This window comes from Vibrio sp. 10N.247.311.51, assembly GCF_041467855.1.
Classification (GTDB): domain Bacteria; phylum Pseudomonadota; class Gammaproteobacteria; order Enterobacterales; family Vibrionaceae; genus Vibrio; species Vibrio coralliirubri.
The window spans coordinates 1-57,671 of the sequence record NZ_JBFSVK010000005.1 but is presented as its reverse complement, the minus strand read 5'-3'; the positions used below and the strand labels follow the sequence as shown (position 1 = coordinate 57,671).

Below are 57,671 nucleotides of genomic sequence, written 5' to 3'. Positions count from 1 at the left end.
TCAAGCACATAGAAGCGGCAAGCTTATTGCATCTACTAGTCCAGTCACCGTGTATTTACATCGAGCGACGCTCAAGTAGGCCAATGTGTTAAAAGAGGCCAAATAACCTCTACTTTTCACCTAATCGAAGCAGCTTTCAGCGACTCTAATGAATTATCTTTAGCTTCTGGTTGATATGCGCCATACTTGAACTTAGCTACGCACCAATTTGGTGCAGTGAGAAAAACACCAGTTCAAGGACGAAATAGTGAATCGATCAGCCAAAAGCGACAGCATAGATACACATCATCTTTCCAGCGCCATTCTCGACAATATGGTGACTTCGACATTGATGCTCGATGAGCAACTCTATGTGCGATACGCCAATCCGGCGGCTGAACAACTCTTTTCACAAAGCGCGCGACGCATTGTTGATCATCCACTGAGCCAACTTATCCAACACGCTTCACTTGATTTGGCGCTTCTGACCCAACCGCTACAAAGTGGCCAGAGCATTACCGACAGTGACGTTACCTTCGTTGTTGATAACCGCCCACTGATGCTTGAAGTCACGGTTAGCCCAATATCTTGGCAGCGAGAGACGCTGTTATTGGTTGAGATGCGCAAGATAGACCAGCAAAGACGCCTTAGCCAAGAGCTCAACCAACATGCACAACAACAAGCGGCTAAGCTGCTGGTACGCGGGTTAGCACATGAGATCAAAAATCCACTCGGTGGCTTAAGAGGTGCGGCGCAGTTACTTGGGAAAATGCTTCCTGATCAGTCTCTTAATGAATATACACAGATCATTATTGAGCAAGCCGACCGCCTAAGAGCATTGGTCGACCGCCTGCTTGGCCCACAGAAGCCGGGGACTAAATCAGAAGAGAACCTTCACCAGATACTTGAGAAAGTCAGGCAGCTCGTAGAGCTCGAATCGGGTTCAACGCTCGCCATCGAAAGGGATTACGACCCGAGCCTACCGGACATCTTGATGGATTCGGCACAGGTTGAACAAGCGATGCTCAATATCGTGAGCAATGCAGCGCAGATTCTAAAGACTCAAGATTCTGGCAAAATCACCATTCGCACCAGAACGGTGCATCAAGCAAATATTCACGGGCAGCGACACAAACTCGCAGCTCGTATTGAGATCAGCGATAACGGTCCGGGCATCCCCGATGATTTAAAAGATACCTTGTTTTACCCAATGGTCAGCGGACGAGAAGGTGGAACAGGGCTGGGGCTATCGATTTCTCAAAACCTGATCGATCAACACAATGGGAAAATTGATGTTGAAAGCTGGCCGGGCAACACCACATTCACGATTTACCTACCGATTTAGGTCACAAGAACCTCGCGATTGGACAGCGAGATGAAAGGCTTAACTCGGTAACACAAAGATTAAGACATCATAAAAACAACAATGATTATCACAATAGATTTGGCTGCAAAGGAATTGAATTATGAGTAAGGGATACGTTTGGGTCGTCGATGACGACAGCTCTATCCGCTGGGTAGTAGAGAAAACACTTTCATCTGCGGATATAAAGTGCGAAACATTTGCTGATGCTGAGAGCGTGTTACTTGCGCTTGAGCGCGAGACACCAGACGTTTTGGTGTCTGATATTCGCATGCCTGGTATTGACGGGATTGAGCTGTTACACCAAGTTCACCAGCGCTCTCCCGACCTGCCCGTGATCATTATGACCGCGCACTCAGACCTTGATGCAGCGGTGAATGCTTATCAAAAAGGCGCCTTTGAATATCTTCCAAAGCCGTTCGATATTGATGAAACACTGACTCTAGTAGAGCGAGCAATCGCGCACAGCCAAGAACAGAAACGCGAACAAGCCAGTGAAGTCGCTGAAGACACCAACGCGCCAGAAATCATCGGTGAAGCACCGGCAATGCAGGAGGTTTTCCGAGCGATTGGCCGCTTGTCTCGCTCATCCATATCCGTGCTGATCAATGGTGAATCGGGTACCGGTAAAGAATTGGTCGCTCACGCTCTGCATCGTCACAGCCCAAGAGCCAAGAAGCCTTTCATTGCCTTGAACATGGCTGCTATCCCCAAAGATCTGATCGAATCTGAACTGTTTGGCCACGAAAAAGGTGCCTTTACCGGTGCTAACAGCGTTCGCCAAGGACGCTTCGAACAAGCCAACGGCGGCACCCTGTTTCTTGATGAGATCGGCGACATGCCACTCGATATTCAGACTCGCTTGCTACGTGTGCTTTCTGATGGCCAATTTTATCGTGTGGGTGGACACTCTGCGGTTAAGGTTGACGTTCGTATCGTTGCCGCAACCCACCAAGATCTTGAGCGTTTGGTGCATGAAGGCGACTTCCGTGAAGACCTTTTCCACCGACTCAACGTTATCCGAATCCATATACCGGCACTTCGTGAACGTAAACAAGACATTGAAAAGCTGACTCATCACTTCCTAGCATCCGCCGCCGAAGAGCTCGGTGTTGAAGTGAAGACGCTACATCCTGAGACCATTTTGAAGCTCAACCAGCTCAATTGGCCGGGTAACGTGCGTCAGCTTGAGAACATTTGTCGCTGGCTTACCGTGATGGCGAGCGGCAGCGAAATTCTTCCTTCGGACCTGCCACCAGAGCTGTTGGAAGAAAAGGTGGTGACAACCTCAGGAACTGGAGATAACTGGCAACAGCTGCTCGCTAATTGGGCAAAGTGTGCGCTTGATTCAGGAGAAAAAGAGCTGCTGACTTATGCTCTGCCAGAGTTTGAACGTATACTGCTAGAGGCTGCACTCCACCATACTAATGGTCATAAACAGGATGCAGCTAAGGTTTTGGGATGGGGAAGAAACACCCTAACTCGTAAACTCAAAGAACTGTACTAGACCTTATATGACTCTCGATGCAGCTACTTTTTAACCAAAAAAGTGTCGCTTGGTTTGAATAGTGTCGGTACAATTACAGTACACTATTCACCAAAGTTGTAGCTAAAGATGTCTTTGAAAACACAAATTACTTTGAGAACCGCAGTGGTTCTGCCATTCGTGATGATTTTTCTGTTCACTATGGGCGTAATGGTTTTCACTCAAAAGCTAAGCTACAAAGAGATGGTGAGTGATGTTAGTGCACGCCAACTAACATCACTGACTGACAATGTTCATCAAAGCCTGTCTAATTTTTTAGAAAAGCCATTTCACGCGAACCTCTCGCTCAGCCATAACATCGGCTACCACCACCTTTATCAAGCAGGTAATCTCAGCAAGGTCCAAGACTATATTTTTTATACGTTTTCAGACCATTACACTGCTGTACCTCAACTCGATGTGATCGGCTTTGGTTCTGAAGATGGTAACTACGTCGGTTTCCGCAAAGAAGCCAACAAAGGCTACACCTTGATGGTGCAAGACGAACGCACCAATGATCAGTTGGTCATTTACCGTGGCAGCAAGATTAGTGAAGACATTCGATCGGTAATTTCAGGTTACGATCCAAGAATTCGTCCTTGGTATACACCCGTTGCGACACAGAAAAAACCGTTATGGTCACCAATTTATGCCAATGCTGACGAACGCCAAGAAATCACCTTATCTGCTCTCGCGCCTATCTATGATGATAATGAATTCAAAGCTGTCGTCGTCAGCGACATCAAGATCAATACCTTCAATGCGTTTCTCAGAAAGCTCAAAGATAGAACAGATGCCTCTGTTTACATCATCGATAAACAGCAACGCTTGGTCGCGCACTCAGGCGGAGGCAGTGTCGTTTCGTGGGGTACAGGAAAAACCAACAAAGGCCAACGCTTACTGGCAACAGAGAGTGCTAACCCCGTCATACGTGAAAGTGCTAGCTACGTAGACCAATTCCACCTAATCGATAATTTGGGCGAGCAGCGCTTTAGCTTTAGCCTAGACAACGAACGCTACTTTAACCAAATCACCCCTTACGAAGATGAACACGGCCTCACGTGGTTTATTGGGGTGTCGATCCCTGAAAGTAATCTGCTCGGTGAATTACCTGAAAATCAAAGAAACAGTTGGTTGCTCGGGCTAGCACTGAGTTGCCTTGGGGTCATTGCTGGATTAGTTGCCTTTAATCGCGTAACCCAACCCATCACCTCGACTGCAGATGCAGCCAAACGCCTTGCTAAAGGCGATTGGGACACGAGCATGCCAAAGACGGGGCATATCTATGAAACCAGCATGTTGGTGGAGTCGTTCAATGAAATGGCCAACAACTTAAAGGCCTCGTTTCACGCATTACAGTCTCAGCTTACCTATGACTCATTAACCAAACTATACAGCCGTGAAGGCTTTATTGATGCTGCCAAGAAACACCCTGACAACGAAAAAGGCACGCTGTATTTGATTGGTATTGATCGCTTCCGAGACATCAATGACAGCCTAGGTCATTACAATGGTGACCAACTGCTTATCATTGCGGCCGCTCGTTTAAGAGGCACACTGCCATCCGAATACCTATTGGCTCGAACTGGTGGTGATGAGTTTGCCATTTACGCACCAAACGTAACGCAAAGCGATGATGTTCAGCTGCTGACTAACCGCTTACTTCAAACCTTCGCTTCCCCATTCTCAATGGAATCAGAAAGCGTGGTGATCAAGGTATCGATGGGGATAGTGAATGTCTCGAATCTCTACGACATTACACTCCAGCTACGCAATAGCAGCATTGCATTGAGCAACGCGAAACAAGACAAAACCAGTGTCAGCATTTACAGCCCGGAGATGGGCAAAGCATCGAGACATCGCACCAAGATGCTAGCGCGAATGAGCCGAGCAATTGAGCTTCAACAGTTCGAACCATTTTATCAGCCTATTATTGATCTGGAATCTGGCTCAACCATTGGAGCGGAAGCTTTAGCGCGCTGGATAACCGATGAAGGGGTGATCTCGCCGCTCGAGTTCATCCCTCTCGCGGAAGAGAGTGGGCTCATTTACGATATCGGAAAACAAATTCTGCATAAGTCCTGTCGAGATACAGCAATCGCGATTGAGTCAGGAAAATGGAGCAAAGACTTCTCGATTCACGTCAATCTATCGGTCGATCAACTAAGCGAAAGTGGCTTTGTCGAACAGGTTAAGGGCACACTAAGAGACACAAAACTGCCAGCAAGCAACCTGACACTAGAGATCACCGAATCACGCATCGTCGACAACGATCCGACCATCATCGATAACATGCTGACGCTCAAAGCGTTAGGGGTTTCAATCGCAATTGACGATTTTGGTACAGGCTACTCTTCCCTAGCCTATCTGCAAAAACTGCCATTTGATTGCCTGAAGATCGATCGTAGCTTCGTTAGCAAGCTCAACAAAGAGAATCTCGACAGCTCCATCGTCGCGGCCATCGTTAACATCACTAAAGGTTTCAAAGTAAGCTTGGTGGCAGAGGGCGTTGAAACACAGCAACAGGCTGAACTTCTTAAGCAGCTGCAGTGCCCGCTGGCTCAAGGGTTCTTATACAGTCGCCCAGTTCCGTTTGACCAATGGCCTACCGACCTTAGCAACTCCAAACAAAGTGCCAAGATCAAACAAAATACCACTGAGAGCCTCACCTAAATCAGGCAGAAATCAAATGAGTCAGATACAAAAATGCCAGCATAATGCTGGCATTTTTTATTGTTCTATTCTCTATCGAGCGATTAGATAACGCGAGAGAATTGCTGCTGGCGAGCCTTTGCACGTAAGTATTTATCAAAACACATACAGATGTTACGGATCAGCAAGCGACCACGCAGGGTAACACGGATTTCTTTATCATCGACTTCAACCAAATCATCGTTGATGAAGGTTTGTAGAAGCTCTAAATCTTCTTTGAAGTAGCGATTAAAGTTAACCAAGAACTCAGATTCGATCATCGTTTTATCAAGCTTAAAGTTACAGATAAGCTGCTTGATCACTTCACGACGTAGAAGGTCATCACTGTCTAGTGCCACACCTTTCCAAAGTGCATGACGCAAATCATTCACCTGAGCGTAGTACTTCTTCAGCTCTTTTTGGTTTTGCGCGTAAGCATCACCGACCATAGAGATAGCAGAAACACCGAAACCAATTAGGTCCGCTTCACCTTGGGTGGTGTAGCCTTGGAAGTTACGATGCAGAATGCCTTCACGCTGTGCTACCGCTAGCTCGTCTTCAGGCAGAGCAAAGTGGTCCATACCGATGAACTGGTAACCCGCCCCCGTTAGCGTCTCGATGGTATCTTGTAAGATAGCCATTTTCTCTTTCGCTTCTGGTAGGTCTTCGTCTTTAATCTTACGCTGCGCCGCAAACAGCTGAGGCATGTGTGCGTAGTTAAATACCGATAAACGACCCGGTTTCATCTCTAACACTTGCTTCAATGTTTCCGCGAACAAAGCTTGAGTCTGCTTTGGTAGGCCGTAAATCAAATCAAGGTTGGTTGAACGGAAACCTAGCTCTTTCGCACGTTTAACCATCGCAATGATGAACTCTTCATCTTGCTCACGGTTAACCAGCTTCTGTACTTCTTTATTGAAGTCTTGAACACCAATGCTCAGGCGGTTGAAGCCTTCGCTACGCAGGTGGTCGAGTACGTCTAGCTCAATCTCACGCGGGTCAACTTCGATACTTATTTCAGCGTCAGCGGTGAAGTTAAATTCATCACGTAGAATCATCATCAAGCGAGTGATTTGTGTCTTAGTCAAGAACGTTGGCGTACCACCACCGAAGTGCAATTGCGTCACTTCACGGCCATTCAATAAAGAGGCGCGTTGGCGGATTTCATGTTCAATCACATCAAGGTACTCATCCGCTTTATGCGAGTGACGAGTAATGACTTTATTACAACCACAGTAGTAACAAAGCTTGTGGCAGAACGGGATATGCACGTAAAGAGAGAGTGGACGCTCAGGATATTGAGTACACGCCATGTCGTAATCAGCGACGGTAAACGCTTCATGAAACTCCAACGCAGTTGGGTATGAGGTGTAACGAGGTCCCGAATAGTTGTACTTGTTTAAGATCTCTTGATCCCAAACGATTTGCTGATTCGTTGTTACTGGCTTGCTCGACATAGCGGTATTTCCAATTTAGATCCGCGAGAACCTTAGGTCTCTCAAATCATTTTACATACATTAAAATATAGACGGGTTATTTTGCCACACGACCTGTAAGGTCGTTCCAAGACAAAATCAATTTTTTAGACAAAAACTCAGAACTGCTAGCTTGATCACTAACAAAGCGTCGGGATTAACGAGACGCAAAAGGTAAGAAGGCTCATTTAACACTATCTATAAAGATAAGATGTCTCAAGAACACCCTGTATTAAACAAGCCTCTATTTTAAAAGTCTTAGCGACTAGATCATCTGAATGTTGATTTGGTTGTTGAGAGGTTTAACCTTCTCTTGCAACCTTTTCAGATCTTCAATGACCGCATCATTCAAGCGAGTCTCTGCCTTGTGGCGCGTGAGATTCTGCTGCATGCGTTCTTTCTTCGTCAGTTCCTGTCTTGCCTCTCCGCGAGCCATATCTTTTACGATATGGTACAGCTCAGAAAGAGCAGGATACTCAGAATCAAAATCGACACGCTCATCACCCTGAACATTATCCATAATGATACACACTCGGATACTGATCTCAGGTAAGTCACATTGCCCTTGAATGCCCGCTAAGCACAAAGTATTTACGTTTTCGTAAATCGTCGCGTTACGTTTTTCAATGGCTAGTGCTTGATGCTGCTTTTGCAACTCCGTCTGCTTCTTCACTTGAAGTAGAAGGTAACCTGCGTAAGAGCCCAAGCCGAGAATGATAATTCCACCAGCAATTGCTAATAAGGTTACGTTCATTGGCTATTAACCTTTAAAGCTGTCTAAATCGAAATCTTCGAATTGAGATAGCAAGTCTTCGTCAGAGCTCGCTTTCTTCTTAGAGGCAACCGGTGCTTCTTCGAAGATCTCTTCTTCATCGTCTTCTGGCTCTAGTAGACCTAAGCGGCCCATTAGGTGTTCGATACGATCAAGTTTCTCATCAACAAACTTCTGTAGACCAGCACCTAGGTTTTCACCATTTTCGATACGATCTAGCAGTGTGTTCAGTTGAGCATCATTCTCAAGCATCTCTAACTCTTGTTCGTTAGATAGCTTGCGCTCTTGTTTAGTCGGCTTCTTCGCTGGTTCAACGATCAGCGGGATTTTTTTCTTGCTGCCTAAACGAGGGTCACGAGCTTGTGCAGCTTTACGCTGTTTTGCTTCGCTACCATCTGAGTGACGGCTGCCAGACTTAAGGCCTTTACGCTTTTTAACACGCTTACGTTCACGACCTTCAACATCAGATTCACTACGGTTACGAGTAACCATAGGCTCCGGAGCGCCAAGTGCTCCCGGCTTTCTTGATTTCTTACTACGACCCATTACTGCACTTTCCTCAGTAAAATTACATCATTTCCAAAAAATTCTAGTTCGAGCTTATCCCGCTCTGCCAAAAACTGGAATGTTTGACGACTAAAGAAGACGACATGTGTCGGGTCATTCTTGTAGTGCCAACCAGCAAACGCGTCTACGTCTATTACTAGTTTAGTCATAAGACCAATCCAGCCCTTGGGTTTAACTAAATTCAACCATTGCTGCCACACTTTGTCTGGGTGATAAAGATGCTCTATCACCTCCGTGGCAGTCATAAAGTCATACGTTTTTTCCAACACAGAGGGTTCTGGGTGGTAATAGATATCGTACAACTCCATGGTGTGTCCGGCTTCTTCTAACATAATAGATAGCGTAGGGCCTGGGCCACAACCAAAATCCAACCCTTGTGAGTTAGATGAAATTTTGTCTGTTAGTGGATCCGCGATGCGAGATAAAAAGCGGCGATAGCCTGCATCACTAGGATCGTTCTCATGGAGATCATAGTGTGCTTTTTCTTCTTTTGCTTCTAACCTTTGTTCAGGTTTAACAAATACCAGTTCACATTGCTGACACTGCAGATAGGCTCTGCGTTTGTCTTCAAAATAGTGATTCACGCCTTGGTGATGGCATAAGGGACAAGTATACATAGCACATCCTTAAACAGGGATGCGAAACATACCAGAAACTGAGTTTATAGTGGAGAGGTATTGGGTGTTTTTTCATCAAATCAATAAAAAAAGCGATAGGAAAACCTATCGCTCTCTAAATCTGCCTATATCGGCCAAAATTTGCATACTCAACTTGGTACACAAATCTCCATTTGTTATTGGTGCTTTCCATGCCAAATTTGTTTGTTGTTCATCGTCCTGATGAGTTTTGGCTATCCTTTTCTAACACCTTGTTGCTGGGCTGTCCTAGCCTGATCCATTTCTGTCTATACCGTTAGACTAGATGATCATCCATATCTAAGTCAGCTCCTAGCTGATGGCGGTTACTTTACCGTGTTACAAAAAGACTACAAGAGTGCGACTTCACACTTTTGTACACAAATCGATCACACATTGACAAATCAGACATAAACACCAAATGCATTAATAAAACCAATACAAAAGAAAACGCCCCGACCATTACTGATCGGGGCGTCTCTTCAATCTCGCTCGAACGTACATTCCTTTACTCTGGCTAAGAGCAAGAAACCGACAAATTAGTGTAAACCACCAACGTACTTCGATAAGGTATCAATATCAGCGTCTGTTAACTTTTTAGCTACATCACGCATCATCGCATTCATGTCGTTATTACGGTCACCATCGCGGAATTTTTCAAGTTGAGCCTTGATGTAATCTGCGTGCTGACCTGAAATCTTAGGGAAACCAGAAAGTTCGGTACCATTACCACGAGGGCCATGACAAGCAATACACGCCGTTACGCCGCGTTCTGCGTTACCCGCTGTGTAAAGAACCTTACCTTCATCTACTACATTTTCAGGAGTAGAGTTACTAGAGATAGGTAGAGAGGCGTAGTATGCCGCTAGGTCAGCCATATCTTCTTCAGATAAAGGCATCGCCATTGCACCCATTACAGGTTCGTAACGACCTTGCTTACCACCACTTGTCATACCTAGCTTAAGCTCTTTTAACTGCTTCTCTAGATACTTCTCATGTTGACCGGCCAGCTTAGGGTACTGAGTGATCAGACTGTTGCCGTCAGCACCGTGGCAGGCAACACATGTTTGTGATTTGGCTTTACCAGCTTCAATACTACCTTGAGCCCATACTGAGCAGCTGGCTAAAAGACTCAAAATTAGCGCTAATTTCTTCATGACATTCCATTATAATTATCAAGCTTCCAGTACCACTCTATGTTGCCACTCATGGTACAATAGGCGACCTTATGCCGAGCACGGTTATTTTACACAAATTCACAAAAAAGTAATCAATCGACTACACAAAGTCGAGATGGAGTTAACAGTGAGCGTAAAAATTCATTATCAAAACACGCATTTCATTACCAGTGCACCTGATATTCGTCATTTACCAGAAGACGAAGGGATCGAAATTGCGTTTGCAGGACGCTCCAATGCTGGTAAATCTAGCGCGCTAAATCGCGTTACAAACCAAAAAAGCTTGGCGAAAACCAGTAAAACACCCGGTCGAACTCAGCTAATCAACCTATTTAAGGTAACGGACGGTTGTCATATCGTCGATTTACCTGGATATGGCTTTGCTCAAGTACCACTTGAGATGAAGAAAAAATGGCAGAAGTCGCTAGGTGAATACCTACAACGACGTGAAAGCCTGAAAGGTTTAGTGGTATTGATGGATATCCGTCACCCAATGAAAGACCTCGACCAACAAATGATTTACTGGGCTATCGATAGCCGTATCCCAGTGCAGGTTTTGTTAACAAAAGCAGACAAACTGAAAAGTGGTGCGCGTAAAGCACAGCTACTGAAAATCCGTAACGATGCAAAATCTTTCGGTGGTGATGTTGCGGTTGATGTCTTCTCTTCAATGAAGGGCATCGGCGTTGACCAACTGCGTGCCAAGATGGATGAGTGGTTTGCCCCAGCGCTTGCTGATCAAACTATTGATGAGTTAGCGGACGAAGAGCACAACGACTCAGAGTAATTCCTCTACTTATCGCTATAGGTTAGAGCACTGACAACAGGTGATTTAGCCTTATCAATGCCCCTCCTTATATAGGTGGGGTATTTTTTTGCCCAAAAATGAGTGAGTTAAGCCTAATTTTTTAGTGTTAAAGATCGGATTTAGCCACTAAAACCAATAGAAGTGAACCATACTAAAAGACACATCTAAATAATCAGAACAATGAGAAAGGAATACTCATGTGGAAAACACCATTGGCCATCATTGCACTTATGTTGGTCTCACTGACAGGGTTTGCCTCTGAAGCAGAACAAGAACAAGCTCCATTGATCAATGTCGATATGACCTTAGACCTAGATGGCATGGAAAAGTACGCCCAAGATGCGAGTGAGTCTCTTGAGGTGATATCGCAATCTTTGCAGGCGATAGTCAACAACCCCAACCTAAGCGACGACCAGCAACAAGCCCTCAATCAAACCGTTGAAAGCATCAATAAGCTTGCGAGCTCCACCAAGACATCCCTCAATCAACTGCCACAAGCCTTAGACCAATCTCGACTCGCCTTTAAACAAACCAGTCAAATGCTGTTGGATGATATTCAGACCAAGATCATCATTGCGCTGGCGGCCGTTATCGCTGTCATTATTATCGCCTTGACCGCTATCTATCTGCTTATCCTGAAACCAATGCAGCAAACCTTGGTAAAAGCGACCAACAATATCTCTTCGATGGCGCAATCCATCCAGATCACTGCCGAAGCACTGAAATACAGCACCGAGAAACAACAGAAAATCATGGATTACATTGAGCATTCACCGACTCAATACACTGATAAATAAAGCGTAACCCATCAATCCTTTATCGAACACTTGTAAAATAAAAGTTATTTCAAGTGATAAAACAATCGACTTAGAGACGGATTTAAATTACCAAAAGCTGATCGAATTCCAGATCTAAGGCAAATCAGGGGTTTATCACTGTGCTTGAGAAAGTGTAATAAAAGGCACTAAAAATGAGAGGTTTTACGGGGGAATTGCAGGGTGGAAATATTTTTCTTTCGCACAAGAAAAAACGCCCCAGTCAAATACTGACTGGGGCGGCTGAATCAGCCTAATCCAATAACGTGAAACAAAAGGTCTGAAAGATAGAACATCTTACCTCTGTACCCTACGAGATTTAATGTACAACAATTGCTCAGAAATGAAAACAACTTTTGTAGTTTTTTTTCATGAATGTTTTATTAAAACACCTAAATTCTTATTATGACTTAACTTTATTTGAGACAAAAAAAAGCCAGTGTTTGTGCACTGGCTCATACTAATTTGCTTATTAAGGTCAAAAACTGATTAGTGGGCTTGATCCCAGTTGTCACCGTGGCCAGCTTCCGCGACAAGCGGCACTTCTAGCTCTGCAGCGGATTCCATCAATTCTTGTACTTTACTTTCAATTTCGGCTAAAGATGACTCTTCCACTTCAAACACCAATTCATCGTGTACCTGCATAAGCAGTTTCACACGACCATCGCCTTCCGCTTGAATCCACTCATCCACCAACAACATCGCTTTCTTAATGATGTCTGCCGCTGTACCTTGCATTGGCGCGTTGATCGCCGCGCGTTCAGCTGCCTTACGACGCATGCCATTACGAGATTGAATCTCAGGAAGGTGCAGACGACGACCGTAAATGGTTTCAACGAAGCCTTGCTCTGAAGCTGCACTGCGCGTGTCTTCCATATACTGCATTACGCCAGGGTAACGCTCGAAGTAAGTATCCATGTAGTGCTGTGCTTCACCACGAGGAATACCCAGTTGCTTAGCCAAGCCAAAGGCACTCATACCGTAGATAAGACCGAAGTTAACGGCTTTAGCACGACGACGCTGCTCAGTCGTTACCTGCTCAATATCAACACCAATGATCTCAGCAGCCGTTGCCGCGTGGATATCTTTGCCTTGTTGGAATGCTTCCAGAAGCGCTTTATCACCCGAAAGGTGCGCCATGATACGCAATTCAATTTGAGAGTAATCGACCGCTAGAATCTTCCAACCATGTTGTGCAACGAATGCTTGGCGGATACGACGGCCTTCTTCATTACGAATTGGGATGTTCTGTAAGTTTGGATCTGTTGAAGACAAACGACCCGTTGCTGTCACCGCTTGGTGATAAGACGTATGAACACGACCCGTTTCAGCGTTGATCATCTTCGGCAGTTTATCTGTATAGGTAGACTTCAGTTTCGCAAGGCCACGATACTCAATGATCAGCTTAGGTAGCGGGTAATCAAGAGCCAGCTCTTGCAGCACTTCCTCGTTGGTTGAAGGCGCACCTGATGGCGTTTTCTTGATAACTGGCAGACCCATTTTCTCAAACAGGATCGCTTGCAGCTGTTTTGGCGAGTTCATGTTGAACTCTTGCTCTGCAATCTCGTAGGCTTTCTGTTCTAGCTCATCCAAACGAACCGCAATCTCTTGCGATTGAGCGCCTAGCAGCATGTCATCGATGAATACGCCAGTACGTTCAATACGAGACATAACAGGGATCAGTGGTACTTCGATTTCTTCATAGATGGCTTTTAGCTTTTCATCTTGTTCAATGTTTTCCATCAAACGGTTATGAAGACGTAAAGTCACGTCAGCATCTTCTGCTGCGTATGGAGACGCTTCACCCAGCTCAATCTGGTTGAAAGTAAGCTGCTTCTTACCTTTACCTGCGATTTGCTCAAATGAGATGCAGCTGTGCTGTAGGAAACGCAGCGCTAGGCTGTCCATATCATGCTTGCCACCTACGCTATTGAAAACGTAAGACGCCAGCATGGTATCGTGCTTGATGCCTTTCATCTCGATACCGTAGCGCGCTAGCACACTCATATCGTATTTAAGGTTCTGACCTACTTTCGCTTGTGCATCATCTTCAAGAATCGGCTTGAGCTGTTCAAGTACCCAATCACGATCCAGCTGCTGAGGTGCATCTAGGTAATCATGGGCAACCGGTACGTAAGCGGCAACGCCTTCTTCAGTCGCGAATGACAGGCCAACGAGGTTCGCCACCATGTAATCTAGGCTGTCTGTCTCAGTATCGAAAGCAAACACTTCAGATGCTTTCAATTTCTCTAACCAAACATTGAATGACGCTTCATCTAGGATGGTTTCGTAGTTGCTGCGATCAATCGTCACGGCAGAGGTGTTCATTTCTACGGTAGAAGTGGTTGATGCCGTATTGCTACGCACTGCGCCCGACTTTTCATCCGCCTCAACCACACCATTGCCACCTTCAAGTAGCTCGTTCAACCAAGACTTGAAGACCAGTTGACCGTATAGCTTAATCAGCTCATCCGTGTTTGGTTGGGCTTTTACAAGCGACTCAGGTGTCTCTTCTAACTCGACGTCCAGTTTGATCGTTGCAAGCTCGTAAGACATCTCAGCGTTGTCTTTATTATCAACCAGCTTCTTAGCCATGGTTTTTGAACCACGGAAGCCAAGAGCGGCAATATCATCCAGGTTTTGATACAGCTTTTCGATGCTACCAATGCCTTGCAGCAGAGCAGTCGCTGTCTTGTCACCGACACCCGGAACACCTGGGATGTTATCGACTTTATCGCCCATCAGCGCAAGGTAGTCGATAATCAGCTCTGGTGGAATGCCAAACTTCTCAATCACGCCTTCACGATCCATTACCACGTTGGTCATGGTGTTGATCAGAGTAACGTTGTCATCGACAAGCTGCGCCATATCTTTATCGCCAGTACTAATAAGCACAGGCATACCCATCGCAGAAGCTTGAGAAGCAAGCGTACCGATCACGTCATCCGCTTCAACGCCGGGAATAGAGATAAGTGGCAAACCCATTGCACGAATCACATTGTGCAAAGGCTCAATCTGGCAACGAAGATCATCAGGCATAGGTGGACGATTTGCCTTGTACTCTGGGTACATGTCATCACGGAACGTCTTTCCTTTCGCATCAAAAATTACCGCAATACGATCAGAAGCAAATTGACGCATCATGCTGCGCAGCATATTAACTACACCGTAAACAGCGTTAGTTGGGATATCACCATTGCTCATTGTGCCAGGGTAAGCATGGAACGCGCGATATAGGTAAGAAGAGCCATCGATCAGAATCAATGGATTATCAGGAATACGAGCCATAATGTTTGTGTATCCAGTAAGTACAGAAATTATCTGTTAAGAATGCCACGTCTGTTGGTTGGATTCCACGTTGTCGATCTGTATCCGTTCACTCGGTTGTGTTCGTTATAATCGATTTGTTGTTATTTTTTTGTTCTTAGACGCAAGCGTTCTGTGGATAACTCTGTTTATATTATTTATCCACCCTGTTGAGAACTACGGTGTACAACTCAAAAAACACCAATAAACACCTGAAAATAAAGAATAATTTTACAGATCGAACAGATGATCAACGATCTTTTCTCGATCTTGCGTTGTGGAAAAGAATGCTGATGGCGTTTTATTCATAAAAATACGTGCCACTAAATATGCATCTTGTTGAAATGGTAGGTATAAAAAAAGCGATACCCGAAGATGTCGCCTAGCAAAAACCGGTAAAGCCATTCAAATTGAATACCACAGCTTTACCTAAAAGCTATAAATTACACTGGAAGCAATGTGAGCAATGTCGTGTCAAAAAGAACTTAGTACAAGTTCGCGAGAATTCTGTTGGGTAACCAAGTAGATACTTGAGTACTTAACATCCTTGTGAACATTTCCTCATTCCCTAAGACGAAGTTAATAATAATGATTCTCATTTAATAGTCAACACTTAAATGATAATAAATCTCATTTAATTTATAAGCCGTTAACAGCAGTGCTTAAATTTGCTTCAAAAAATGGATTCTATGGGCATTAATGTCTTCTTTTTCTTCAAATTTTTCGATTAGGTAACCGTTTCTCAATAACAGGCGCAACATTGCAGGGAACTGGTTACGAGACTTAACCTTTAACTGTCTGTAGCCCTGCTCTTTCGCCCACTGTTCCTGAGCGTCTAATTGCGCCTGTGCAACGCCTTTGTTCCTCGCGAGCGGTGACACGCCACCAAACCAGCTGTAAAAAGTATCTTGATCCAACTCATAGCCGATCTTAAAGCCAAGCAGCACGCCAGCTTCTTCAGCGACTAAAATAAGGTTCTTTTTCCCTGCTAGCCGCTCTGAAAGAGAAGCGACACTCTCTTTTTTAGCGAACTCAGAGATCTGCTCGACCACAGACACCACTTCTTCTAACAAACCTTCACGTACGACAACTGACATCTTATTCATCCTTATAAACGAAAGGGCTGGCACAATGGCCAACCCTTTACTGATCACTTAAGTGAACTCTACCGATTACTTTTCTTTTAAGTGCTCTGCTGCTTGTGCATTGTCTTCTGCAAGCCACTCAGCCACATCTTTAGCGAAGTAAGTAAGAATGCCATCAGCACCAGCTCGCTTAAAGCACAGCAGTGATTCCATGACGGTTTCACGCTCTTTTAGCCAACCGTTTTGAATCGCTGCTTTGTGCATCGCATACTCACCAGACACTTGGTATGCAAATGTCGGCGCTTGGAGTTCATGCTTCACACGACGCACGATGTCTAGGTAAGGCATGCCAGGCTTAACCATCACCATGTCGGCACCTTCATTAAGATCCATCGCGACTTCGTGAATCGCTTCATCGCTGTTCGCAGGATCCATCTGGTAGTTCTTCTTGTTACCACCTTTCAGGTTCGAAGCACTGCCGACGGCATCGCGGAATGGACCGTAGTAGCACGATGCGTATTTCGCAGAGTACGCCATAATTTGAGTATGAATATGACCCGCTTCTTCTAACGCTTCACGGATCTTACCAATGCGACCATCCATCATATCTGACGGTGCAACCACGTCAGCACCTGCTTCAGCGTGTGATAATGCTTGCTTGATCAAGACTTCAGTCGTCTCGTCATTCATCACGTAACCATCTTCATCGATGATGCCGTCTTGGCCGTGAGTGGTGAACGGGTCTAGTGCTACGTCAGTAATAACGCCAATGTTTGGCACATGCTCTTTTAGTAAACGTACAGCGCGCTGCACCAAACCTTCTGAGTTATGAGCTTCAGCTGCGCATAAACTTTTAGCATCTTGATTCACGACTGGAAATAGAGCAATCGCAGGAACACCCAGCTTTGACAGGTAATCTGCTTCCTCAAGCATGTAATCGATCGACAAGCGTTCAACACCTGGCATTGACTCGACAGGCTCGCGGCGGTCTTTACCCATCAGGATAAACATTGGGTAGATTAGATCATCCACAGACAATTGATTTTCTGCCATTAGGCGACGGCTAAAGTCGTGCTTACGCATACGGCGCATACGGCGACCTGGGAATTGACCTTGAATTGAAACAGACACTAGATTCTCCTTGCCTAGTCTAAGCACCGAAATACTTAGATATGAAAAGTGCTAAATACAGGCAAAAGCATATCACTGATGGCTCAGGACGCTAGCAGTAAAATATGAAACCCACTCAAAAACAGGGATAAATGGCAAAAAATGACCTTCTCCTCACACTGCCGTATACTCATGACAACTCAGTAAAGACCGCTTTCAGGACAAAACAATGATCGACACCCATGCTCATATTTACGCTAGTGAATTCGATGAAGACCGCGAACAAGTCGTGCAGCGCGCACTGGCTCAAGGGATTGATACCATTCTATTGCCGAACATCGATTTAGAATCTATCGAGCCAATGTTAGCGACGGAAGCGCAGTTTCCTGATGTGTGCCGTTCAATGATGGGCTTACACCCTTGTTATGTGGATCCGAATATCGAGCAAACCCTCAAAACCATTCGAGCTTGGTTTGATAAGCATGACTTTATCGCCGTGGGTGAGATTGGTATCGACTTGTACTGGGATAAAACCTTCAAGGCTGAACAAGAGATGGCGTTTGTGACTCAACTGCAGTGGGCAAAAGAGCTTGATCTACCTGTGGTGATCCACACTCGTGATTCCATTGAAGAGACACTTGCCCTACTTCGTAAAGAACAAGATGGCAGCTTACGCGGGGTGTTTCACTGCTTTGGTAGCAGCTTAGAGGAAGCTCAAGCGATCAACGAGCTAGGCTTTCATTTAGGTTTAGGCGGCGTTTCGACCTTTAAGAACTCTGGGATGGATAAGGTGATCCCACATCTTGATATGGATTACGTCATTCTAGAGACAGATTGCCCATATTTAGCACCAACACCAAATCGCGGTAAACGCAATGAACCAGCCTACACAGAATTAGTAGCAAAACGCATCGCCGAATTACGCGGAATTACCCTTGAAGAAGTAGAAAGCATAACCACCACCAATGCTAAGGCATTGTTTAATTTATGATAAATCTATTAATAAGTAATTATTACGGATTTTTCCTGAATTTATTTGAGAAAGCTAAGTGACATGTATAGTATCAACCACCTGCATATGGAGGTAGTTGATTATGTGTGACCATTCACAACACTTACAACGTCAACATCGAACCCTATGGCATAAAATTCTGGGCATCAAAGAGCTCTATATATGTCAGAACTGTGGCTATCAGTTAAAGATTCGATAAACAGACATAATAAAAAAGCGGCCCTAGGCCGCTTTTTTATTATGTGATTTTTACTGAAGCATTCCGAATCAAGATTCAGCTTCTTCCTCTTCATCCGTATCTGGCTTACGCGTATAAAAACGTGCGAAGAACAGACCAATCTCAAACAGAATACACATTGGAATCGCCAACAGTGTTTGCGAGATCATATCAGGTGGTGTCAGCATCATACCTATGATGAAAGCACCCACAACAATGTAAGGACGCTTTTCAGACAGAGATTGAGGCGTTGTTGCACCCGTCCAACACAACAAGATAATCGCAACAGGCACTTCAAAGGCAATACCAAAAGCAAAGAACAGCGCGAGTACAAAATCAAGATAGCTTGAGATGTCGGTTGCGAACTCTACTCCCCCTAATGATATGGCCGTAAAAAAGCCAAATACCAACGGGAATACAATAAAGTAAGCGAACGCCACACCACAGTAAAACAGCAATGAACTTGAAGCCAATAGTGGCATGATCAAGCGTTTTTCATGCTTGTATAAACCCGGAGCAACAAAAGCCCACACCTGATACAAAATAAACGGAACCGCGAGGAATATAGACGCGATCAAGGTTAATTTCAGTGGTGTGAAAAATGGCGATGCAACATCGGTTGCGATCATCGTCGCCCCTTCAGGTAGACGATCTACCAAAGGTGCTGATACGAATTCATAAATATCATTAGCAAAATAAATTAGCCCGACAAATATCACTAGCACCGCGACAATCGCACGTAGTAGACGATTACGTAGTTCTAGAAGGTGGCTAATTAAAGGCTGTGTCTGCTCAGTCGAAGACATGTCAAACCTCTTAAACAGGAAGATCGAAAAGGAGCCGCGCGTGTATCTATCCAGTTGAATTGGTATCCACTTGAATAGTTATTTACTTGAATAGCTATCTATTTAAACATCTAGCGATTCAAGTATCCGGCGACTCCTCCTTGCGAGACTATTCGGCTTTCTTATCTGACGGTGCTGAAGCTTCGCTGTTGACCTGAATGGTTTCAGATTCCACAGTTTCCGTGACACTAGGTTTAGTCTCACTTGGCTTATCAGACTCAGGCTTAGCATACGGACGTTGAACCTCAGCAGCGGCCTGCTTGAGTTCATCGACTGACGCTTTAAGGTCTGGAGATAAATCTTCCATACCCATTTTTTCCGCCTTGCGTAGGTTTTCTTGCAGCTCTTGCACCTTAAGCTCATGAGAAAGTTCATCTTTCACACTATTTGCCATGCTTTTCGCTTGTCCAACAAACTTGGAAATACTGCGAATCGCCACGGGCAAACGCTCAGGCCCTAAAACCACTAACCCAACGACAGATATTAATACCAGTTCCCAAAAACCGATATCAAACACGATTTACGCCTGCTCTTTGTCTTTCTTTGTTTCAGCAGTTGTTTCAGCGTGAGCTTCTGTCTTCTGCTGTTCAATATTCTTTGGTTCGAAGTCTGCATCTTTCTTATCTGCAGGCTTGTCTTCATCGCTCATCGCTTTTTTGAAGCCTTTAACCGCTGAACCTAAGTCACCACCCATACCGCGCAGTTTCTTTGTTCCGAATAGCAAAATTACAATTACAGCAATGATTAGAAGTTGCCAAATACTGATACCACCCATTGTCATTGTCCTCGGGTCTGTCTACACATAAAAAATATTAAGAGAGTCTACTGTCTAACGACGGTAAGCTCGCCAACTAAGCAACCAAAATGTGACACCTGCGATGCCACAGCCCATAGATAGCTGCTCATAAGGGCTTGAAACTAATATTGCGGAGCATACGACTAAAGTGGCTCCAACGCCAAACAAAAACTTTCCAGTTGCTTGCTGACGCTTACTATCTCGGTAGCCTTGATAAAGCTGATCCATTCTGTGGTTCATCGCTTTACCTTGGCGCAAGCTGTCATAAAGTAGCTCTGGCAGCTCTGGCAGTTTTTCTGCCCAGAATGGCGCGCGCTCTTTTACTGCGTTGATCACAGCTTGCGGCCCCACCTGATTCATCATCCAGGTTTCAAGGAAAGGCTTGGCGGTTGCCCACAAATCAAGTTGCGGATACAACTGACGACCTAGGCCTTCCACATACAACAAGGTCTTCTGTAGAAGTACCAACTGAGGCTGAACCTCCATATTGAAACGTCTTGCTGTATTAAATAAGTTTAGCAACACATGGCCAAATGAGATCTCGCCAAGTGGTTTTGCAAAGATTGGCTCACACACCATACGGATCGCGAACTCAAAATCATTGACGTTAGTGTCGTGTGGCACCCACCCCGAATCAACGTGTAGCTCAGCAACTTTACGATAATCTCGATTGAAGAAAGCCAGCAAGTTCTCTGCTAAATAGCGCTTGTCTTCGCTGTTGAGCGTGCCGACAATGCCACAATCCAAACCAATCCACTGAGGGTTATCTGGATTCTCTGGGTTAACGAATACGTTGCCTGGGTGCATGTCTGCATGGAAAAAGCTGTCTCGGAATACTTGGGTGAAGAATACCGTCACACCGCGTTCCGCGAGCAATTTCATGTTGGTGCCGTTGGCTTCTAGCGTCTCAATATCGGAGACTTGAATACCGTAGATACGCTCTGACACCATTAGGGTTTCGCTGCTTAGATCAGGGATAACCTCTGGAACATACAGCTCTTCACTGCCTTCAAAATTACGTCGCAGTTGAATGGCATTGGCAGCCTCACGGCGCAGGTCTAGTTCATCAAGTAAGGTTTTCTCGTACTCATGAACCACCTCAACAGGTTTCAAACGACGTGCTTCAGGAAGCGACTTAGCGACTATACGCGCCATTCGGTGCATCAGTTTTAGATCTGCGTCAATCACCGGGCGAATATCAGGTCGAATTACCTTGAGAACAATCTCACGACCGCTCTCTTTAAGCTTTGCAGTATGCACCTGAGCGATAGAAGCAGAAGCCAGAGGCTCGATATCAAAGTCGGTAAACCAGTTATCTAAACTGCCACCGAGCGCCTTTTCCATATCTTGTTTAGCCAATTGACCATCGAATGGCGCAACTTGGTCTTGCAACAGTGCCAGTTGATCGGCGATATGAGGAGGGAACAAATCGCGACGCGTCGACATCATCTGTCCGAACTTGATCCACACAGGCCCAAGCTCTTGCAGCGCGAGACGTAAGCGATGACCCAACTCTTTATCTTGATGCTTGTTCTTAAGCCAAAACAGCGACTTTCGCGCCAGCAAAGGGGCTTTGGTCAATTGGTGCTCTGGCATCAACTCATCAAGGCCATATTCCAACTGTACCTTGATAATATGATAAAGACGTTTCAGTTCTGTTGGGGTCATGCTTTCTCCAACAGAGCGTTCAACTTAGCTTCAAGACGTGCTGCAGAGCTTTTCACGTCATCAACCTGATCGCAAAAGTGCGCGACTTCTAATGGCGCTGGAGCAATCTTCCACTCTTCAGTCAGAACTTGAGCAACATGGCTTTGATGTTTGCTGGCTTGCTTTGCCACAAAACCACCGACGTTTTTAACGCCTTGGACCAAGGTATGAGCAACCACATCACCTGTTACGCGCGATAACCACTCTTCCAAGTCAGGCTTGCAGTCTGTCATCAGTTGAGCAAATTTCTGAGCCAGTTGAATATCACCCTCTAAGATCAGCTTATCTTGCTTGATCAGCTTGGTGATGTTCGATTGCTCACGCAGTTCCGGTAACACCGATAAATTCAAAGATAGGTAGCAATCAGGCTGCCCTTCGTATTCTGACAACACATCAATCTGTTGGCTGAAAACGAAAGTGAGTGTTTTATTCAACTCTTTCAAATTAACTTGAATGATCTGCCCCTTTAAACGAGACAAACGACGAACCAAGGCTGGATCATCGTTCACGAAAGTATTTAAAGAGGTTTCAATAACCGCGGTTACCAATGGATCAAATGGCATGACTGTCCTTACCTTTGAAAACGGATAAGCCTTAACCTATCCGTTCTGTCTTTATTCTTATTGTTTAGCACGCCCTAAGAGCCTGCTACCAAGTTCGACTAGAACTTGTAACCGCGGTGCAGCGCAACAATGCCGCCCGTTAGGTTGAAGTATTTAGTATTCTCGAAACCCGCTTCCTGCATCATGCCTTCCAAGGTTTCTTGGTTAGGGTGCATGCGGATAGATTCTGCAAGGTAACGATAGCTGTCTGCATCATTAGCAATCAGCTCACCCATTTTTGGCAACAGGTGGAAAGAGTAGGCATCGTAAACCTTTGAGAGCGGCTCAAGTACTGGCTTAGAAAACTCAAGAACCAACAAACGACCACCCGGCTTAAGCACGCGGTACATTGAACGTAGCGCTTGGTCTTTATCGGTGACATTACGCAGACAGAAGCTGATGGTAATGCAATCGAAGTAATTGTCTGGGAAAGGCAGCTCTTCAGCGTTTGCTTGAACGTAATGTACGTTGCCAACAATACCGCTATCACGCAGCTTATCACGGCCAACATTCAGCATTGAGTTGTTGATATCAGCAAGAACCACGTGGCCTTTTTCACCAACGATACGCGAGAACTTCGCAGTCAGGTCACCGGTACCGCCACCAAGGTCTAGGATACGTTGACCCGGGCGCACGCCACTGCAATCAATCGTGAATCGCTTCCACAAGCGGTGAACACCACCCGACATTAAGTCATTCATGATGTCGTATTTAGCGGCTACAGAGTGAAATACCTCTGCTACTTTCGCGACTTTTTCGTCTTTTGCGACTGTTTCGAAACCAAAGTGTGTGGTTTCTGACTCTACTGCTGAATTTGTCTGCACGCTTGTGTCCATAATGCTGTTATCTACCATGGTAAGTTCTCATCGACAGCGCTCTTTGTATTTAGAGGCGCTGCGGCCGATTAGTTTACTTTATCCTCAGCAGGTTGTCTTTCTACTAAGGAGGCATTTTCTGAAAAAGCCTCATTTTGCGCCATTTCAGCCAAACCAATCGAGATCGGTTTCTTCACTTCAACACCCAGTTGCTTGAAGCTTTCGGCCTGACGAATCACGTTGCCTCGCCCTGTGACTAGCTTATTCATCGCCCCTTGGTAGCTTTGGTTGGCTCTGTCTAATGAGCTACCAAGACCTTCCATATCATCAACAAACAGGCGCAGCTTGTCGTAAAGCTTGCTCGCACGTTCCGCGATAACTTGGGCGTTCTGGTTCTGTCTGTCGTTGCGCCACAGGTTATCAATGGTACGCAGTGCCACCAGCAAAGTGGTTGGGCTGACCAAGATGATGTTTTGCTCCATCGCATCTTTCACCAAGCTAGGATCAGCCTGAATCGCCACTTGGAATGCTGGCTCAACCGGGATAAACATCAACACGTAATCCAGACTCTGTATGCCTTTGAGCTGATGATAATCTTTCTGGCTCAAGCCTTTAATGTGCGCTCGCAGTGACACCAAATGATCACGCAATGCAGCATCGCGCTGCTGGTCGGTTTCGGCATTGAAGTAGCGTTCAAAGGCCACCAACGCCATTTTCGAATCGACCACCACTTGCTTGTCTTGTGGCAGATGCACAATCACATCCGGTTGATAACGCTTGCCCGCATCGTTTTGCAGGTTCACTTGCGTTTGGTATTCATGACCTTCGCGCAGCCCTGATTCAGCAAGCACGCGAGCCAGTACCACCTCGCCCCAGTTACCTTGTTGTTTGTTGTCACCCTTTAGCGCTTGAGTCAGGTTCACCGCTTCACGCGTCATACTCTCATTAAGACGCTGCAGGTTTTTAAGCTCATGCACCAAGGTGTGACGCTCTTTGGCCTCTTGGCTGAAGCTATCGTTCACTTGTTTCTTGAAGCCTTCCAACTGCTCTCTCAATGGAGACAACAAACCTTCTAAGCTTTGCTTGTTCTGCTGATCGACCTTGGCGGTTTTGGTTTCAAACAATTGGTTCGCTAACAATTCAAACTGCTGCTTAAGTCGTGATTCAGCTTGCTCTAGCAACTGCAGCTTTTCACTGTTCGCTAAGTTTTCTTGGTCATGCCTTGCTTCTTGCTCGCGCAACTCGGCTTCTAATTCAGACTTATGATCTTTAAGCACATTGATCTCATCAGCGTACTGCTGGCGCTCTTGCTTGACCGCCTCAAAGTAACGCAGCTTTTCCATCGCAGCCATCACCTTACCGTGCGCCTGCTTGAGCTCGAATGCCGCTTTGTCTCGATCATCATCTAACTCATTGAGTTCTTGTTGCGCCTCTGCGAGTGATGCTTTGAGCTGAGCTTGCTGAGATTCATGCAACAAACGATCGGACTCTAGCTGCTGCTCGAGCAATCGCTGCTGAAAAGAGAGCTTCTGTTTAATCCACCAACCCACCACACCGCCGCTGACGAGCGCGCCAAAAATTGCAGCAATAAGCGTTGCCTGATGTTCGATAATCCATTGCATGATAATGATTTAGCCTAATTGGAAATAACTCATTAAATGGTATTTTGATACTGGATAAATGTCCAGTTTGCCGTATTAAAATTCGACAGATAGACTAGGCGCTCCGTATTCTGTCCCATCAAATTAGAATGAGTTGCCATGAACGAACGTCGTGCCTTGGGCTTTGGCCTTTCCGCAGTACTGCTGTGGTCAACGGTCGCTACTGCTTTTAAGCTGACCCTTGCTGAGTTTTCACCTATTCAAATGCTGACCATCGCTAGCATTGTGTCGTCGATTGCGCTGATCGCAGTCTGCGCTTTTCAAGGCAAGCTTTCTCAGCTGAGTACAACGTTCCTTTCAAACCCTTGGTATTATCTACTGCTCGGCTTGGTTAACCCATTGGCCTATTACCTGATTCTATTCAAAGCCTACGACCTGCTGCCCGCTTCTCAAGCTCAAGCCATCAACTACAGCTGGGCTATCACACTAACCTTAATGGCGGCGGTTTTTCTGGGGCAAAAGATTCGCAAGCAAGATTGGATTGCGTGTACCTTCAGCTATGCGGGTGTGGTAGTTATTGCCACCAAAGGCGATGTCCTAGGCATGCAGTTCGATAGCCCACTTGGTGTGGCACTGGCGCTGCTTTCTACTCTACTTTGGGCGGGATATTGGATTCTTAACACCAAAAACAAGGCTGACCCAGTGGTTGGCGTACTGCTTGGTTTCTTAGTGGCATTGCCATTCGCGATCGGTTTAACCCTTTACGAAGGTGAAAGCTTTAGCCAAATCACAGCGAAGGGTTGGATGGCGGTGACTTACGTTGGCCTGTTCGAGATGGGCATTACCTTTGTATTGTGGCTATCAGCACTCAAGCTAACCAACAATACGGCGCGTATCAGCAACCTAATTTTTGCCTCGCCATTTATCTCACTGATGTTACTTTCAACCATCATTGGCGAAGAGATTCACCCTGCGACACTGTTTGGTTTAGTGCTGATTATTGCTGGTTTGGTGATTCAACAGATCAAGTTTTCAAAAAACAAAGCTGCGTAAATAAGAGCTAAAAGATTCGATTGAGCACGAAAAGCTATCTATAAAGCCGAATCTAGAGCTAGAACACAATGTTAGATACAAAAATGGCGAGTCGTATGACTCGCCATTTTTATATAATTTAAAATCTAGTGAGTAAGCTAAAAGCTTATACCCACTGGCCTGCTGCAAAGCCAGAACTCCAACACCATTGGAAGTTATAGCCACCAAGCCAGCCCGTTACGTCCATTACTTCACCGATGAAGTAGAGGCCAGAGACACTCTTACATTCCATGGTTTTTGAAGACAGGTGATTAGTGTCCACACCGCCTAGAGTCACTTCGGCCGTTCGGTAACCTTCGGTGCCATTTGGCGCGATTTTCCAGTTTTCTAGGTGATCTACGATGTCGTTCAGCTGTTTTTCATTGAACTGCTTGAGCGGCTTGTCTTCCAGCTCTTTACGATCAATCAACACTTCCACAAAACGCTTTGGCAGTGCTTTCGCCAAGGTGTTTTTCAGGCTCTGATTTGGGTGCTTCTCGCGAGAGTTAGCCAGCAGTTCAGCTACATCGACTTCAGGTACTAGATTAATCGAAACCGACTGACCCGCTTTCCAGAAAGAAGAAATTTGCAGCACTGAAGGACCCGATAGGCCACGGTGAGTAAACAGCAACGCTTCTTTAAACAAGGTTCCGTCTTGCGCCGTGATCTCGGCAGGAATTGCGATACCAGAAAGCTCTGCGAAAGCTTCTTTATCTTCTTTATGCAGAGTGAATGGCACTAAGCCTGCGGTAGTTGGCATAACAGACAAACCAAATTGCTCCGCAATCTTGTAGCCAAATGGCGTTGCGCCCAGCTTAGGCATCGACAAACCACCTGTCGCGACAACCAATGAGTCACACTCAACTTCGTCAGTGTTGAGGTGCATCTTGAAGCCAGAATCAGTCTTTTCGATAGAGTGAACATCACAACGGTAGCGTTGTTCGACTTTCGCCTGCTTACACTCGTCAAGCAACATACTCACGATGTCTTTTGCGGTATGGTCATTCACACAGAACAACTGGCCGTGATCACGCTCTTCGAACTCAATACCGTACTTGCTCACCATCGAGATAAAATCCCAGTTGGTGTATTGAGATAAAGCTGACTTCACGAAGTGAGGGTTGTTACACAGGAAGTTGTTGGCTGAAACATCATAGTTAGTGAAGTTACAACGGCCGCCACCTGAGATTAAAATTTTTCTGCCTGGTTTCTTTGCATGATCAACCACCAGCACTCGTCGGCCGCGTTTACCAGCTTCCGCAGCACACATTAAGCCTGCGGCGCCCGCACCAATTACGATTACATCAAATTTTTCACTCATGTGGTTCTGCTTTTCTTAACTTTTGCAGCCCGAGTACACCCTGTTCTCGAAATGCCATCAATAAAAAAGGATGTGCATAAACAGCACATCCTTACTAATTGCTCGCTATTTTAGCGGCAATTTTAAACTTTGCAATTGATGTTCAATTGTACAGTTTGCAGACAGCAGCAAAACCACTACTTGGCTTAGCGAACCAACAACCAAGCTTCACACCAAAACCTAAGCTCTACTTCACACGTACTAAAAAACTTAGACGATAAAAGAAGACAGCAAGGTTACACCTAGCAGAGCAGAAGAGAGTATGAATAACTGTCTTACGCGATCGCACTTCGAAGTAAAAACTTCGTCATGATGATGGTGATACTCTTTGCTTTTGATGTAACTGAACAGGCGAACCTGTTTGGTCATATTGCCATGAGTTGTGAAAAAACCGCCTCCGTCTACTTGTTGATAAAGTAGAGGATGCGCTTCTCGCATAATATAAATGAGCGTTCTTAGCGCAGTAAAATAACGCGCCCAGTTCACGCAAGTCACAACCATTAGTGCAAATAGAATAGTGTCGCCGCTGATCATCCTTTCCTCCCTACATCTTCATAAGAAAACTCAAAAGAAAAAGATAATCAGTGTCTTTCTCGTACTACCTAAACGGCAGGAGCTTCCATAATTGAAGATGAACCATCTTTTGCCAATTGCGCTAGGTCTTTATCAATAAAGAACAGTGCTTTACCGTCTTCACCAACAAGTTCTAGCTTATCCAATACACCTTTAAACAACTTCTCTTCTTCATGTTGCTCTGCAACGTACCATTGCAGGAAGTTAAAGGTTGAGTAGTCTTGTGTGCTGAAAGCAACGTGAGCCAGTTTGTTGATCTTTTCAGTAATCATCTGCTCATGTTCATAAGTTTCACGGAACACTGCGCCAAGGCTTTCGAATTCGTGTTTTGGTGCTTCAATCGCACCCAGAATTGGCATTGCACCTGTTTCGCTTACGTAAGTGAAAAGACGCTGCATATGTTCCATTTCTTCTACTGCATGAACACGCAGAAACTCTGCTGCACCTTCAAATCCTTTGTCTTCACACCAAGCACTCATTTGTAAGTATAGATTGGATGAGAAAAATTCTAGGTTAATTTGATCATTCAGTTGCTCAACCATAGTTTTTGACAGCATTTAAGACTCCTAATTACATCCTCAATTTTCTCTACTATATCACTATTTAATGAATATCTCGCAGGCCATTAGTTAACCAATATTTCGAGCTGTCATTACGCAAGACAGTGGATATGAGATCACTTCAGCAAAAAAAGCCATCGCATAGTGCTAATCTTTAAACAGACAATGAATAAAGGAGGTAGCGATATGAGTTACAAACATATTTTGGTCGCAGTCGATTTATCAGAAGACAGCAAATTAATTGTGGATAAAGCGGTAGCATTGGCAAAGCCATTGGAAGCCAAAGTCTCTTTTATCCATATCGATATTAACTACGCGGAGCTCTACACTGGCCTGATTGATATCAACATGGCCGAGACCCAGCACAACGCGATGGAAGCATCTCGTATTCAGCTGCAAAATTTTGCGGAGCACGCACAATACCCGATCACCCATACCTTAGTAGGCAGTGGTGATTTGAGTCATGAGCTGTGTGACACTATCAACGAGTTCAATGTTGATCTCGTGGTTTGCGGTCACCATCAAGACTTTTGGAGCAAGCTGCTCTCTTCAACACGCCAACTGATCAACGCCTCTCCGGTTGATATGCTGGTCGTGCCTCTAAGAGATTCAGAAGACTAATGATTTAAGGTTAGGTAACATACAGCTCATATCTTATTAACGAAGTTTTACTATGAGCTATTTAGCTGGTGTTACCCTCCTATGGGCCTTCTCCTTTAGCCTGATCGGCGTTTACCTTGCGGGTCAGGTTGATTCTTGGTTCTCTGTTTTAATGCGTGTTGCCCTTGCTGGTGTCGTATTTCTTCCTTTCCTAAAGTTTCGCGGCGTATCGCGTAAGCTGATCGCTAAATTGATGGCAATTGGTGGTATCCAGCTTGGCCTGATGTACTGCTTCTACTATCAATCTTTCTTACTGCTATCCGTTCCTGAAGTTCTTTTGTTTACCGTTTTCACGCCAATTTACGTCACGCTAATTTATGACTTTCTCAAAGGGCAATTCTCTCCGTGGTACCTAGTGACGGCGGCAATTGCGGTATTTGGCGCGGTATTCATTAAATTCGCAGGCATCAACGAAAACTTTTTAGTTGGCTTCCTCGTCGTGCAGGGCGCGAACCTGTGCTTTGCTATCGGTCAGGTGGGCTACAAGGTGGTGATGGAGAAGGAATCGACCGAGTTACCTCAGCGAACCGTATTTGGTTACTTCTACTTAGGAGCGTTATGTGTCGCGTCAGTGGCTTTCATGCTACTAGGCAACCCAGAGAAACTGCCCACCACCACACTTCAATGGGGAATCCTGATCTACCTTGGCTTGATTGCTTCGGGGCTGGGTTACTTTATGTGGAATAAAGGCGCGTGCATGGTGAATGCTGGCGCGCTGGCAGTGATGAACAATGCCTTGGTTCCTGCGGGCTTAGTGGTGAATATCCTGATTTGGAACAGAGATGTCGATTTGGTTCGCTTGTCTATTGGTGGCGCCGTTATCTTATTCTCTTTATTCGTCAATGAGACGTGGGTAAAGAAGCGCGTAGCAAGATCGGCAAGCAATGCCTAACTGATTGAAACGAGCTGCATGAGTTAGCTCAGATAACCCAAAAAGCAAAAGAGCGACCTTAGGTCGCTCTTTTAAAATCATCGCTGTAGCAATAAACCATTCAAATCAACTTCAGTGGATGTGACTGTGGCTCACTACCTGAGTCTTGGTTTCAGTGAAGGCAACATCATCAAGTTGTAGGTTGATGCGTTCAAGGTCACTTTCCAGTTTCTGGCTTTTCTTAAACAGCTTTTGCTGCTTCTTAATCATCTTCGCGAGCTTTTTGTTGTACTTCTCTTGTTTCTTAGCCGCTTTCTTCGCTTGTTTGAGTTCAGCTTTCTCATCACCGCTCGCCTTCGCCATCAGTTTTTTCAGCTTGGCTTTTTTCTGTGCGGCTTCTTTTTTGGCAAGCTCAGGGGCAATATCAGCGGCGGCAGGATCGAACATTTGTACGCTCGGTTCAATTGTCTCGTTGATTTCCGCAAGCGATAGTTCTGGTGCAGGTAATGTTTCCGCTAGCAGGCCGCATGCGACTTTCTCTTCAACGGGTTTGTTTTGACAACCAAGAGGTGGAATTGCGGTTGGTTTGCATAGATTCGCTTGATCCGCCGAAGAACGCGCGCAAGAACGACACACGAACTTAGGTTCAGTCACCAAGCTGTGGATCTCGCCCAAGTGTTCAGTGATATCTCGACGGTTTAACTTACAAAAGCGTTTAGCCATGCTACAACTCCAGCTAAGAATAATAATGATTCTTAGTTAGATATACATCCGTAACGCGACTATCGCAAGTGTTAAATGGCAATTTATCGTATTTATGACGGGAAATTTTCTTAGCGTGTTGCTAAGTCATTGATGCTTTCACATAGACGTCAAAACGGTTCTTTTTGGTTTCGATCGCCATGCTCGGTTTTTGCTCGTCTAACCAAGCAGCGTAATCCGGTCTTTTAACCACAACTCGCTTCGATGCCAATTTCATCGCCGGCTCAAATAGACCATCAGCATCCAGATCGGCACCCACCAAAGATTGGAATACGCGCATCTCTTTTTTGACCAAAGCCGATTTCTTTTTGTTCTCAGGGTGTGGGTACATTGGGTCAAGGTACACCACATCAGGTTGTTCGAAATCAGGATCGTTGCTGAGCTTATCCAATGCATCGTGACTGGATGCGTGAATCAGCTTCATACGCTCACTTACCCAACCACCAATGTCTGGGTCTTGTTGCGCTCGCTGCAAGCCATCATCAAGCAGTGCAGCCACAACTGGGTGACGCTCGACCATTTGCACCTTACAACCTAGAGAAGCCAACACAAACGCATCGCGCCCTAAGCCTGCAGTACCATCAAGAATAGTTGGCGTTGCGCCTTTGTTTAAACCAGCTGCTTTGGCAATCGCCTGACCTTTACCACCACCAAACTTACGTCGGTGACCGACAGCGCCTCCCACTAAATCAACAAAGATAGCGCCAAGCTTAGGCTCATCGACTTTACGTAGCTCAAGTCGCTCACTAGTCAGTACCAAAGCAAAATCACTGCTTTCATCATGAGATAGGTTCCAGCGGGTCGCTAAGTCATTCAAATGATCGATTTGGGTAGCATCTTCGCAAATCAGTTGTAGTTGCAAGGTCGTCTCCAACAGACAGTAGTATTCAAAACAAAAGAGGCAACCAGTTTACCTGATTGCCTCAACAATACATATTAGCGGTGAAAAGTATTCCCAGCTAAAGTCGGCTTACCTAAACCAATGGCTCTGTCTCTCGTTCTTGTCTTAACTCTTCAACGAGCTCTGCGAGTGGTTTAGGTCGGCCTATGATGTAGCCCTGCGCGTAGTTCACACCCAACTCAATCAGCTTGTCGATGATCTGGGTATTTTCAACGAACTCAGCCACGGTGTGCTTGCCCATCTGCTTGGCGAGATCATTGATCGAGCGAACCATCACATGGTCCATCTCATTCACATCAATATCACGTACAAACAGGCCGTCGATCTTCACAATATCGACGGGCAATTTTTTCAGATAACCAAATGACGATAGCCCTGAGCCAAAATCATCCAATGCAATCATGCAGCCAAGCTCTTTAATACGAGTGAAGAACTTGATCGCCTGCTTCATGTTACTCATCGCAGCCGTTTCGGTGATCTCTAAACAAATCTTATGACACGGTATCGATGAATCGCTCAGGCTATCTATCAAGAACTCGACAAACTCACGGTTACCCATCGAGTGACCGGAAAGGTTGATTGAACACATCCCGAGTTCCTCAATAACCTCAGGGCGTTGCTCCAACCAACCCAAGGTTTGACTGACGACTTGGCGGTCAATCAAATGCGCGATGTTATAACGCTCTGAGGCTGGCATGAAGATCCCCGGAGAGATGTATTCCCCTTGGATGTTCTTGATGCGCACCAAGATTTCAAAGTGCATTTTATCGCTGTCTTCATCTAGGCCAAGAATACGCTGGGCAAACAGCTCTAAGCGATCGTTAGCCAAGGCCTCATGCACGAGGTTGACGCACTCCATCTCTAGATGACGACGACGCAGGTCTTCATCATCTTGATGGTAAAGATGATAGCGATTGCGACCTTCTTCTTTAGCGGCATGACAAGCTGCATCCGCCTGAGCGTGCACCATCTGTGGTGAAGCTGCTGTATGGTCAATCAATCGAATACCGATAGAGCACGTCAGGTTGAGTCGAATATCATCCCACAAGAATGGATTCTCACTCATCATCGAGATAATACTGCGACACACATTCACCGCGTCTCGCTCAGTACAGTCTTTCATTAATACTGCAAACTCGTCACCACCCATTCGCGCTAATACTGCATTGTACGGCAGCACGTCTTCTAGCAACTTGGCGCTAAACAAGATCGCAGCATCACCCGCTTCATGTCCTGCGGTGTCGTTCAAGACCTTTAACTGATCCAAATCTAGGAACAACATCGCGTGAGTTCGCATGTGGCTCTCAACCTCTTTAAGCGCTTTTTGCAGCTCTTGCTCAAAGTGGTTGCGGTTAAAGGTGTCTGTCAGCAGATCATAGCGAGCCTGATACTCTAGCTTTTCAGAGAGCTCGTGTGTCTCGGTGATGTCTTCACCCACAATCAACAGCTGATCAGACTCGACCAACGGGCGGATATTTTCACGAATCCAGATCTTGCTGCCGTCGGCATGACGATATTCGATATCACGACGCCACACACCACGAATCTTATGCTGTGGTTGCAGCAAGATGTGGCGAGGAATCATCGCGTTTTCATCAACATAGAACTCTCTAGGGCGATGGCCCAACAACTGATCTAACGGGTAACCCAAAAGCTCTTCGGCAAACTGGTTCACTTGTTGAATGCGATTATTGCCATCAAGCGTAATCATCATCACCGGCTGTTTGTCGTAATACAACTTCAAGTTTGCTTCACGTTGGAACAGCTTATTCTCAGCAAGCTTACGTGAGGTCACGTCGCGCGCCTCAAAGAGAAACTGAATGTCTTCTTCTTCACTGCCCGGCATCGGCTTCAATGAAATATCCAACACCATCGCTCCGCGATCTCGACACCACACCTCGGCTTCAAATCGTAACGCTGGGTGCTCACTTTTTGTGATGAAATAGTCGGCTAGCACTTCTCGCGCAGAACTTTCCCAATGTTGGTGTTGTTGCAGAGGCGTTCCCAGTTTATAGCCTTGGTTATAAAGCAGCTCATGCAGCTTGCTGTTACTCGACAGCAGCACGCCACCCTTATCAATGATGCCCATGAACTGCAAGCTTTGGTCGAATATCGACTCAAGCAGCAGCTGACTTTTTCGGCTTGCACGTTCACTTTTTTTAAGGCGATTAAGGTAATACACCAAGGTCGCGATGACACACGACATCACCAAAAACAGCAAACCTATGGTGCGAATTTCATCGCGGTAGCGCACTAGAAATGACTTCGGCTTATTGAGGAAGGTCACCGAGGCTTCATTCTCTGCGCCCAGATCCCAACGTGAGATTTGTTGGTAATCGAGTTTGATTTCTGGCGCGCCAGCAACCACCAATGGCAATGGTGCCTTAGGGTTTTTCAGCACACTCAACAATACGCGTCCTGTATCTCGACCTTGCGTTTCACCACTTTGAATCACACCACCAATCGCACCAAAACCTAGCCCGAGATCGTGCACCATGTACAGTGGCATTTGGGTCTTGATGTTCAATTGTCGCCAATCTTCATCGCTACTCACCCTACCTTGTGCATCGCGGTAGTACGCCCAAAACAACAAGCTCTTGCCTAGGTCAGCACGTTGAGAAAAGGCCATTAACTCTTGGTAGGAATCAGGCACATAGTGCTCAACGAGGTCAGAAAAATCGGGATGGGTTTTGATGAACAGATCGATTTGAGAACGAATGGCCTCACCCGTGACTGAATGGTCGGTAACAATGTAGATCTTCTTTACAGTCGCTTGAAGGCGCTTGATCAGCTCTATGTTGCCAACCAAATCTATGTCTTCGGTAATGCCGGTCGCATTTAAGCCTTCAATCATTTGAGGGGAGAAATTGTTGATGCCGCCAAAGATGACTGGCGTACCTTTGAGATCGGGCGCGAGACGCTTCATTAGATTCAGTGCGTTATTATCACTCACCACAACTGCAGCGAATTCTTCATGCATCAACTTGGTGTGATAAAGCTGGTAGACACGCTCAAGGTATTCAGGGTTTTGAGTACGTTTGCTATCAAGATAAACGACACGATACGACAGCCCATCACGATCGAGCTCATCAGATAGTCCTTTATGGAAATCATCTGTCCAGAAAAAGCCTTGATGATAAGAGTGAATAACCAACACATCTTTTGCCTGAGCTGAAGCAAAAACACTCCAACACATCACAATAAAAAATAACGAAAATCGCACTGAATTCACCCTAACCCTATAGTTACTGCTAATATTATCACCCTTGGCTATGATGTGTACTCAAGCCGGTATGTTTTTCATTCAACCTAAGGATTATGCATGTCCACAACCACAGCTCGTCTAGATGATCTAGACCGTGCCATTCTCAAAACCTTGATGGAAGATGCACGTACTCCTTATGCTGAAATGGCAAAGCAGTTCGATGTCAGCCCTGCAACGATTCACGTTCGCATCGAAAAGATGAGATCGGCAGACATTATTGAGCGAACGGAAGTTGTGGTAAACACCAAAAAGCTGGGTTACGACGTGTGTTGCTTTATTGGCATCAACCTTAATGCTGCCAAAGATTACCACTCGGCGATCGCTAAGCTGAATGCCTTAGACGAAGTGGTTGAGGCGTACTACACCACTGGAGCTTACAATATCTTTGTAAAGCTGATGTGTAAGTCGATAGAAGAGCTGCAGTTTGTATTGATCGATAAGCTGCAAGCGATCGATGAAGTTCAGTCGACAGAGACACTGATTTCATTGCAGAACCCTATCAACCGCAATGTGAATCCATAACATTGATTCGCCTTGCTTGGCATTAAGCACAGACAAAAAAAGAGCCTCTAACTAGAGGCTCTTTTCGCAATTATCTCGCAATAAACTAGATAGTTACCGTGATTATGCGTTGATTCCCGCGTGACGCAGCATTGCGTCGATTTGTGGCTCACGACCACGGAAGCGTTTGAACAGCTCCATTGGCTCTTCACTGCCACCCATTTCAAGGATGTTATTCAAGAAACGATTACCGGTTTCAGTATTGAAGATACCTTCCTCTTCAAATGCTGAGAACGCATCTGCCGATAGCACTTCTGCCCACAGGTAGCTGTAGTAACCGGCACTGTAGCCACCAGCAAAGATGTGACCAAAGCTGTGTGAGAAACGGTTCCAATCTAGGCTTGGCAGTACCGATACCTTAGACTTAACATCCGCTAGCGTTTCTAGTACGCGCGCACCCACTTCAGGGTCGTACTCTGTGTGTAGCGTGAAATCGAACAAACCAAGCTCTAGCTGACGCAGGATAAACATCGCAGATTGGAAGTTCTTCGCCGCTAGCATCTTCTCTAGCATCTCTTTTGGTAGCGCTTCACCCGTTTCGAAGTGACCAGAGATGAACGACAGCGCTTCTTCTTCCCAACACCAGTTTTCTAGGAACTGACTTGGCAATTCAACCGCATCCCAAGGCACACCATTGATACCCGCAACTGCGCCTGCTTCTACTTGCGTCAGCATGTGGTGGATACCGTGACCGAATTCGTGGAATAAGGTCACCACTTCATCGTGAGTAAATAGCGCAGGCTTATCACCAACTGGCTTATTGAAGTTACACGTTAGGTAAGCAACCGGCGTTTGCAGCTCACCAGATTCAGTAATGCGACGACCACGACAGTCATCCATCCAAGCGCCACCACGTTTGTGTTCACGTGCGTATAGATCTAGGTAGAAGCTACCACGCAGTGTTCCATTCGCATCAAAGATATCAAAGAAACGCACTGACTCATGCCAAGTGTCTACGCCTTGACGCTCTGTTACCGACATACCAAACACGCGGTTCAGTACCTCAAACAGACCTGAAACCACATTAGATTCTGGGAAGTAAGGACGAAGCTCTTCATCAGAGATCTCGAACAGCTTCTGTTTTTGTTTCTCACTGTAGTAAGCGATGTCCCACAGGTTTAGCTCAGAGACACCAAACTCTTTCTCTGCAAACTGGCGTAGCTCTTCAACTTCGCGTTCACCTTGCGGTTTCGCTTTTACTGCTAGGTCGTTTAGGAAGCCAAGTACTTGATCTGGCGTTTCTGCCATTTTAGTCGAAAGAGATTTTTCGCTGTAAGTACTGAAACCAAGCATGCGCGCGATCTCGTGACGCAGTTTAAGTTGCTCAGTGATGATCTCAGTGTTGTCCCACTTACCTGCGTTTGGACCGCGATCTGAAGCGCGAGTTACGTACGCTTCATACAGCTCTTTACGTAGTTCTTGGTTATCACAGTAAGTCATCACAGGTAGGTATGATGGGATATCTAAAGTCAGTAAGTAACCTTGTTGCTCTTTAGACTCAGCCGCCGCTTGTGCTGCCGCCAGTGCTGATTCAGGCATACCTGCTAGCTCAGCTACGTCTGTGATCTGCTTGCTCCAACCCATGGTTGCATCAAGCACGTTATTTGAGAATTGAGAGCCTAGCTCAGACTGGCGCTTGCTGATCTCGCCGTAACGATGCTGTTCATCTGCAGGTAAGCCAATGCCCGACAGTTCGAAGTCGCGCAGTGCGTCAGTAATGGTTTTTTGTTGAGCTCGATTCAGTGCAGAGAATGCTTCACTCGCCTTGATCGCTTTATATGCTTCGAACAAGCCTTTGTGTTGGCCAACCCAAGTGCCGTATTCAGATAGCACAGGTAAGCAGCTCTCATACGCTTCACGCAGTTCGTCACTATTCACGACAGAGTTCATATGGCTTACAGGTGACCAAATGCGACCTAAACGATCATCCACTTCTTCAATTGGAGCAACTAGGTTGTCCCAGCTTGGTGAAGTATTACCTTCAAGTACTTGTTCTATCTTGTTGCGACACGCTTCAATCACTTGCTCAACTGCAGGCTTTACGTGCTCTGGCTTGATCTGTGAAAACGGAGGTAGGTCCGTGAAGGTTAATAGCGGATTAGACATATAAACATTCCTTTGGCTTTAGAGACTTTCGTCTTTTTTGTAATGAGGTCGTCTTACAGTCATCAGGCTAACGTTCGCCCTAAAAAATCACCTGCGAATAGTTATTAAATAGTGCCCAACAAGGCAAATTTCAATAGTAGAACCAATAACTAACTGCATATTGCTAACGACTGTTCCTGAATTGTTCGAGAATTTATGGTCCATTGAGGGTTATAATAGTCTGATTAACCCCACCTACACTAACCACACTCTAATTCGAGAGTGTTACGAGAGTTTAATTTGTTAAGTTATCGCCACAGCTTCCACGCAGGTAACCATGCCGACGTAGTAAAGCATATCGTACAGAGCCTTATTCTTAATTCTTTGAAACAGAAGGATAAGCCTTTTGTTTATCATGACACTCACTCTGGTGTAGGTCGTTACGACTTAACGCATGAATGGTCTGAAAAAACCGGTGAATACAAGCAAGGTATTGCTCGTGTGTGGGAGCAAAAAGGCCTCCCTGAAGACATTCAAAGCTACCTTGAGTCTATTTCCATTCTCAATAATGGCGAGAAACTGCGTTACTACCCGGGCTCTCCACGTGTTGCACGTGCCCACCTACGTGACCAAGACCGCATGGTTCTGACTGAGCTTCACCCAGCCGATCACCCTCTGCTTGAGCAAGAGTTCCACCGCGATCGTCAGGTATCTATTTACAAAGAAGATGGGTTTAAGCGCTTAAAGGGCAGCCTGCCACCAAAAGAACGTCGTGGTTTAGTGCTGATCGACCCGCCTTACGAGCTGGCAAAAGAGTACCGTGATGTCGTGACAGCAATCGCTCAAAGCCACAAGCGCTGGGCAACCGGTATCTACGCAATTTGGTACCCGGTAGTAAATCGCTGTGATATCGAAGATATGATCGAAGGTCTCGAAGGCTTAGGCATCAACAAGATTCTACAAATCGAACTTGGCGTATCACCAGACACCAACGAGCGTGGCATGACGGCATCAGGCATGATCGTGATTAACCCGCCTTGGAAGCTAGAAAGCCAAATGAAAGAGATTCTTCCATTCTTGAAGGAAGCAATTGCGCCGGCGACCGGTCACTTCAAAGTAGAGTGGATCGTACCCGAGTAATCTCGAACTTAACGTCATGCTCTGACGAATATTCAGCAGATTGTGACGTACACGAATAAATTTTAAACAGGGAGATTGAGTTCAACCGATCTGCCCTCAATATAATAATTAGACAATTTAAGAATCTATAGGACGTAGGTGTTCAGTGCGCTCACTGTACCCACAGCCTTCAATAAATGGAGAAAGTAATGGCGACTCATTTTGATTACATCTGTATCGGCGGCGGTTCAGGCGGCATCGCATCAGCAAACCGCGCAGCAATGCACGGTGCAAAGGTTGCACTTATCGAAGCTCAAGACCTTGGTGGTACTTGTGTCAACGTTGGTTGTGTTCCTAAAAAGGTAATGTGGCACGGCGCTCAGGTTGCTGAAGCTATCAACCTATACTCTGAAGATTACGGCTTCGACGTTGACGTAAAAGGCTTCAACTGGGGCAAATTAGTGGAAAACCGCCAAGCGTACATTGGCCGTATCCACCAATCTTACGATCGCGTTCTTGGTAACAACAAAGTAAACGTAATCAAAGGCTTTGCTAAGTTCGTTGACGAGAAGACTGTTGAAGTTAACGGTGAACACTACACAGCTGATCACATCCTGATCGCAGTAGGTGGTCGTCCAACCATTCCAAACATCCCAGGCGCAGAGCACGGTATCGACTCAAACGGTTTCTTCGACCTGATGGAGCAACCTAAACGTGTTGCTGTAATCGGCGCAGGCTACATCGCAGTAGAAATCGCAGGCGTACTAAGCGCACTTGGCACAGAAACACACCTGTTCTGTCGTAAAGAGTCACCACTACGTAGCTTCGACCCAATGATCATCGAGACATTGGTTGAAGTAATGGAAGCGGAAGGCCCAACACTGCATACACACTCTGTTCCAAAAGAAGTTGTGAAAGAAGCAGACGGCACACTGACTCTACACCTAGAGAACGGCAACACTCAAAACGTTGACCACCTAATCTGGGCTATCGGTCGCCACCCAGCAACTGACGCTATTAACCTAGCATCAACTGGCGTTGCAACTAACGACCGTGGCTACATCAAAGTAGACGAGTTCCAAGCAACCAACGTTCCTGGCATCTACTGTGTTGGCGACATCATGGAAGGCGGTATCGAGCTAACTCCTGTTGCTGTTAAAGCAGGTCGTCAGCTTTCTGAGCGTCTATTCAACGGTCAAACCAACGCAAAAATGGACTACAAGCTAGTGCCTACTGTTGTATTCAGCCACCCACCTATCGGCACAATTGGTCTAACGACTCAAGAAGCTGAAGAGCAATACGGCAAAGACAACATCAAGGTATACACGTCTGGCTTCACTGCTATGTACACAGCAGTAACTAAGCACCGTCAACCTTGTAAGATGAAGCTAGTATGTGCTGGCGAAGAAGAGACTGTCGTTGGCCTACACGGCATCGGTTTCACTGTTGATGAAATGATTCAAGGCTTCGGTGTTGCAATGAAGATGGGCGCAACCAAAGCAGACTTCGACTCTGTTGTGGCGATTCACCCAACGGGCAGCGAAGAGTTTGTTACGATGAGATAATCAACGTCTTAGTTAAGCTCTCTTTAGAAGCAGGCCTTGTGCCTGCTTTTTTTATGTCCGCTCTGAACCTTAGCTATGGATTCGACGTAACACAAATATCTACCTATCTAGAAGAAAAATGGAGTTTGTGATGAATCTACTAATTGAATCATTTGAAGGCGGGATCTACTTGGCTTACCAAGTTGTTGGCGAGCAAAAGCAGTTAATCAAAGACGACCACCAGCATCCTATGAAGTTTTTGAGTGTTAACCAAGCACGAGATCACTTTAGCGACCAAGGTGTAGCATCAGCAATGCTGGTTCATAACAGCGCCTACGACGAAATGTGTGGTGAACACTGTGGTAGTACACAACCTTTCGAGATTGATTTGAAGTGGAGTTAAATCAACCTCAAATCAATCGCGATAAAAATGGAAAGGCTTGCATCAATGCAAGCCTTTCTTATGGGAGTCACTTTCACTTTTAACCACTTAGATTAGCGCGATGTCCGTTTAAGTCTTCGTTTAATGTTCTGCTCTTTCACTACAAAGTCGAATAGCGGAGCGAACAGGTTGGCGAACAAGATAGCGAGCATAATGCCCTCTGGGTAGGCTGGATTAAGCACTCGAATACCGACCGTCATCACGCCGATCAAAATCCCATAGGCCCATTTACTCTGATTGGTAAACGCGGCAGATACTGGGTCTGTCGCCATGAAGAAGGTACCAAACGCAACACCACCTAACACAAAGTGCCAGTAGAACGGCATCGAAAACATCGAGTTAGTCTCTGATCCTATCCAGTTCATCAAGCTAGATGCCACAACGAGACCAACAATCACACCGGCGACAATACGCCAAGACGCTATCTTCATCACAATCAAAATCAACCCCGTCAGCATGATCAGCAGTGACGACACCTCACCCATCGAACCAGGAATATTACCAACAAAGGCATCCATCCAAGTGATCGCCTCGCCAGTCATGTTATTGATCAGTGAGGTGCTGCCGCCTTCATACCATTGACTCAGCGGTGTCGCGCCTGAATAGCCGTCAGCGGCAACCCACACTAGCCCACCCGACATGTTCGCTGGATACGCGAAATAAAGAAACGCGCGACCTGCAAGGGCTGGGTTCAAGAAGTTTCGCCCTGTACCACCGAACAGCTCTTTGGCGACAACGATACCAAAGGTGATACCTAACGCGGCTTGCCAAAGCGGGATGGTTGGCGGGAGGATGAGTGCAAACAGCACAGAGCTAACAAAAAAGCCTTCATTCACCTCATGTTTTCGTACAACGGCAAATAAAACCTCCCAGAAGCCACCTACCACAAACACCGTGGCATAAACGGGTAAAAAATAGAGTGCACCAAGCAACATCTGACTTGCCCAGCCACTTGCCATCAATGACTGCGCATCACCAAATGCCCACGACAGACGCCAGCTGCTTTCAATAACAGAGGCAAGTTCGTTAAGTTGATAGCTGGAGGTTAATGCGAGGACGCTTTGATGTCCGACGTTATACATCCCCCAGAACATTGCCGGGAAGGTCGCTAACCACACCAGAATCATGATGCGCTTTAGGTCAATGCTGTCACGAACATGGGTTATGCCGCGATTTACGTTTCCGGGTGTATAAAATATTGTCGCGAAAGCTTCATACACTGGGTAGAGCTTTTCGTACTTACCACCCGCTTCGAATTGAGGGGATACGCCCTCTAGCCACTTATTCAATTTCATATCTTTATAACCTCATTGATGTGAGTCAGAGGCAATACGAAACAAATAAGGTTAGAGAACAATTTGGCATAATCTACCTCTATAAAGCGAACCTTTAACCAACCATTCACCGTCAATATTTGAGAGAAAATCAAGAGCTAAACTTTGGAAAGAAGATCACATACCTGTACTTTTGATGCCGCCTCTCAAAAATGCGACTCTTTAGCTTATTTTTTTATATGTAATTGATAAAAACATCGAAAAAACATCTAAAAAACATCTAAAACTCTTATAGAATGCATGCACAATAAGAGACATAAAAAGATCAGTTGTGCAAAATAGAAGCAGTGGCCCCACTGAGGTTTTCTATCGCCTCATGGATATCCCAGACGCGGAAAAAAGTCTCTACCTAGAACGGCTAGAACAAGAACAACCCAGCTTATATCAGCAGGTACTTCCTCTCATCAGTGAAGTCCCCTCAGAGCAGCTCACATCACTGCTCGGCTTTCACGCACAACAAGCAACAGAAAGCGAGCTCAACCTAACCGACACCTTAGTCGATAAATACTATATATCGCATGAACTCGGTCGTGGTGGTATGGGGATTGTCTATGCAGCCAGTCGAGCAGATAGAACCTTTGAGCAAGACTTAGCCGTTAAATTCATACAGCCCTCTCTTTCACATATTTTAGGTGAGCATGCTCTATTTCAAGAAGCACAATTACTCGCACACCTAAACCATCCATGTATAGCCAAAGTTTTTGATGGTGGGGTCTACGAAGAGTCGGTCTATATTGTGATGGAGCGAGTTGAAGGGGAAACGCTTTCTCTATATTTGCAGAATCGCTCTTGTAGTGAAAAGCAAAGGCTCAATTTATTTAAAGAAATTTGTTCGGCAATTGAACATGCTCATCAAAAACAAGTGCTGCATGCTGATCTCAAGCCCGAGAATATCTTAATTGATCCTTTTGGTTCACCTAAGATTCTCGACTTCAATCTAACTCAAAAGGTTAAACAACCCACACCTAACCAAAGCTCAGATGCTTCCATACTGACAGCCTACAGCAAGGCTTATGCCAGCCCAGAGCAGGTTGCAGGTCACTTCCTAACTCAACAAAGTGATATTTACTCACTGGGTAAAGTGCTAGCACTGATTTTTGACTCTTCTTCAAACTTAGATATTAATCTAATTGTAGAAAAGGCGACAAACCACGAACCCTACCGTCGCTATGCCAGCGTAAGTGAATTGCGCCAAGAAATAGTGCGTATCTTAGAATGTCGCCCCATTTCTTTGAGAGAGAAGCAGCCACTCTATTCATTATCAAAGCTATTAAAGCGACGCCCAGTACAGAGCGCTCTAACAATTCTATTGCTACTGTCAGGCGCAACGTTTTCAACAGCTATATTCAATAAGAATTTACAGCTACGCAAAGAAAAACTAGTCGCAGAAGAGATGATGTATGAAGTGACGAGCCTATTGTTTCATGCCAAAGGCAGTGATGCTGCAAAAATGTCAGTCGGCACGATGCTTGAGCTTACTAGACGACGGATCTTATCAAACCCTGATTTACCCAAAGACGTTAAACAAAAAATGCTATTGGCGATGCTGACACCATCACCTGAAAAATCTGTGACTAACAAAAACAAAGAAAAGTAATCCAACAATTAATTATGAAAAAAATACTTCTCCCACTGATAGTTCTCTGGTCAACAAGTCTTTACATCCATGCTAATGGCAGCGAAGTTCTTACTGGGTATTTTATTGATTCGCCAGTATCAGGGCTTTATTACGAAACCAGCTCCAATCTTTCGGGCACCACTGATAAAGGGGCATTCCAATACAATTCAGGTGATATCGTCAGCTTTTTTATTGGCACCGACAATTCGGGTTACTTGCTGACAACGCTTTCTGGCCAGGAGGTAATAACACCAACCCTATCGTCAACTCGCCCAAGCCGCAGCATCAACATGACTCGTTTACTTCTATCGCTTGATGACACTCCAGAGCACCGCGATGAAATCATCTTAGCGAGTAAAGTTTTATCTGACGTAGAATTTCAAAAGAAGCTCAAAAATCTCGACCTAAGCTATTTAGATGCTCAAGAATTAGGCATTGACCTTGTTTCAGTCAAAGAAGCTGCAAAGCACCTCAACCAGAGCCAAGAATACATCAAGGATAACTTTGCCTCGGAGGAAATCATTTTTTCTCCTAAAGACAAAGTGCTTCATAACATTATTATTGCCAAGAAAGACTATGCAGGACGCGCCTGCTTTTACGACTTAGCTCACCACACTAACCCAAAATACAAAGGTCCGATTGGAGAGCTTAGTTACCAAATCACAGACACAGAACTCATCCAGTTCCCAGGAACAGGCGACTATTTTAACGGCTGTAACCTACGCCCTTACCAGACACCCCAGAAGATCATTCGCGAACCATTATCCAACAGCGATGGCTGGACAGGCTTTACCAGTTGTGCTCAAAAAGGCTGCACACGCCACGATTTGAGTGGATTCTCAATTGAAGACTATAACGATGAAGGGGACTGGAAGTACCGTACCGTTGCATTGGATTTTGATACAGAAACTGAGCTGTTGATGGAAAAAACCCAAGGTTTAGGACAGAAAGAACACATCCGTCATTCAAACAAAGCTGAGATGATTTGGTTTACCTACACTAATGATCGCGGTAATCACATCCCTTATGAAGGTGTTTGGCAGCACACTCAATATCAACAAACCGACATCATAAATGAGTGCCTACTCATCAAAGATAAACGCATTTTTCTTGGCCAAAGCGACACTGAGGCCTGCTCAACAAACCACCAACAATACACGCAAGACGTTACAGAAAAATTTGGTGATATGTGGTGGCTGACCAACCCAGAACCTACAACTTCTCTCGCCCAGATGAATGTCTCTGTCCGCTGGTATGACTCAGTACCACAACAGCATTTCACAGCATGGGAATACTTGCCTGCAGGTCAAAATTGGGATCAAGGCATACTCTACAGATTCAAACAAAAAATTTCACTAAACCCTGATAAATCCCATAATATCAGCACCCTATCCGTTTCCGAGTTTAGTAAAGTGAGGTCTAAAAGCTAATGGCAACTCCAGATATCACACAGATCATCCAGCAATGGCAATCAGGCGATAAAAGTGCCGAAGCCGATCTATATCAATTCGCGTACTTGCAGTTAAGACATATTGCTCAACAAGAACGCTCTCGCAGCGCTCAAAAATATGGTGCTGACAATCAAGTGCTGAGCGACAGTATGAACAGCACGACGGCTTTAATTCATGACGCTTACCTTAAGATCTCATCTTCCGACCTTCAATCGGTCGAAAATAAAAAAGACTTTTTTCTTATGGCTGCAAAAGTGATGCGCCAAATTTTAATCGATAATGCTCGCCACCTTCAGGCAAAAAAGCGCCAAAAGATGACTATGCTAAGCGACAGCAAAGACGATAAGTTCGAGCAATTAATGATCATGGATAAAGCCATAGACAACTTCAGTATCCACTACCCTCGCCAGTCTCAGGCACTCAAGCTTAAGTACTTAATGGGCATGCGTAATCGCGAGATCAGCGAGCTACTGAAATGCAGCTCGAGCTTGATCGAGAAGGATCTTAAATTCTCACGTTGTTGGCTACAAAGCAAACTGGTTTAATAATGAAAAAGCGATTCTGTTTACTGCTCATTTCCGGCTGTGGGGCTCTCATGTTCCTGCCTCCTTGGATAGCCTCAAAAGAAACTAACCTATCGCACACCAGCAGTGGCATAAAACGGTTTTCTTCGAATAATAAACCTTCACCTCATAGCCCAGTAAACGGTGCTTCAATGCAGAGTTTGAATGAGGCAAATGAAAAAATTAAAAGTCATTCAACCCCAGAAAAAGCCGACGTTTCACTAATATCTACGTCGGCTTCGAACACCTTCGAGTCGGCGCAACTCGACGTGGTTACATTTGAGGGAAAAACTCAAACGATAGTCGCCAAAGAAGAGCGAGATAGAGCTGGCAGTAATCAAAAGCCACATGTGAATCTTACGGTGCAGCAAAGTATTCAGCATGAAATCAACCAGTGGTCATTCACCGAAAATTCCCCGATCAACTACTCAATTGATATTACAGGGCTGTTTGAGGACCCAGATGATGACCTACTGACAACACAGCTTGCTGTTAATCACCCTAAGTTTTCCGTATCTCACTTAGGCGGGACATCGAGCCTACAAGGCACACCAAAAATCGGCAACGCACCAACTCAGCTTATTGCGCGAGCCAAAGATGATTATCACGGTTCGGAAGAGGGCGCTTGGGTAACTGCCACCTTTCCACTGCCTTCGCTCTCATCAGGCCTAGAAGGTGAGGGATTACACCCTTTAATTGGTCAAACTTGGTACCGCCTTGAGACAAACCACCAGTTTGCAGGTAAGGCTTACAACTATGAAAAGGTGTACTGCGAGGCATTTAAGTTCATCAATGACGAAGTGTTTTTTGCCTCATCCAACACTCTAACCACCTGCCCTAACGAACATCAACTGCGTAAAGTAGGTAGTTATCATGTTGATGGTGATGATCTTATTGTCTCTAGCACTCAGTCAATATTTGACCATGATATGCGTTGGAAAATCTTGGAAACCTATCCAAGTCACCCGACGTTCACTACCGCTCATGTGACACAAGTAAAAATGGGCAATGAATATGAAACTTATACGGTTGCCTCTAAAACTCAAATAGAGCAACGCATAAACACTATTACAGGCTTAGAGGCGCTACAACTGACACCGGTCAACTATATGTACTTGGCTGACGACGGTCACTACCACTTAGGTTGGTATGGCATGCATATTGGTAATTACCAATTAACGAACCCAGACTGGCCCGATGAGATGGATGGTGACTTAAATGTACAGTCTTACAATACAACGGTTATTTGCGAAGATTTACTCGACAAATTTAATCACTACTCTGTTGGTGGGCAAGGCGTATATGGCGACATTATAGGTCAAACCATCGGCGAAGATTTCGAGCCTATCGAGTGTGAAGAACGACCACTAGGCCACCTTCAATATTCCTTCTTCGATGTCGACTTTTTAGAGTTTGATGAGTTCAAGCATGGCGAAGTATTTAGCATCATACTTCGCCCTAAGCTCGAGTGGCGTCATAAGGTTGAAGAGATCAAACTCAATGTTCGATATCTAGACCCTAACGCCTAGAAGCTCCAAAGAACCTGTAAGCCGGTACTGAATGTATAGGTGTCGGCTTCAAACCAAGCTGTAAACCCGATCTCAGTACGTAGATCATATCCCTCGACAGCCTCTCTATAACCAAAGACGAAAAACTAGATGCCTACAAATAAAGTCAAATATATTTTGTGGCTTTTTTCGGAATTTACGTGTGTTGATAAAACGATCGATACCCAGTAAAACATTCGCCCAGATAATACAAACCCCAGAACAAGAAACAAGCAGAGCTTGGCTAGAGCTCGCTAAAAAGGATATGACATGAAAAAAGTTAGTTTACTAGCAGCGTCAGTGGCTTTCGCCCTAACAGGCTGTGGTGGTTCAGACAGTGATAACGGTTCATCACCAACAACTCAAACCATCACAGGTTTTGATGGTTACTTTAACCAAGCCGTTGTTTTTGAAGATACTAACAACAATGGTGTTTTAGACATTGATACTGATAAGATTTTTGGACTAACTAATGAAGTAGGTCAAATCGAGATTTCAGGTACAGTAACAGGTGCTTTAGCACTTCAAACCTTAACTCCAGGTGGAGACGTTCAAAAAGCGCTAGCTTTGCACGACAACAAATACGTGGGAAAATACACTATTGATATGGACCACAAAGCTCAAGCCATGGCTCACGAGCTGGTATTCCGTGCTCCAACGTCATCAAGTGTGGTATCTCCTATTACTGACCTAGTTGCGATTGAAGCAGAAAAAAATGGTGGTGACCTAGAAGCTGCTGAGTCTGCGGTAAATATCGCTCTTGGTGGCACTGACGCTGAGCCTGTTCCTCTATACGACGACTTCGTTGAAGGTGATAATGCCGATGCCGAACTACATAAAACAGCTCAAATCCTAACTGAATCTAAAGCTGCTAACCCTAATAGCTACGAAGACAAAGCGACAGGTTTTGCTGAAGAAGCAGATAAAATTGTTGCAGATATCGTTGCAGATCCAACTCAAGATATTAACGATAAAGATCTTAAGCCAGTAATAATCGATAACGGTCAAGGCGAAGAGCTAGTTCCTGAAGTGGTTACTAACCACCTGCTGAAAGCAAATGAAGAGATTGCTGACGATGTACAAGGCATCATAGACGACCTTGATCTTGAAGTTGGCCAAGCATTTTCCGAAAAGTTTATTTCTCTGACTGATGATAAAGGCAACACTCTTTTCACTGATGCTGACTTAAAAGGTGCAGATGTTGAAGTGACTCTCGTCGCGAACCCTGCACTTGAAGAAGCCGGTATTAAAGTGAGCTTAGAGAACCAGTCTTTGATGCTTTTCTCAGAGACGACACAAGTACTTAAGAGTGGTGCGTTCACTATTGAGCTTGAGGCATTTGACACTAAGTCAAACGGCGAGAAATCTAAAAAACCAACAAGTGTTATCTTTGATCTAGAGATCGAATCTGCAAACGAACTTCCAGACGTAAATGATGACGTAGAAGATCGCCTGCAAGCCCAAATTGATAGCGACTGGTCTTTCCAAGTTGGTACTCCAATCTCAAACATGACACTGCTCATCAGCGACCTTTTCACTGATGAAGAAGGTGACGAGATTAAATTTGGTACTAAACCACGCCTATCTACAGCTTACCTAGAAAGCGGTATTGATGCGAAGTATTCTGACGATTTCACAATGATCATCCTGTCTGGTGATCCTACAAAGGTTGCCGCTCAAGGTACATTAAGCATTGATGCTACAGATGAGTTCCATGGTGAAGGTGAGTGGGAAACCGTGACGCTTGATCTACCTAAAATTGAAGAAGGTTCTATTGCACCATCTCCAACACATCCACTTGAAGGCAAGTTCCTACACTTTATTGAAGTTGGCAGTAACGATACTAACTACGACAAAGCTTGGTGTGACTCAATTTATCTTAACTCTGAATCTAAAATGATGTACTGGAACAATCGTGACAACGATAACCTAGCTACATGTGATACAGACATGTCTGAGTTTGAATATGGTGTTAGCTACGAAGTATTGAATAACCAAATCGTATCAATCGAAGATGGTATGAAAATAACTTTAGACATCATCACACAAGATCTTGATACAGATGATGAACGTTTCCTTATTTCATTTACGGATGAAGAAGGTGATGATAAATCGACTGAGCTTTACACGTATTACACAAACGAAGAGTACGTTGAAGAAATGATTCACAATAAAGTGAATACTTCAGCTAACAATGCAGATTGGGCCGAGCGTGATACTTACATCGCTATGCCACCATCTGAAGGTTCAAATAATATTGTTGTTACTGAGTTAGATGTTTCAGGTATCGTTCAACAATTCCCTTGGCAAGATGGCCAGTACACATCAGCATCTATTCATGGTGGTAACACTGAGACTTGTGAAATTTTAAAAGACATTTACTTCGACTACGGCAGCATCCAAGTTCATGGTGACAATACTGCTGCCGACAATTACTTCCATTGGGTGCCGACATTCGAAACGGATAAAGAAGGTTCTTGTTATATTGATCTAGATCCATTAGATCCATCAGCGGAACTTCCAAAAGGCCTCTACACCATCGAAGCTAAACCAGAACGTGTCGACGAGGGTGAGCGCATCCTATTCAGCTTTTACAAGTAAAAAGTTACTTCAATAAGTAATTAAACAATGTAGTGCAGATATTAAACGGTTAACTGCCACTACGAATGAAAGACAATCGGAAACCTGTAAATAGGTTTCCGATTTTTTATGTCTAACCAAAACAAGATTCGGGATTGCGCAAAGTAGCCATACTCAAGGAAATTACATTATGACAACAGTGTAGGGGCTCTTATCACTTGAATTGTTGGCCTACTGGAACCCAATTGCTCTCAGAGATTACGTTACTTAACGCACATCACGTTGAGCAATGAAGAACCTTTCAATTGATTTACGTTACCGTTGGTAAACAGACCTTTCTTATCTGCGCCCCAATAAGGGAGATGCATTGGCCAGTTCTGTTTTTCCATAACCTTTGAGTTCAAGATGCTCTGCCATTGCTTTTCACTCATCAGCTTCATGTTGACCTGATTACACACCAATTCAGCACTGTCATAGTCTAGGCGACTCCAAGGCTTACCTTGCTCCATGTAGAACTGTTGTTGATGGTCTAGAAGGTAAGGAATCGCATATTGGCTACCCGCAACGTCTGCTTTCACGCGAATCTCGATCTCGAGATCATTGTGTGAGCTCGCATTACCGTTTGGTAATGTCTGAATAGCAGCAGCACTCGTTACCGCCGCCGCTTGCTTAGCAGCCACAGGTTTCGGTGCAGGCTTAGCTTCTACTTTTGCTTTTACAGGTGCCTTGGGCATCACCGATTTTGGTTCTGCCGCTTTTGCCACAATAGGCTGGGATGAGGTTTTCGACTTGTCGACCATGCGAATAAAGGCTTCACCGTAACCAGGAACCTTACGTACCTGAGTTAGGTCTTTTCTCGCATCCGAGAAGGTAGAGTAAGGTCCGATTAAGCAACGGTAGTCTCCGCCTTCTGGCTTCATCCAAACGTTGGTCGAGATCTTCTCATACAGAGGCTTTGCTCTGCTCAGTGACAGAGGCTTGTTCAGCAGGCCACATTGAACCCAAAACAGTTCGTTATCTGAATGACGTTTAGGCGCTTTACTGCCCCACACGCCCTTACCGATCGGACATGATTGCTCTAGCTGTGGTAATTGGTTGGTGCTTGCCTGAGTTGCATCACATAGAACCGACTCTGCATTCACTTGGCTCGATACCAAAAGAGATGCAGCGATAAGCCCCATACGATAATTTCTCGTCACAGCACGACATACAGCATTCATTGTCAATTTCATAACCACCACTTAAACCCTTGCGGGCTAATTATTACCGAATCTATGTCGATAAAACATGAATTCCATTTTTAAGTATTATTGACACTATCAATAATACTAAGTTCCAGATCCATTAAGCAAAAAAAGAGCCGTAATTGCTTACGGCTCTTAATTTAGTGACTTTTTTTACTAAAAATCAAACCGGGATATCACCCTTTATAAATTTTCGGGTTAAACACGTCACGTAACCAGTCGCCTAATAGGTTAATAACTAGAACCAATGTTACCAAAAGCACACCTGGGAATGCTGTGATCCACCATGCTCCTGAGAAAATGTAGTTAAAACCAGTACTGATCAGGGCACCGAGTGACGGTTGGTCTACCGGAAGACCTAAACCTAGGAAAGAAAGTGCCGCTTCTGACATGATGGCATTTGCCACCTGTACCGTAGAGATAACCAAAATCGGTGATAAACAGTTAGGCAGAATATGGCGGAACATGATGCGAGGCGCTCTAAAGCCCATCACACGTGCCGCTTCTACGTACTCTTTCTTCTTCTCTGCCAATACCGATGCACGAATCGTACGAGCATACTGCGGCCATTCAGCAATACCGATGATCACCACCAGCATAACAACGGCATATTGCGCGTAGAAGTCACTACCGAAACTCGCCTTAAAGATAGCCGAGACAATGATCGCAACCATCATGGTTGAGAACGAAAGCTGAACATCGGCAAAACGCATCAGGAAGCTATCAATACGACCACCAAAGTAACCCGCAGACAGACCAATGATGATACCGAGTGTCAGCTGAAGACCTACCGCTAGGAAACCAATCGTCAATGACAGACGCGAGCCGTAAAGCATCGTAGATAAGATGTCGCGACCTTGCTCATCAGTACCTAGTAGGAAGCGTTCTTCGCCGTCTTCCATCCAAGATGGTGGCAATTCAGAGTCCATGATGTCGATAGACGTCACGTCATACGGGTCTGTTGGCGCTAGAATCGGTGCCGCTAATGCCATAACAAGGAAAGCTGCAAATATAGCAAAGCTCACCATTGCCACTTTATCGCGTAAAAAGTAGTACAGAATGTCTGACTGCTTGAATCGCTCCCAACGAGATGGAGCTGTTGTTGTGTGTTCCATGATTATGCTCCTTTCCCTGTAATGTTCACTGTTGGGTTAATGATGCCGTAAAGCAGGTCAACAATGGTGTTCGTTACTACGAAGATCAGGCCAACGAAGATAACGTATGCGGTAATCAGTGGAGTATCCACTCGGTTAATCGCTTCAAGGAATAGGAAGCCGGTACCCGGCCACTGGAATACAGTTTCAGTCAGAATGGTGTATGCCACCATAGTACCGATTTGAACACCACCTACCGTTAGTACAGGTAGCATTGTGTTCTTCAAAGCGTGTTGGTAGTAAATCTTGTTCAGCGCGAGGCCTTTTGCTTTACCAAACTTAATGTATTCAGAGCTAAGAACCTCGAGCATTTCAGAACGTACTAGACGAATGAATAGCGGCAGCATGATAGATGCCAGAGCAATACTCGGCAGCACTAAGTGAGCAAGGCCATCTAGCGTTAAGAAGCCAGACTCCCAACCAAACCAGTTTGCGGTATCACCACGTCCGAATGACGGCAGCCAACCGAGTTCAATAGAGAACACATACATCAGCATGATTGCGGTTAAGAAAACAGGTACCGAGATACCGATACTACTGCCCGCCATCACCAGTTTAGTGAAGAAGCTTTTTGGGTGTATTGCAGAATAAACGCCAAGTGGAATCGACAGACAAACAATGATCAGAGAAGCGCCGAACACAAGCTCAAGCGTTGCTACGAGTTTATCTAAGATTACGTCCACAGCTGGGCGTTTAAAGAAATATGAAGTACCAAGATCACCTTGTAGAGCTGCGCCCACAAAGCGAGTGTATTTTGTAATGAAGGGATCATTTAAGCCGAGTTCATCACGCAGCGCTTGACGCTCCGATTCTGAAACAGATTGACCGACTAACTCACGCAACGGGTCGCCCAGGTTATCCTGAATGGCAAACGCCACCAAACTGATCACAAACATCACTATCAGTGCCTGAAACAGGCGCTTGACCAGAAACGTAACCATTCCTTGCCCCTTATCTATCCATGACTATCTAGTCGAAATCCGCGACTAGATAACAAAATTCAGTCTTAAAAAAGGTATTTAGCCAGACTGAAGGAAGACCAAATACCGAAACTTAAATCTATTTCTTAATAATTTGAGAGCCTGAAAAGCTTCAGGCTCTCGATTCTAGCAAGCTAGATTATTTTACAACTAGGTCGCCGAAGTAAGGCATAACCATTGGGTTTACTACGTCTGCTGCACCTACGTTAGACTTCGCGCCCCACGCTTCACTTTGCCAGTGTAGCGGTACGAATGCTGCGTCGTTGTAAAGTGTTGCTTCAACGCCTTTCAGCATTTCAGCACGCTTAACTGGGTCAGTTTCAGTGTTAGAAGCTTCTACGATCGCATCCATTTCTGGGTTTGAGTAACCAGAACAGTTGTATTGACCACGGCCAGTTTCTTCGTTACGAGTCATAGTTAGGAACTCGTTGAAGTTAGCTGAATCTTCTGTATCTGAGTGCCAACCGATCATCATCATATCTGCTGAACATAGGTCAAATTCAGGCCAGTACTGTGCTTTAGGCATAGTCTTAAGATCAACTTTGATACCAATCTTAGATAGCATTGCCGCAGACGCTTGCGCTACTTTCGCATCGTTCACGTAACGGTTGTTTGGTGCCATCATAGTTAGCGTAAAGCCATCTTCGTAGCCCGCTTCCTTCATCAGCTCTTTCGCTTTTTTCAGGTCGTAACGAGGAACTAGGTCTTCGTTGTGACCCGCGTAGCCTGTTGGACTTTGCTGACCAGCGGCTGTTGCGAAGCCTTTCATGATCTTCTTAACGATGCCTTCGTTGTTGATTGCGTGAACAATCGCCTGACGAACGCGAACATCTTTAAGAGCTTCGTTGCTGTTTTGGTTCATTTGGAACGTGATGATACGAGTACCAGGTAGCGTCACTAGATCGATATTCTTAGCGTTTTTAACACGCTTGTGATCGTTTGGTGCTACTGGGTGAATCATATCAACGTCGCCAGAAAGAAGTGCTGCAACACGTGTCGCGTCTTCTTTGATTGGCACAAGTGTTAGCTTGTCTACGTTACCTTCAGTTTCTGTATCCCAGTAATCGTTGAAACGTTCGAACGTTACTTTAACGCCTTGCTCACGCTGCGTTACGATGAAAGGACCAGTACCTGAAACGTTAGTCGAAGCAAACGAGTTACCGTGCTTAACTAGCTCAGACTTGTCTTTACCTTCCGCTGTTTGGCCAGAGTAGAACTTGCTGTCCATTGGGAAGATGTAAGTTGCTGTTTGTAGTACTAGTGGGTAAGCCGCTTTTGATACTAGCTCAACTGTGTAGTCATCCACTTTTACCATTTTTTCGTATGGCGTGAAGATAGACTTAAAGTCTGGAGAAGCTTGTAGACGTTCAAAAGTCCACACAACATCATCAGCAGTCAGTTCGTTACCAGAGTGGAATTTCACACCTTTACGTAGGTTGAAACGGAAAGTCGTTTCATCAACACGCTCCCAGCTAGATGCTAGGCGGCCTTCAAAATCCATCTCTTTTGTGAAACGTACTAGAGGGTCAAACACCATGTGAGACATTTGCAGTGTGCCACCAGACAGCTGCTCGTGCGGGTCAAGTGATACAGGGTCAGCTGCGTAGCCAACGGTAATATCTGCTGCTGCTGCACTAAAGCTTAGGCCAGCTGCCATTAAAGCTACTGCTAATTTGCTTTTCATGGTTTTCATTGCATAACTCCTTCATGCGGGAATCCAGATCCCTAGTTGTTGTATTTGCGTCTGTTTATTGTTTTTAGCAAGCTAAACTCCAGCCTGCTGATTTTTATACCGCGGCTTGTGCCACTGCTTTTTCTTCTCTTAAACCTGTAAATTCAGGCATTAAAGAAATTAGGTGTTTGCTGTACTCATGCTGAGGCGATTGGAATAGCTGCTCGGTTGGCGCGACTTCCAATAGTTCTCCCATTTGCATCACACCAACACGGTCACACATTTGGCGAATAACCGGTAAATCGTGACTGATGAACAGCATGGTTAGGTTTAGCTCGTCTTGTAAGTCTTTTAGTAGGTTAAGGATCTGAGCCTGTACCGACACATCCAGTGCCGAGGTAGGTTCATCACAAATCAAAAGACGCGGACGAGTTGCCAAAGCGCGAGCGATAGAAATACGCTGACGTTGGCCACCTGAGAATTCGTGTGGGTACTTAACCCCGGCCATTACGCCTAGACCAACGTGCTCTAGCAGGTCGTTCACGATCTGACGAGTTTCATTCTCATTGCGCGTAAGCTTATGGAATCGAATAGGCTCAGCAATGATATCGAATATCTTCATTCGAGGGTTCATTGATGTGTAAGGGTTTTGGAAAACCATCTGCATTTGACGACGCATAGGGCGACGTTCTTTTTCAGATTTAAGACCAGTAAGATCAACGCCTTCAAACGTTACCTTGCCTGAATTCGGTGCGTACAAGCCAGCAATCACACGAGCGATCGTTGACTTACCTGAACCTGATTCACCGACTAGACCAAACGTTTCGCCTTCATGTACTTCAAAGCTCACGTTGTTTGACGCCTGAACGTACTCACGACGGCTCTCAAAGAAAGAATCTTTGGTGGTAAAGCGCAAGTTTACGTTCTCAACGTTCAACAATGGGCCAGTGTAATCGCGGTGATCTTGGCTTTGACCTAACCAGTGGTTTTTCACATCCAGTGGTTCCATCTCTTGTGCTTCTTCGATGTAGCTAACAAGAGGGAAACGATCGAGTTTGCGATCTGAACGAGGAACCGCAGAGATAAGACTGTGTGTGTATGGGTGTTCAGGAGTACCAAGGACTTTCGCTGTTGGGCCAAACTCAACTAAGTCACCGCGATACATAACGGCTACGCGGTCGGTAACATTTGATACAACGCCCATGTCGTGCGTGACCAACATACAACCTACGTTTTTCTTAATACATAGGTCGCGAATCAACCCCAAGATCTGGTCTTGGATAGAAACATCCAGTGCTGTTGTTGGTTCATCTGCGATGATTAGGTCAGGTTCACCAGCCAACGCGATCGCGATAACCACACGCTGACGCATACCGCCAGAGAATTGGTGAGGGTATTGCTTTAAACGGTTTTCTGGTTGTGGGATACCCACTTGGTTCATCAAGTCTAATGAGCGCTGGTAGGCTTCTTGATCCGAAACCTTCATGTTGGCATGAATCGTCTCTTTTAACTGCTGTTCTACTGTGAATAGAGGGTTAAGAGAAGTCATTGGGTCTTGGAAGATAAAACCAATCTTTGAGCCGCGAACAGAACGCATCTGTTCAGGAGATAAACCAGAGACTTTTTCGCCGTCCAGAAATACCTCGCCGCTAGCAATACGGCCAGGAGGGCTCAACAAATCGATCACAGCATTACCTACTGTTGATTTACCTGCACCAGACTCGCCTACAACACCAACAATCTCACCACGTTCAATGTTGAACGAAAGTGATTTAACGGCGGCGTGAACTCCATGACGAGATGGGTATTCGATACGAAGATTTTTTACTTCTAAAAGTGACATTACCAGACCTCTACTGCTTTGGCAGCTTTCTGCCCTGTCTGCAAAATTGAATCCATTCTTACCAGAATATTGTTCTGATATTTTATACGGTTGACAATTTGGCAAATAATTCACAGAAAAGCAACAAAAATAGGATAAAAAGTCGACATTAAACGCTTAGCAAGCAAAAGTGCCACATAACTATTCACCCAAAGAGCATATAGTAAGAAAAATCAACATTATATTATCGGCAATAAATACTCACAAACTCCTTACCGCTACTTACTTGTAGAGTTAAAGCCGTGCTTCAAAGCAGATCTCACTGCCAGTCACTAAAAACAAATAATTATTCCAAAAAACAATTAACACTATAGAAACAAACGCTGATTTTGTTAATTTGAACAAATAAAACAACCAGATGCACGTTAATTAACCATACATTTAACCATTTGCATTATTTTGGTAAATACAAAACAGATAAACGAAAGGCCTAATAAATCAGAGGAGTTTTTGAACGACCAAATGCGTAGAAAGCTGTCAAATTCAGGGCTTAGTGAGCAAATTTAGGGTTAGATTTCACTTTTCATAAAAGTCTTTAGACCAAACCCATTAATATGTCGAATTATTGAGCGTGTAATTTATATAAAATTAGATATAGATCTGCACATTTGATAAAGAAAGCAACTCCGTATCAGCACCATAATCAAGTAGATCGATAGGAATCTGTCTTATAGTAAGAAGGGGGGAGACAGAGGCGACACCAGACAAGATGCCGAAGCAGGTAAGATCTCAACATTCAAAATCGATAAAAACTAAAACGACAGATGTAAAAAAGCCCCAATCTTTCGACTGAGGCTTCTTAAGTGATCGGTGAAGAGGCATTCTTTGAACATCAGGTGAACCCCCACTCTGTTCAAGTTATCTAAATTTCAGATGTAAAAAAGCCCTAGTCTTTCGACTAGGGCTTCTTAAGGTGGTCGGTGAAGAGGGATTCGAACCCCCGACCCTCTGGTCCCAAACCAGATGCG

General features: G+C 45.1%; 47 protein-coding genes (1 of these 47 running past the window's edge). 19 read left to right on the top strand and 28 right to left on the bottom strand.

The annotated features are described in order from the left end of the window. The 4 genes from AB6E85_RS06435 to AB6E85_RS06420 all read left to right on the top strand — a co-directional run. Positions 1-79 carry the 3' end of a DUF4124 domain-containing protein gene (locus AB6E85_RS06435; RefSeq protein WP_372141919.1) on the top strand. The gene continues 485 nt to the left of window position 1, outside the view, so 79 of the gene's 564 nt are visible here — the last part of the coding sequence; the start codon falls outside the window, past its left edge; its stop codon occupies positions 77-79. Between the two features lie 168 nt (positions 80-247). Then, on the top strand, positions 248-1,324 hold the full coding sequence (gene glnL, locus AB6E85_RS06430) for a nitrogen regulation protein NR(II) (protein WP_019826501.1): 1,077 nt from the start codon (positions 248-250) through the stop codon (positions 1,322-1,324). Positions 1,325-1,445: 121 nt separating this feature from the next. Continuing rightward, the gene (glnG, locus tag AB6E85_RS06425; RefSeq protein ID WP_017059224.1) at positions 1,446-2,849 is read left to right on the top strand and encodes a nitrogen regulation protein NR(I); all 1,404 of its coding nucleotides are present in this window, start codon (positions 1,446-1,448) and stop codon (positions 2,847-2,849) included. 108 nt (positions 2,850-2,957) lie between these two features. Further along, positions 2,958-5,540, top strand: a complete 2,583-nt coding sequence (locus AB6E85_RS06420; protein ID WP_372141917.1) for an EAL domain-containing protein — start codon at positions 2,958-2,960, stop codon at positions 5,538-5,540. Positions 5,541-5,623: 83 nt separating this feature from the next. On the opposite strand, the gene hemN is transcribed toward AB6E85_RS06420, so the two are convergent. The 5 genes from hemN to AB6E85_RS06395 all read right to left on the bottom strand — a co-directional run bounded on the left by hemN (position 5,624) and on the right by AB6E85_RS06395 (position 10,164). Beyond that, positions 5,624-7,015 carry an oxygen-independent coproporphyrinogen III oxidase gene (hemN, locus tag AB6E85_RS06415; RefSeq protein ID WP_372141915.1) on the bottom strand — a complete coding sequence of 464 codons (1,392 nt, stop codon included), beginning with the start codon at positions 7,013-7,015 and terminating at the stop codon, positions 5,624-5,626. A 283-nt stretch (positions 7,016-7,298) separates the two neighbouring features. Next, a complete protein-coding gene (locus AB6E85_RS06410) occupies positions 7,299-7,787 on the bottom strand; it encodes a DUF2489 domain-containing protein (protein WP_017060164.1) in 489 nt (162 codons plus the stop codon). 6 nt (positions 7,788-7,793) lie between these two features. Beyond that, positions 7,794-8,351 (bottom strand): Der GTPase-activating protein YihI, encoded by a 558-nt coding sequence (gene yihI, locus AB6E85_RS06405; protein ID WP_017060163.1) that lies wholly within the window; start codon positions 8,349-8,351, stop codon positions 7,794-7,796. Further along, the gene (locus tag AB6E85_RS06400) at positions 8,351-8,989 is read right to left on the bottom strand and encodes a class I SAM-dependent methyltransferase (RefSeq protein ID WP_019826511.1); all 639 of its coding nucleotides are present in this window, start codon (positions 8,987-8,989) and stop codon (positions 8,351-8,353) included. Before AB6E85_RS06400 ends, yihI begins: the two co-directional genes overlap by 1 nt. Before the next feature lie 557 nt (positions 8,990-9,546). Further along, positions 9,547-10,164, bottom strand: coding sequence for a cytochrome c (locus tag AB6E85_RS06395; RefSeq protein WP_012602993.1), 618 nt, complete (start codon positions 10,162-10,164; stop codon positions 9,547-9,549). A 148-nt stretch (positions 10,165-10,312) separates the two neighbouring features. Here AB6E85_RS06395 and yihA point away from each other — a divergent pair, with 148 nt between their 5' ends. Together yihA and AB6E85_RS06385 are read left to right on the top strand one after the other, a co-directional pair. After that, the gene (gene yihA, locus AB6E85_RS06390) at positions 10,313-10,972 is read left to right on the top strand and encodes a ribosome biogenesis GTP-binding protein YihA/YsxC (protein WP_372141913.1); all 660 of its coding nucleotides are present in this window, start codon (positions 10,313-10,315) and stop codon (positions 10,970-10,972) included. 218 nt (positions 10,973-11,190) lie between these two features. Further along, positions 11,191-11,790 (top strand): GTP-binding protein, encoded by a 600-nt coding sequence (locus AB6E85_RS06385; RefSeq protein ID WP_017060161.1) that lies wholly within the window; start codon positions 11,191-11,193, stop codon positions 11,788-11,790. A 507-nt stretch (positions 11,791-12,297) separates the two neighbouring features. Here AB6E85_RS06385 and polA read toward each other — a convergent pair. The 3 genes from polA to hemB form a co-directional block, all read right to left on the bottom strand. Then, entirely contained in the window at positions 12,298-15,096 is a 2,799-nt protein-coding gene (gene polA, locus AB6E85_RS06380) for a DNA polymerase I (protein ID WP_372141912.1), read from the bottom strand. Positions 15,097-15,776: 680 nt separating this feature from the next. Next, complete coding sequence (locus AB6E85_RS06375; protein ID WP_372141911.1) at positions 15,777-16,211, bottom strand: GNAT family N-acetyltransferase; 435 nt, start codon at positions 16,209-16,211, stop codon at positions 15,777-15,779. 75 nt (positions 16,212-16,286) lie between these two features. Beyond that, positions 16,287-17,330 (bottom strand): porphobilinogen synthase, encoded by a 1,044-nt coding sequence (hemB, locus tag AB6E85_RS06370; RefSeq protein WP_017060158.1) that lies wholly within the window; start codon positions 17,328-17,330, stop codon positions 16,287-16,289. 208 nt (positions 17,331-17,538) lie between these two features. Between hemB and AB6E85_RS06365 the strand changes: the two genes are divergently transcribed. Further along, entirely contained in the window at positions 17,539-18,300 is a 762-nt protein-coding gene (locus AB6E85_RS06365; RefSeq protein ID WP_372141909.1) for a TatD family hydrolase, read from the top strand. Between the two features lie 288 nt (positions 18,301-18,588). Here AB6E85_RS06365 and tatC read toward each other — a convergent pair whose 3' ends face one another. From tatC to rmuC, 7 genes are all read right to left on the bottom strand, one after another. Then, the gene (gene tatC, locus AB6E85_RS06360; protein WP_050644468.1) at positions 18,589-19,344 is read right to left on the bottom strand and encodes a twin-arginine translocase subunit TatC; all 756 of its coding nucleotides are present in this window, start codon (positions 19,342-19,344) and stop codon (positions 18,589-18,591) included. A gap of 148 nt (positions 19,345-19,492) precedes the next feature. Further along, positions 19,493-19,900 (bottom strand): Sec-independent protein translocase protein TatB, encoded by a 408-nt coding sequence (gene tatB / locus AB6E85_RS06355; RefSeq protein ID WP_048612432.1) that lies wholly within the window; start codon positions 19,898-19,900, stop codon positions 19,493-19,495. A gap of 3 nt (positions 19,901-19,903) precedes the next feature. Next, positions 19,904-20,158 (bottom strand): Sec-independent protein translocase subunit TatA, encoded by a 255-nt coding sequence (gene tatA / locus AB6E85_RS06350; protein WP_017060154.1) that lies wholly within the window; start codon positions 20,156-20,158, stop codon positions 19,904-19,906. Positions 20,159-20,212: 54 nt separating this feature from the next. Continuing rightward, positions 20,213-21,847: a ubiquinone biosynthesis regulatory protein kinase UbiB gene (gene ubiB / locus AB6E85_RS06345; protein WP_052880270.1), complete on the bottom strand. Its 1,635-nt coding sequence runs from the start codon at positions 21,845-21,847 to the stop codon at positions 20,213-20,215. Next, positions 21,844-22,449 (bottom strand): SCP2 domain-containing protein, encoded by a 606-nt coding sequence (locus AB6E85_RS06340; protein ID WP_102432214.1) that lies wholly within the window; start codon positions 22,447-22,449, stop codon positions 21,844-21,846. Before AB6E85_RS06340 ends, ubiB begins: the two co-directional genes overlap by 4 nt. A gap of 98 nt (positions 22,450-22,547) precedes the next feature. Continuing rightward, the gene (gene ubiE / locus AB6E85_RS06335) at positions 22,548-23,327 is read right to left on the bottom strand and encodes a bifunctional demethylmenaquinone methyltransferase/2-methoxy-6-polyprenyl-1,4-benzoquinol methylase UbiE (protein WP_026012235.1); all 780 of its coding nucleotides are present in this window, start codon (positions 23,325-23,327) and stop codon (positions 22,548-22,550) included. Positions 23,328-23,392: 65 nt separating this feature from the next. Then, the gene (rmuC, locus tag AB6E85_RS06330; protein WP_372141907.1) at positions 23,393-24,925 is read right to left on the bottom strand and encodes a DNA recombination protein RmuC; all 1,533 of its coding nucleotides are present in this window, start codon (positions 24,923-24,925) and stop codon (positions 23,393-23,395) included. Between the two features lie 138 nt (positions 24,926-25,063). On the opposite strand from rmuC, the gene AB6E85_RS06325 reads away from it, so the two are divergent. Continuing rightward, entirely contained in the window at positions 25,064-25,957 is an 894-nt protein-coding gene (locus AB6E85_RS06325) for a DMT family transporter (RefSeq protein WP_048607574.1), read from the top strand. Positions 25,958-26,102: 145 nt separating this feature from the next. Here the strand turns inward: AB6E85_RS06325 and AB6E85_RS06320 are convergent, their stop codons facing one another. From AB6E85_RS06320 to ftnA, 3 genes are all read right to left on the bottom strand, one after another. Then, on the bottom strand, positions 26,103-27,296 hold the full coding sequence (locus AB6E85_RS06320; RefSeq protein ID WP_372141905.1) for an NAD(P)/FAD-dependent oxidoreductase: 1,194 nt from the start codon (positions 27,294-27,296) through the stop codon (positions 26,103-26,105). Positions 27,297-27,545: 249 nt separating this feature from the next. Beyond that, positions 27,546-27,869, bottom strand: a complete 324-nt coding sequence (gene uspB / locus AB6E85_RS06315) for a universal stress protein UspB (protein ID WP_009848060.1) — start codon at positions 27,867-27,869, stop codon at positions 27,546-27,548. A gap of 68 nt (positions 27,870-27,937) precedes the next feature. Beyond that, positions 27,938-28,465 carry a non-heme ferritin gene (ftnA, locus tag AB6E85_RS06310; protein WP_017066029.1) on the bottom strand — a complete coding sequence of 176 codons (528 nt, stop codon included), beginning with the start codon at positions 28,463-28,465 and terminating at the stop codon, positions 27,938-27,940. A gap of 189 nt (positions 28,466-28,654) precedes the next feature. On the opposite strand from ftnA, the gene uspA reads away from it, so the two are divergent. Both uspA and AB6E85_RS06300 read left to right on the top strand, forming a co-directional pair. After that, the gene (gene uspA / locus AB6E85_RS06305; RefSeq protein WP_017060149.1) at positions 28,655-29,089 is read left to right on the top strand and encodes a universal stress protein UspA; all 435 of its coding nucleotides are present in this window, start codon (positions 28,655-28,657) and stop codon (positions 29,087-29,089) included. A gap of 52 nt (positions 29,090-29,141) precedes the next feature. Then, positions 29,142-30,020 (top strand): carboxylate/amino acid/amine transporter, encoded by an 879-nt coding sequence (locus AB6E85_RS06300; RefSeq protein ID WP_372141904.1) that lies wholly within the window; start codon positions 29,142-29,144, stop codon positions 30,018-30,020. A 111-nt stretch (positions 30,021-30,131) separates the two neighbouring features. On the opposite strand, the gene AB6E85_RS06295 is transcribed toward AB6E85_RS06300, so the two are convergent. From AB6E85_RS06295 to AB6E85_RS06285, 3 genes are all read right to left on the bottom strand, one after another. Continuing rightward, positions 30,132-30,722 carry a hypothetical protein gene (locus AB6E85_RS06295; protein ID WP_059021876.1) on the bottom strand — a complete coding sequence of 197 codons (591 nt, stop codon included), beginning with the start codon at positions 30,720-30,722 and terminating at the stop codon, positions 30,132-30,134. 121 nt (positions 30,723-30,843) lie between these two features. Beyond that, positions 30,844-31,623, bottom strand: coding sequence for a class I SAM-dependent methyltransferase (locus tag AB6E85_RS06290; protein ID WP_017060146.1), 780 nt, complete (start codon positions 31,621-31,623; stop codon positions 30,844-30,846). Between the two features lie 112 nt (positions 31,624-31,735). Continuing rightward, on the bottom strand, positions 31,736-34,858 hold the full coding sequence (locus AB6E85_RS06285) for an EAL domain-containing protein (protein ID WP_372142059.1): 3,123 nt from the start codon (positions 34,856-34,858) through the stop codon (positions 31,736-31,738). Positions 34,859-34,984: 126 nt separating this feature from the next. Between AB6E85_RS06285 and asnC the strand changes: the two genes are divergently transcribed. Next, positions 34,985-35,449, top strand: a complete 465-nt coding sequence (asnC, locus tag AB6E85_RS06280; protein WP_008218581.1) for a transcriptional regulator AsnC — start codon at positions 34,985-34,987, stop codon at positions 35,447-35,449. 102 nt (positions 35,450-35,551) lie between these two features. Here the strand turns inward: asnC and prlC are convergent, their stop codons facing one another. Next, the gene (gene prlC / locus AB6E85_RS06275; RefSeq protein WP_372141902.1) at positions 35,552-37,594 is read right to left on the bottom strand and encodes an oligopeptidase A; all 2,043 of its coding nucleotides are present in this window, start codon (positions 37,592-37,594) and stop codon (positions 35,552-35,554) included. 279 nt (positions 37,595-37,873) lie between these two features. Between prlC and AB6E85_RS06270 the strand changes: the two genes are divergently transcribed. The 3 genes from AB6E85_RS06270 to AB6E85_RS06260 all read left to right on the top strand — a co-directional run bounded on the left by AB6E85_RS06270 (position 37,874) and on the right by AB6E85_RS06260 (position 40,639). Continuing rightward, positions 37,874-38,713: a 23S rRNA (adenine(2030)-N(6))-methyltransferase RlmJ gene (locus tag AB6E85_RS06270; protein WP_061039861.1), complete on the top strand. Its 840-nt coding sequence runs from the start codon at positions 37,874-37,876 to the stop codon at positions 38,711-38,713. A 188-nt stretch (positions 38,714-38,901) separates the two neighbouring features. Then, positions 38,902-40,257, top strand: coding sequence for a glutathione-disulfide reductase (gene gorA / locus AB6E85_RS06265; protein WP_372141900.1), 1,356 nt, complete (start codon positions 38,902-38,904; stop codon positions 40,255-40,257). Between the two features lie 130 nt (positions 40,258-40,387). Continuing rightward, the gene (locus AB6E85_RS06260; protein WP_372141899.1) at positions 40,388-40,639 is read left to right on the top strand and encodes a DUF6482 family protein; all 252 of its coding nucleotides are present in this window, start codon (positions 40,388-40,390) and stop codon (positions 40,637-40,639) included. Between the two features lie 92 nt (positions 40,640-40,731). Here the strand turns inward: AB6E85_RS06260 and AB6E85_RS06255 are convergent, their stop codons facing one another. After that, complete coding sequence (locus AB6E85_RS06255) at positions 40,732-41,973, bottom strand: NADH:ubiquinone reductase (Na(+)-transporting) subunit B (RefSeq protein WP_372141897.1); 1,242 nt, start codon at positions 41,971-41,973, stop codon at positions 40,732-40,734. A 355-nt stretch (positions 41,974-42,328) separates the two neighbouring features. Between AB6E85_RS06255 and AB6E85_RS06250 the strand changes: the two genes are divergently transcribed. The 5 genes from AB6E85_RS06250 to AB6E85_RS06230 all read left to right on the top strand — a co-directional run bounded on the left by AB6E85_RS06250 (position 42,329) and on the right by AB6E85_RS06230 (position 49,792). Further along, positions 42,329-43,609 carry a serine/threonine protein kinase gene (locus AB6E85_RS06250; RefSeq protein WP_372142058.1) on the top strand — a complete coding sequence of 427 codons (1,281 nt, stop codon included), beginning with the start codon at positions 42,329-42,331 and terminating at the stop codon, positions 43,607-43,609. A 14-nt stretch (positions 43,610-43,623) separates the two neighbouring features. Then, the gene (locus tag AB6E85_RS06245; protein ID WP_372141895.1) at positions 43,624-45,060 is read left to right on the top strand and encodes a chromosome partitioning protein ParA; all 1,437 of its coding nucleotides are present in this window, start codon (positions 43,624-43,626) and stop codon (positions 45,058-45,060) included. After that, complete coding sequence (locus tag AB6E85_RS06240; RefSeq protein ID WP_333007607.1) at positions 45,060-45,626, top strand: ECF-type sigma factor; 567 nt, start codon at positions 45,060-45,062, stop codon at positions 45,624-45,626. The genes AB6E85_RS06245 and AB6E85_RS06240 overlap by 1 nt, the downstream gene beginning before the upstream one ends. Before the next feature lie 170 nt (positions 45,627-45,796). After that, the gene (locus AB6E85_RS06235; protein WP_372141893.1) at positions 45,797-47,173 is read left to right on the top strand and encodes a hypothetical protein; all 1,377 of its coding nucleotides are present in this window, start codon (positions 45,797-45,799) and stop codon (positions 47,171-47,173) included. Between the two features lie 288 nt (positions 47,174-47,461). Next, a complete protein-coding gene (locus tag AB6E85_RS06230) occupies positions 47,462-49,792 on the top strand; it encodes a hypothetical protein (protein WP_372141891.1) in 2,331 nt (776 codons plus the stop codon). A 242-nt stretch (positions 49,793-50,034) separates the two neighbouring features. Here AB6E85_RS06230 and AB6E85_RS06225 read toward each other — a convergent pair whose 3' ends face one another. From AB6E85_RS06225 to AB6E85_RS06205, 5 genes are all read right to left on the bottom strand, one after another. Next, positions 50,035-51,003, bottom strand: a complete 969-nt coding sequence (locus AB6E85_RS06225; RefSeq protein WP_372141889.1) for an SPOR domain-containing protein — start codon at positions 51,001-51,003, stop codon at positions 50,035-50,037. A 188-nt stretch (positions 51,004-51,191) separates the two neighbouring features. After that, complete coding sequence (locus tag AB6E85_RS06220) at positions 51,192-52,130, bottom strand: ABC transporter permease (RefSeq protein WP_048607511.1); 939 nt, start codon at positions 52,128-52,130, stop codon at positions 51,192-51,194. Positions 52,131-52,132: 2 nt separating this feature from the next. Continuing rightward, the gene (locus tag AB6E85_RS06215; RefSeq protein WP_048612413.1) at positions 52,133-53,110 is read right to left on the bottom strand and encodes an ABC transporter permease; all 978 of its coding nucleotides are present in this window, start codon (positions 53,108-53,110) and stop codon (positions 52,133-52,135) included. A gap of 178 nt (positions 53,111-53,288) precedes the next feature. Next, entirely contained in the window at positions 53,289-54,842 is a 1,554-nt protein-coding gene (locus AB6E85_RS06210) for an ABC transporter substrate-binding protein (protein ID WP_050633914.1), read from the bottom strand. 94 nt (positions 54,843-54,936) lie between these two features. After that, entirely contained in the window at positions 54,937-56,664 is a 1,728-nt protein-coding gene (locus AB6E85_RS06205) for an ABC transporter ATP-binding protein (protein ID WP_048607507.1), read from the bottom strand. Between the last annotated feature and the right edge of the window lie 1,007 nt (positions 56,665-57,671).

Excerpts from the sequence above, each read along its gene's own strand:
- AB6E85_RS06255 (WP_372141897.1), bottom strand. The coding sequence starts at position 41,973 with ATGAAATTGAATAAGTGGCTAGAGGGCGTATCCCCTCAATTCGAAGCG.
- AB6E85_RS06385 (WP_017060161.1), top strand. The coding sequence starts at position 11,191 with ATGTGGAAAACACCATTGGCCATCATTGCACTTATGTTGGTCTCACTG.
- AB6E85_RS06230 (WP_372141891.1), top strand. The coding sequence starts at position 47,462 with ATGAAAAAAGTTAGTTTACTAGCAGCGTCAGTGGCTTTCGCCCTAACA.
- ubiB (WP_052880270.1), bottom strand. The coding sequence starts at position 21,847 with ATGACCCCAACAGAACTGAAACGTCTTTATCATATTATCAAGGTACAG.
- AB6E85_RS06420 (WP_372141917.1), top strand. The coding sequence starts at position 2,958 with ATGTCTTTGAAAACACAAATTACTTTGAGAACCGCAGTGGTTCTGCCA.
- gorA (WP_372141900.1), top strand. The coding sequence starts at position 38,902 with ATGGCGACTCATTTTGATTACATCTGTATCGGCGGCGGTTCAGGCGGC.
- ftnA (WP_017066029.1), bottom strand. The coding sequence starts at position 28,465 with ATGCTGTCAAAAACTATGGTTGAGCAACTGAATGATCAAATTAACCTA.
- AB6E85_RS06235 (WP_372141893.1), top strand. The coding sequence starts at position 45,797 with ATGCAGAGTTTGAATGAGGCAAATGAAAAAATTAAAAGTCATTCAACC.
- AB6E85_RS06300 (WP_372141904.1), top strand. The coding sequence starts at position 29,142 with ATGAGCTATTTAGCTGGTGTTACCCTCCTATGGGCCTTCTCCTTTAGC.
- uspA (WP_017060149.1), top strand. The coding sequence starts at position 28,655 with ATGAGTTACAAACATATTTTGGTCGCAGTCGATTTATCAGAAGACAGC.
- AB6E85_RS06245 (WP_372141895.1), top strand. The coding sequence starts at position 43,624 with ATGAAAAAAATACTTCTCCCACTGATAGTTCTCTGGTCAACAAGTCTT.
- AB6E85_RS06260 (WP_372141899.1), top strand. The coding sequence starts at position 40,388 with ATGAATCTACTAATTGAATCATTTGAAGGCGGGATCTACTTGGCTTAC.
- AB6E85_RS06215 (WP_048612413.1), bottom strand. The coding sequence starts at position 53,110 with ATGGTTACGTTTCTGGTCAAGCGCCTGTTTCAGGCACTGATAGTGATG.
- AB6E85_RS06210 (WP_050633914.1), bottom strand. The coding sequence starts at position 54,842 with ATGAAAACCATGAAAAGCAAATTAGCAGTAGCTTTAATGGCAGCTGGC.
- AB6E85_RS06410 (WP_017060164.1), bottom strand. The coding sequence starts at position 7,787 with ATGAACGTAACCTTATTAGCAATTGCTGGTGGAATTATCATTCTCGGC.
- AB6E85_RS06395 (WP_012602993.1), bottom strand. The coding sequence starts at position 10,164 with ATGAAGAAATTAGCGCTAATTTTGAGTCTTTTAGCCAGCTGCTCAGTA.
- yihI (WP_017060163.1), bottom strand. The coding sequence starts at position 8,351 with ATGGGTCGTAGTAAGAAATCAAGAAAGCCGGGAGCACTTGGCGCTCCG.
- AB6E85_RS06340 (WP_102432214.1), bottom strand. The coding sequence starts at position 22,449 with ATGCCATTTGATCCATTGGTAACCGCGGTTATTGAAACCTCTTTAAAT.
- AB6E85_RS06250 (WP_372142058.1), top strand. The coding sequence starts at position 42,329 with ATGGATATCCCAGACGCGGAAAAAAGTCTCTACCTAGAACGGCTAGAA.
- AB6E85_RS06400 (WP_019826511.1), bottom strand. The coding sequence starts at position 8,989 with ATGTATACTTGTCCCTTATGCCATCACCAAGGCGTGAATCACTATTTT.
- prlC (WP_372141902.1), bottom strand. The coding sequence starts at position 37,594 with ATGTCTAATCCGCTATTAACCTTCACGGACCTACCTCCGTTTTCACAG.
- tatC (WP_050644468.1), bottom strand. The coding sequence starts at position 19,344 with ATGTCTTCGACTGAGCAGACACAGCCTTTAATTAGCCACCTTCTAGAA.
- asnC (WP_008218581.1), top strand. The coding sequence starts at position 34,985 with ATGTCCACAACCACAGCTCGTCTAGATGATCTAGACCGTGCCATTCTC.
- tatA (WP_017060154.1), bottom strand. The coding sequence starts at position 20,158 with ATGGGTGGTATCAGTATTTGGCAACTTCTAATCATTGCTGTAATTGTA.
- uspB (WP_009848060.1), bottom strand. The coding sequence starts at position 27,869 with ATGATCAGCGGCGACACTATTCTATTTGCACTAATGGTTGTGACTTGC.
- polA (WP_372141912.1), bottom strand. The coding sequence starts at position 15,096 with ATGGCTCGTATTCCTGATAATCCATTGATTCTGATCGATGGCTCTTCT.
- glnG (WP_017059224.1), top strand. The coding sequence starts at position 1,446 with ATGAGTAAGGGATACGTTTGGGTCGTCGATGACGACAGCTCTATCCGC.
- AB6E85_RS06205 (WP_048607507.1), bottom strand. The coding sequence starts at position 56,664 with ATGTCACTTTTAGAAGTAAAAAATCTTCGTATCGAATACCCATCTCGT.
- AB6E85_RS06225 (WP_372141889.1), bottom strand. The coding sequence starts at position 51,003 with ATGAAATTGACAATGAATGCTGTATGTCGTGCTGTGACGAGAAATTAT.
- AB6E85_RS06285 (WP_372142059.1), bottom strand. The coding sequence starts at position 34,858 with ATGTGTTGGAGTGTTTTTGCTTCAGCTCAGGCAAAAGATGTGTTGGTT.
- AB6E85_RS06365 (WP_372141909.1), top strand. The coding sequence starts at position 17,539 with ATGATCGACACCCATGCTCATATTTACGCTAGTGAATTCGATGAAGAC.
- AB6E85_RS06240 (WP_333007607.1), top strand. The coding sequence starts at position 45,060 with ATGGCAACTCCAGATATCACACAGATCATCCAGCAATGGCAATCAGGC.
- AB6E85_RS06325 (WP_048607574.1), top strand. The coding sequence starts at position 25,064 with ATGAACGAACGTCGTGCCTTGGGCTTTGGCCTTTCCGCAGTACTGCTG.
- AB6E85_RS06295 (WP_059021876.1), bottom strand. The coding sequence starts at position 30,722 with ATGGCTAAACGCTTTTGTAAGTTAAACCGTCGAGATATCACTGAACAC.
- AB6E85_RS06375 (WP_372141911.1), bottom strand. The coding sequence starts at position 16,211 with ATGTCAGTTGTCGTACGTGAAGGTTTGTTAGAAGAAGTGGTGTCTGTG.
- hemN (WP_372141915.1), bottom strand. The coding sequence starts at position 7,015 with ATGTCGAGCAAGCCAGTAACAACGAATCAGCAAATCGTTTGGGATCAA.
- AB6E85_RS06220 (WP_048607511.1), bottom strand. The coding sequence starts at position 52,130 with ATGGAACACACAACAACAGCTCCATCTCGTTGGGAGCGATTCAAGCAG.
- AB6E85_RS06320 (WP_372141905.1), bottom strand. The coding sequence starts at position 27,296 with ATGAGTGAAAAATTTGATGTAATCGTAATTGGTGCGGGCGCCGCAGGC.
- rmuC (WP_372141907.1), bottom strand. The coding sequence starts at position 24,925 with ATGCAATGGATTATCGAACATCAGGCAACGCTTATTGCTGCAATTTTT.